This window comes from Streptosporangium roseum DSM 43021, from assembly GCF_000024865.1.
Taxonomy (GTDB): domain Bacteria; phylum Actinomycetota; class Actinomycetes; order Streptosporangiales; family Streptosporangiaceae; genus Streptosporangium; species Streptosporangium roseum.
The window spans coordinates 7,830,437-7,888,107 of the sequence record NC_013595.1 but is presented as its reverse complement, the minus strand read 5'-3'; the positions used below and the strand labels follow the sequence as shown (position 1 = coordinate 7,888,107).

The following is a 57,671-nucleotide window of genomic DNA, read 5'->3' as shown; positions in this document are numbered from 1 at the left end:
CTCGGCGCGGCGGCCTGGAAGCGGTCACCCAGCTCGCCCGGGTGCAGGCCAAGGTCCGCAGGAAGAGCATCCTCGCGCTCGTGGCCAGGACCCTGGACGGGGTGGCCGAGCAGACCGGCCTGTCGCCCGAGCAACTCCTGGATCGGACCGTCCCGTCCTTCGGCCTCGGACCCGACGGCACCCGCACCGAGCACGGCCTGCGCCTGTCCGCCGACGGCGTGATCGCCTTCGTCGACGAGGGCGGCAAGGTCCGCAAGACGATCCCCAAGGCCGTGCGCTCCGCCCACGGCGAGCTGCTGGCCGAGCTCAGGGCCACCGCCAAGGAGCTGAGGAAGACGCTCCCCGCCGAGCGCTTCCGGGTCGAACGCGCCCTGGCCGGCGAGCGGATCTGGTGCTGGCGCGACATCTGTGCCCACTACCTCGACCACCCGGTGACCGGCAGGTACGGCAAGGCGCTGATCTGGGAGATCCCGCAGGGCCCCGCCGGCCTCCCCGTCCGGGCCGCCGGCGGCTGGGAGCTGGCGGACCCGCAGGGGCGGAGCATCCGGCCCCTTCCGGACACCCCGGTGAAGCTGTGGCACCCCATCTCCGCCGCCGTGGACGAGGTGCGCGCCTGGCGCGACCACGTCCTCGCGATCGGCCTGCGGCAGCCGTTCAAGCAGGCTTTCCGCGAGGTCTACCTGCTCACGCCCGCCGAGGAGAGCGCCGGCGACCGCTCGCGGCGCTTCGCCGGCCACGTCCTCAGATACGGCCAAGCCAAGGCGCTGCTCACCGAACGCGGCTGGACCGGCCTGTCGCTGGGCCACTGGTGGGCGGAGGGCGGCTACAACCAGGCCGAGGCCGTCAAGGAGCTGCCGGGGCTGACCGCCCGCTGGGACTTCCACCTGGACGAGGAATCCGGCGAGCGCGACGCGTACGGCACCGCCTCGCTCTGCGTCAGCGGGGACATCCGTTTCACCGACGAGCACGGGCGCCGGGTCTCGCCGGCAGAGGTGCCGCCGCGAGTGCTGTCGGAGGCGCTGCGCGACGCCGACCTGGCCGTCGGCGTCACCTCCACCGGCCTTGACCCCGAAGGCCAGGACGACTACTGGCACTCCTACAACCTTGGCGACCTCACCGGAACCGCTCAGGTCCGCCGCGACGCCCTGACCAGGCTGGTACCCCGTTTGGCCATCGCCGACCGGCTCGAACTCACCGACCGTTTTCTCCGCGTCCGGGGCGACCTTCGCACCTACAGGATCCACCTCGGCTCCGGCAACATCCTGATGGAACCCAATGACGCCTACCTGTGCATCGTCCCCCGCGGCGCCACCGACCACGTCTTCCTGCCGTTCGAGGAAGACGGCGGCATGCTGTCGGCCATCGTGTCCAAGGCGTTCCTGCTGGTCGCAGACACCACCATCACCGACCCGTCCATCGCTCACCAGCTCCGCTGACCCGCCCATGGGTTGAGCCGGCGTGCGCGGCGGCCCTGTTCGGGACCACAGCGGTTCGTCGACGACCGCCCGGGTGGGAGACAGGGTCGTGTCTCCCACCGTCAGAACCGGCTTCCGTGGCAGGCGGGCTGCCTCGGCCTGGCCGGACCGGATCCCTGAGCTCTTCGACTTCGCCGAACCGGCCATCGCTGTCCAGGGTGTCAAGCAATCCGGCTGGTCAGTCGCTTGAAGGTTGTCAGGCCACGTCAGGCACGTAGGCTGGCCGCGACTGATCCGTCCGACGAACGAGTGATCTCGTCGTCCTGGCTGGTCCATGAGGAGCAGGGGCATCGCATCCACGGTCCTGAACGTCCATCAACCGGCGGAGACATCATGCGCAAAGGCATTGTGGTCACGGCACAACCCGGTGTGGAGGAACTGGCCGCGCAGGCCGAGGAGTTGGGCTTCAGCAGCTTCTGGGTCTACGACACACCCATGCTCCACGGCGATCCGTTCGTAGCGCTGGGCTTGTGCGCGAAGGCCACCAGCCGTATCAAGCTCGGCGTCGGCGTGACCTCACCGGCGTTGCGGTCGTTACCGGCTGCGGCGAGCGCGTTCGCCAGCCTCAACGCGCTGGCGCCAGGCCGGATCATCTGTGGCGTCGGCACCGGCAACACCGCCCGGCGCACCCTGGGAATGCTGCCGGCCACGACGGCCGAACTCGAGAGGTTCACCGCCGGGCTGCAGGACTTGTGCGCCGGAGGCACCGTCGAGTACCGCGAGGGTGACCAGGTCCGCGACATCCGGCTCCTGCATGCCGGGCAGCACGTGAACACCACTGACCCCATCGAGTTCCTGGTGGCCGCGACCGGTCTGAAGGCCGCCGCCGTCGCCGGTCGTCGCGGCACCGGCATCATCTCCTTCGGCCTCCTGGATCCTGCGGCCTGGAGCGCGTTCCACCACGCTCGCCGGCAGGCCGCGGGCGCGCCTCGTGACGTCGACTCCTACGTCATGACCTCGCTGCACGTGCTCGACGAGGGCGAGGACCCCTACGGCGACGCGGTCCGGGACGCGACGGGTCACATCGTCATGTCGCTGTTGACCTTCGCCGCCGATGCACCCGCGTTCGCCGAAGGGTTCGGCGTTGAGGAACGCGACGCGGTGCGGTCACTCCTCGACCGGCGGGGCACCACGACCGTCGCGCCGGACCGGCACACCGCGCTCTACCCCCACTATCTGGGGCGCATCGCGCCGGCAGACCGGGACCTGATCCTGCCGTCGCTGATCGACGCGCTGGCCCTGGCCGGAACGCGGGACGACCTTCTCGCTCGCATCGCCACCCTGGAACAAGCCGGGGTCAACGAGATCGTCATTCAGCCGGTGATCGATCCATCGACGGAGATGGCCGAGCTCGCGAAGCTGACCACCTGAGCCGTTCGCCGGCGGGCTCGCCTGTGGCCAGCTATCGATCTCAGGCTCAATCTTCGATCTCTCACTATCAAGTCGACTGTCAAGATCCGCGCCAAACTGTCAGGTTCGATGAGTCCGGACACTCGCGATCGCCTATGGCGTGGCTCACACTTGACGTAAGTGGGCACTTGCATAAATCTGGGTTGATGACCGTGAGCGCGACGGATGTCGACCTGTCGGAGATCCTGTTCTGGGCCCGCCCGCAGGCGGAGCGCATGGAGGCCTTCAAGAGGCTCCGGGAGCTGGACCGGCCCGTTTTCGTGCATGAGAACAAGATCCCCTTCGTCGGGCACGGACCCGGCTACCGCGCCCTGGTGCGGCACGCGGACGTCTCCGAGGCCAGCCGGAACGCCGGGGTGTTCAGCAGCGAACCGACGGCCAACAGCGTCGTCGACATGCCCCGGTGGATGGCGGTCTACTTCGGGTCGATGATCAACATGGACGATCCCCGGCACGCCCGGCTCCGCCGGATCGTCTCCCGGGCGTTCACCCCCAGGGTCCTGTCGAAGATGGAGGAGGACCTGCAGCGGGCGGCCACCCGGATCGTGGACGAGGCGCTCGCCGAGGGTTCGGGCGACTTCGTCACCCAGATCGCGGCCCGGCTGCCCGTCCAGGTCATCTGCGACATGATGGGCATCCCGCCGGAGCTCCACCCCCGGGTGCTCCGCGCCACCAACATCATCCTGGGCAACGCCGACTCCGAGTACACCGGCATCGCCCCGGAGCTCAACCGCTGGAACGTCGGCCGAGGCCTGGTCAAGCTGATGGCCGCCGGGCGCGAGCTGAACCGGCTGGCCGCCAGGCTCGGCCGCCGGCGCCGGGGTGACTCCACCGGCGACCTGACCAGCATGCTGGTCAACGGCGAGGAGTCCCTCACCCCGCAGGAGCTCGGCTCGTTCTTCATCCTGCTCGTGGTCGCCGGCAGCGAGACCACCCGCAACGCCATCTCCCACGGCCTCAAGCTGCTCACCGACCACCCGGCCCAGCGCGAGCTGCTCGTGGGCGACTTCGACGGGCGCATTCCCGGCGCCGTCGACGAGATCATCCGTTACTCCACCCCGGTGATCCAGTTCCGGCGCACGGTCACGCGCGAGCACGAGATGAACGGGCAGGTCTACCAGAAGGGCGACAAGGTCCTGCTCTTCTACAACTCCGCCAACCGCGACGAGACGGTCTTCGCCGACCCCGACGTCTTCGACATCACCCGCCACCCCAACCCGCACGTCGGTTTCGGCGGCCCCGGCCCCCACTACTGCCTGGGCGCCCACCTGGCCCGTCGCGAGGTCACCGTGATGTTCCGCGAGCTGTTCACCCGCATGCCCGCCATCCGGGCCGCCGGTGAGCCCTCCTATCTGCTGTCCAACTTCATCAACGGCGTCAAGCACCTGCCCTACACGACCTGACCCGCACCCGTTCCCGGCGGGCCGCGGTCCGGGGCGGGAGCGGGGAGGGCGGGTCGGCCCGCCGGGGTCTCCGGCGTGCCCGCCGGCGAGCGCGGAGATCGGGTCCGCCGAGGGTGGTCACTACGTCAGCCAAGCGAATGCCGGTTTGTGTACCGTGGACATCCGCTCCACGGACATCGAGCCCGTCACCACCGGCGGTGACGGGCTCGCGCATCCGGCGGCGGGGGATGAGCGCCCCCGTCTCCGGGGTGCCGCCGCGAGGCCGGCGGCCCCATTCCGGGCTGGTTAGCTTGAAGATCGTGTGGCAGGATCAGAAAAACCGAATGCGGTTCTAGTAGGGGGCTGACGTGACGGTTTCACTGGCGGACATCGACCTGTCCGACATCGCCTTCTGGGAGCGGCCGATGGCCGAGCGCGAGGCCGCCTTCGCGCTGCTGCGCGCCCAGGCGGCCCCGGTCCGGTTCGCCGAACCGGAGATCAGCTTCGCCCTTCCGGGGCCCGGATACTACGCCCTGGTCAGGCATGCCGACATCGTCGAGGCCAGCCGCACCCCCGAGGTCTTCTCCTCGGGGCGGGGGTCCACCGCCATCCACGACCTGGGCCCGGAGTTCAGCGAGTACTTCGGCTCGATGATCAATATGGACGACCCGAGGCACGCCCGGCTCCGCCGGATCGTCTCCCGGGCGTTCACCCCCAAGATGATCAAGCAGTTCGAGGCCGACGTGCAGGTCGAGGCCACCCGGATCGTCGACGACCTGATCGCCCGGGGGCCCGGCTGCGACTTCGTCACCGAGGTGGCCGCCAAGCTCCCCTTGAAGATCATCTGCGACATGATGGGCATCGGCCCCGAGCATTACCAGACGGTCTTCGACGCCTCCAACATCATCCTGTCCGGCGGCGACCCCGAGTTCATCCAGGACGTCAGCCGCGCGGCCGAGCTGCTCCTCGGTGCGGGGCAGCGCCTGCAGGACCTCGTCGTCTCCCTGGCCGCCGAAGGTGGCGACAATCTCATCACCTCGCTGACCAGCGCCAACATCGACGGCGAGAAGCTGACGATGCAGGAGCTCGGCTCGTTCTTCATCCTGCTGGTGGTGGCTGGCAATGAGACCACGCGCAACGCCATCTCGCACGGCCTGCACCTGTTCACCGAGAATCCGGACCAGCGCGCGCTGCTCCTGGCCGACCTCGACGGCCGCCTCCCCGGCGCGGTCGAGGAGATCGTCCGCCTGGCCTCCCCGGTCGCCTGGATGCGCCGGACCGTCACCCGCGACCACGAGATGAACGGCCACCTCTACCGCAAGGGTGACAAGGTCCTGCTCTTCTACTGGGCCGCCAACCGCGACGAGGCGGTCTTCGCCGACCCCTACCGTTTCGACATCCGGCGCACCGAGGGCCCCCACGTGGGCTTCGGCGGCCCGGGGCCGCACTTCTGTCTCGGCGCCCACCTGGCCCGCCGCGAGCTCACCGTGATGTTCCGCGAGCTGTTCACCCGGATCCCGCAGATCCGCTCGACGGGCGAGCCGGACCGCCTGCGCTCCAGTTTCATCAACGGCATCAAGCACCTCGATTGTGACTTCGAAGACGTTCCATTGACGTAAGTGGTTGCTTGCGCAAATGATTGACGATATGAGCGTGACGCCAGCCGAGCGGAAGCCGATCGTCTCCGCCGCCGACTTCGACCTGTCGGACTACGACTTCTGGGCCAGGCCCATGCCGGAGCGCGAGCACGCCTTCCGGCTCCTGCGCGGCCTGGACCACCCCGCCTTCTACGAGGAGATGGAGGTCCCCTTCGCTCCCAAGGGGGCCGGTTACTACGCGCTGGTCAAGCACGCCGACATCCTGGAGGCCAGCCGCAACCCCGAGGTGTTCTGCTCGGGGGACGGCGGCGCCACCAACATCCCGGACATGCCGCCGGAGTTCACCGAGTACTTCGGCTCGATGATCAACATGGACGACCCGAGGCACGCCCGGCTCCGCCGGATCGTCTCCCGGGCGTTCACCCCCAAGATGATCAAACAGTTCGAGGCCGACGTCGAGGCCGCCGCCGTCCGGATCGTCGACGACCTGATCGCCGGAGGACCCGGCTGCGACTTCGTCACCGAGGTGGCCGCCAAGCTCCCCCTGAAGATCATCTGCGACATGATGGGGATCCCGGAGAGGGACTACGGCTCCGTCTTCGACCGGTCCAACGTGATCCTCGGCGGATTCGACCCCGAATACGGCGGCGACGACATGACCACGGTCGCCGAGAGGCTGCTGGCCGCCGGGATGGAGCTGCAGCAACTCGTCCAGGACCTCGCCGCGCACCGGGTCGAGCACCCCACGGGCGACCTCACCTCGTCACTGGTCAACGCCAACATCGACGGCGAGAAGCTCACCGCCCAGGAGCTCGGCTCGTTCTTCATCCTGCTGGTGGTGGCGGGCAACGAGACCACGCGCAACGCCATCTCCTACGGCCTGCGCCTGCTCACCCAGAATCCGGACCAGCGCGCGCTGCTCCTGGCCGACCTCGACGGCCGCCTCCCCGGCGCGGTCGAGGAGATCGTCCGCCTGGCCTCCCCGGTGAACTTCATGCGCCGCAAGGTCACCCGGGACCACGAGATGAACGGCCACCTCTACCGCAAGGGCCAGAAGGTCGTCCTGTACTACTGGGCGGCGAACCGGGACGAGAGCGTCTTCCCCGACCCGCTCCGCTTCGACGTCACCCGCGACCCCAACCCGCACGTCGGCTTCGGCGGCCCGGGGCCGCACTTCTGCCTCGGCGCCCACCTGGCCCGCCGCGAGATCACCGTGATGTTCCGCGAGCTGCTCCGGCGGATCCCGCAGATCGAGGGCGGCAGACCGCAGCGGCTCTACTCCAGCTTCATCAACGGCATCAAGCACATGGACTGCGCGTTCTGAGTCACGGGGTCGTCGACCGGATCGACTTGAACACGGTGTTGATGTCGGGCAGCAGCTCCTTCTTGCTGTCCGGCACCGACATGTAGACGATCGCGGGCAGGTCGGCGCCGGTGCTCAGGGCGGCCACGACCATGGTCGTCTTGGACGTGCCCGACGTGATCTCATACGCGGAGAGCTGTCCCCGCAGGCCGTTGACGTTCAGGGTCTGCTGCGCGGTCTTGCGGGCGGAGTTGTCCTCGGGGAAGAACTTCTTCCGGCCGCTGGACGCGACCGCGTTGATCACCGGGGCCAGGTTCCCCGGTGAGGTGTACTTGCTCTTCAGCCGGGGCGAGAGCGGGCCCGACATCACCTGGGCGAACTGCGTCTTGCCCGTGGAGTCCGGACCGGCCGGGACGTACTGACGGGTGGTGAAGCCGTAGGTGGTGGGCATGGCCGGGCGCTGGTCCTGCTGCCAGGGCGTGCCGAGCTTGGCCACGCTGATCGCTGCGGCCTGGTCGGGCAGGGTGCCGACCACCGGTGAGGCCTTGCCTGGGAAGCGCGGCAGGCGGCCCACCGCCTGGGACTTGGCGGGCTTCTTCCCGGTCGCGGAGGGCTTGACCTCCGGGGTGGCCTCCTCCTTGGTGGAAGCCAGGGGGCCGGCCAGGAAGGCCCAGAGCACGGCCCCGATCAGGGCGATCACCACGGAACCGGCCAGCGCGAACACCCAGACCGGCCTGCCCGGCCCGTCGAGCTCCTGCTCGTCATCCATGGCCTGGTAGTTGTCGCCGAAGACCGTGTTCCACAGCTCCTGCTGGCGCTCCGGCGGCGGGGTCTTCGGGCCGCTGATCTGGCCCGCGGTGACGAACGGCCTGTTGGGGTCGGACGGGTCCCTGCTCAGGTGCCCGCCCGGCTGGCCCGTCATGGGCTGCTGTCCGGGGTGAGGCTGGCCGGGGCCCGGCTGGCCCGCCATGGGCTGCTGTCCCGGGTGAGGCTGGCCCGGGTGCGGCTGTCCGGGGTGCTGGCCGTTGCCCGGATGGGCGGGCGCGGGCCCTCCCTGCGGAGGAGCGTGGTACGGCGGAAGCTGCGGCGGGGCGCCCGGAGGCGCCTCCGGGGCGGTCGCCCCCGCGAGGGCCCACACGCCGGGATTCTCCGGGGCGACGCCGTTGCCCGAGGGGTTGCCGAACGGGTCCTGGCCGCCGAAGGGGTTGGGGCTGGTGAGCGGGTCCTGGCTGCCGAAGGGGTTGGGGTTTCCGCCGGGCGGGTTGGTCAGGTGCTCTTGGCCGCCGAACGGGTTGGGGCTCGTGAGCGGGTCCTGGCCGCCGAAGGGGTTGGGACTGGTGAGCGGGTCCTGTGTGGCGAAGGGGTTGGGGTTTCCGCCGGGCGGGTTGGTCAGGTGTTCCTGGCCGCCGAAGGGGTTGGGGCTGGTGAGGGGGTCCTGGCTGCCGAACGGGTTCGGGTTTCCGCCCGGTGGGTTCGTCCAGGAGGGGGAGGAGTGCTCATGGCTCGGCGCCTCGGCCGGTGGGCGGTCCCATCCGCCGTTGCCGGCCGGCGCGGCGGCGTTCCGCCCGCCGTCGTTCGAGGCCGGCGCCGTACTCCATCCGCCGTCGCCGGTGTTCTGCGCGGCCGTACCCCATCCGCCGTTGTCGGTGCTCTTGGCCACGTCCCATCCGCCGCCTCCGGCGGCCGGCGCCGTACCCCATCCGCCGTTGTCGGTGGCCTGCGTCGCGGGCCACCCGCCGTTCTCGGCCGGCGAAGCGGGCGGCCAGGTGCCGGGCTGCTCCTGCGGCGGCGCGGCGGCCTGCCAGGAGTCGCCGCCCGACTGCGGGCCGGAGGGCTGCGGCGCCTGAGACGGGGAGCCGGGGGTCGCCGCTCCGAAGGCATGTTGCCAGGAACCGTTGCCGGGGACGCCGGCCTGCCAGGAGGTGCCGTCTCCTGCGGGCTCCTCCGGGGGAAGGGGGAGCCGGGGGCTGGTGCCGTGAGAGTCCTTCGCCCAGGCGGGCGGCGGCTCTGCTGCCTCCGGCCATGCCGGAGGCAGGTGGGACTGGCTGGACTGCTCCGAGGCCATGGCTTCCTTACCTCCCGGGCGTGTGCCCGAATTATGGGTATTGGGCATGGTCTCACGTGAGGCGGGGGGGTTCGCAGGGAAACTGGAGAACGCCCCTCTGAACTGGAGTCCGGTGGGGTCGGTTGGCGGATCCTGCATCGGCAGGCCGACCTCCGAAGGATCCGGGCCCTGCCCCGGCTCGACTGAGTGTGCCACGGTGAAAGAGTAAACTGACGGGACAAGTGAGGTCACAACGGACGTATCACCATCGGCCCTGACCCGTCCCAGACGCACGAGCCTCCCATTGTGCTGACCCTCCGGTGCCGGTGTCCCCGGTTTGCCGTGATCGGGCTTGTTCCCCGTCCCACGAATATGGCTTGCGGACTGCGATAGTCTTGGAATATGCGTGCCGAGACCCTGCTGCTTATCGGGCCGCATCGGCCTTCCCGGCGCTAGACGCCCGCCGATGCGGCTGCCCTTCGCGTGAGCGGAGGGTTTTTCTATTGGGTCGGATGGGTCAGATCATCTGCGCAGACGTATACCGAGGGAAGATTGACGTGAGCGAGCGAGCCGACATGCAGAGCGACGAGCAGCACTACGACCCGCAGGCACTGCAGGTCAAGTGGCAGCGGCGATGGGAGGAGCTCGACCCGTTCCGGGCCTCCGACGATCCCGCCGACACGCGTGAGCGGCGCTACATGCTCGACATGTTCCCCTACCCCTCCGGCGACCTGCACATGGGCCACGCCGAGGTGTTCGCCATCGGCGACGTCGTCTCCCGCTACTGGTTCCAGCGCGGCTACAACGTGCTGCACCCGATCGGCTGGGACTCCTTCGGCCTGCCCGCCGAGAATGCCGCGATCAGGCGGAACGCGCACCCGGCCGAGTGGACCTACGCCAACATCGAGACCCAGGCCCACTCCTTCAAGCGCTACGCGGTCTCCTTCGACTGGTCCCGCCGCCTGCACACCAGCGACGCCGAGTACTACAGGTGGACCCAGTGGCTGTTCATCCGCTTCTTCGAGCGCGGCCTGGCCTACCGCAAGGGCGGCCTGGTCAACTGGTGCCCCAATGACCAGACCGTGCTGGCCAACGAGCAGGTCAAGGACGGCAAGTGCGAGCGCTGCGGCGCCGAGGTCGTCCGCCGCGAGCTGACCCAGTGGTACTTCAAGATCACCGACTACGCCGACCGGCTGCTGGACGACATGGCCCAGCTGGAGGGCGGCTGGCCGGAGCGCGTGCTGACCATGCAGCGCAACTGGATCGGCAGGTCCGAGGGCGCCGACGTCAACTTCGTCATCGAGGGCCGCGACGAGCCGGTCACGGTCTACACCACCCGCCCCGACACCCTGTACGGCGCGACCTTCTTCGTGGTCGCCCCGGACGCGGCGCTGGCCGAGGAGATCGTCACAGAGGACCAGCGCGAGGCCTTCGAGGCCTACCGCGCCGAGGTGTCCAAGCTGTCCGACATCGATCGGCTCTCCACCGACAAGGAGAAGACCGGCGTCTTCCTGGGCCGCTACGCGATCAACCCGGTCAACGGCGAGCGCATGCCGGTCTGGGCGGCCGACTACGTGCTGTCCGACTACGGCCACGGCGCCATCATGGCGGTCCCCGCGCACGACCAGCGCGACCTGGACTTCGCCCGCACCTTCGGCCTGCCGGTGCGGGTCGTGGTCCACACCGGCCTGGCCGACCCGGGCGAGACCGGTGTCGCCACCGCGGGCGAGGGGGCCCTGGTCAACTCCGGTCCGCTGGACGGCCTGCCCAAGGCCGACGCGATCCGGAAGATCATCGGAGTGCTGGCCGAGCGCGGCACCGGCCGGGCGACGGTCAACTTCCGCCTGCGCGACTGGCTGCTGTCCCGCCAGCGCTTCTGGGGCTGCCCGATCCCGATCATCCACTGCGCCGACTGCGGCGAGGTCCCCGTCCCGGACGACCAGCTGCCCGTCACCCTGCCCGACCTGCGCGGCGAGGCCCTGGCCCCCAAGGGTGTCTCCCCGCTGGCGTCGGCCGACGACTGGGTCAACGTCGCCTGCCCCAAGTGCGGCGGCCCGGCCCGGCGCGACACCGACACGATGGACACCTTCGTCGACTCCTCCTGGTACTTCCTGCGTTACGTGGACCCGACCTACGAGGACGGCCCGTTCGACGTGGAGAAGCTGCGCCAGTGGGGCCCCATCGACCAGTACGTCGGCGGCGTCGAGCACGCGGTGCTCCACCTGCTGTACTCGCGGTTCTTCACCAAGGTCCTGCACGACATGGGCATGGTCGACTTCACCGAGCCCTTCACCCGCCTGCTGAACCAGGGGCAGGTGATCAACCAGGGCAAGGCGATGTCCAAGTCGCTGGGCAACGGCGTGGACCTGGGCGAGCAGATCGACTCCTACGGCGTGGACGCGGTCCGGCTGACGGTGGTGTTCGCCGGCCCGCCGGAGGACGACATCGACTGGGCCGACGTCTCCCCGGCCGCCTCGCAGAAGTTCCTGGCCCGCGCCTTCCGCGTCATGGCCGAAGCCGGTGCGGCCTCCGCCCCCGGCGTGGACTTCGCCACCGGTGACCTCGACCTGCGCAAGGCCGTCCACCGGACCATCGACGAGGTCACCAAGCTGGTCGACTCGCACCGGTTCAACGTCGCGGTGGCCCGCATGATGGAGCTGACGAGCGCGACCCGTAAGGCCATCGACTCCGGCCCCGGCGCGGCCGACCCGGCCGTCCGCGAGGCCGCCGAGACCCTGGCGGTCATGCTGTCCCTGGTCGCGCCGTACACCGCGGAGGAGGGCTGGGAGCGTCTGGGGCACCCCGCCTCGGTCGCCACGGCCGGATGGCCGGCGGCCCAGGCGGCCCTGCTGGTCCAGGACTCCGTCACCTGCGTCGTCCAGGTCGCCGGCAAGGTCCGCGACCGGCTGGAGGTCTCCCCGGAGATCTCCGACGCCGAGCTGGAGGTATTGGCGCTCGCCTCGGAGAAGGTCCAGTCCTTCCTGTCCGGGGCTCCGCGCAAGGTCGTCGTCCGCGCGCCCAAGCTGGTCAACATCGTCCCTTAGCGGTTTTCCGGGGCGCTCGTACGGCGGGCGCCCCCAGCCGCGGTCCCCGCGGAGCCGTCCGCGGCCTACGGGCCCACCCGAGCCCCGTCCGGTACGGCGGGCGGCACGCCGTCACGGGTCTCCGCTTTCCGGTAGGTGTGGCGCCGTTACGGACCGTCCGGCGAGGCCGCCTGCCGCTCGCCGGCCCGCTCAGGAGCGGGCCGGATTTATTGCCTCGAACGCCGGGCACATCGATGCGATGATGTCGGCGACAGACCGATCACCACCAGGAGCATGCGATGCGGCGAGCCTTCGGAATCTCACAGCGCCCTATCCGGACGAGAGTTTTCGAGGCCTCCAGCACTCATGCACACCCTCAACATCGGCATCCTCGCCCATGTCGACGCGGGCAAGACCAGTCTCACTGAGCGACTGCTGTTCGACACCGGCGCCATCGACCGGCTCGGCAGCGTCGACGCCGGCAGCACCCAGACCGACACGGGCGACATCGAACGGCGGCGCGGCATCACGATCCGCTCCGCGGTCGCCTCCTTCACCGTCGGCACCTCACAGGTCAACCTGATCGACACCCCCGGCCACTCCGACTTCATCTCCGAGGTCGAACGGGCACTCGGCGTGCTCGACGGCGCCGTCCTGGTCCTGTCGGCCGTGGAAGGCGTCCAGGCGCAGACCCGCGTCCTGATGAAGACCCTGCGGAAGATGCGCCTGCCGACCCTGGTCTTCGTCAACAAGATCGACCGTGCCGGAGCCCGGCACGAGGAGATGCTGGCCGACATCCGGCGGAAGCTGTCACCGCAGGTCGTCCCCATGAACGCGGTCCGGCAGGCCGGTTCCCCGGCCGCGCGCACCGTCCCGATCTCCCTGGACGGACCGGACTCCCGCTCCCGGGTGGCGGAGATCCTCGCAGAGAGCGACGATACGCTGCTCGCCGACCTCGTCGCCGGCTCGATCCCCACCGCCGGCCGCGTCCTGGCGGAGGTACGCGCCCAGACCGCCGCAGGCCTGCTCCACCCGGTGTTCTTCGGCTCGGCCCTGACCGGCCAGGGGATCGAGGCGCTCATCGACGGGATCTCACGGCTGCTCCCGCCGGCGCGCGGCACCGGAGACGGCGATCCCCGGGCCACCGTCTTCGCCGTCGAACGCGGCGGTGCCGGCGAGAAGGTCGCCTACCTGCGGATGCACTCCGGTGAGCTGCGCGCGCGGCAGCGGATCACCTCCTACCGGCTGGAGGCGGACGGTGACGTCAGCGAGAACAGCGAGCAGATCACCGCACTCCACGTCATCGGGCCGGTACGGCGGGAGGCCCACCAGGCGGCGGCGGGCGACATTGCGAAGGTGTGGGGTCTGTCCCGCATCCGGGTCGGCGACCAGGTCGGCTCGGCGCGCGGGCTCGCCGGCCAGTCGCACTTCGCGCCGCCCACCCTGGAGGCCCTCGCCCGGCCGAAGCAGGCTGAGCAGGCCGCGCGGCTGCACGCCGCGCTCGTGAGCCTCGCCGACCAGGACCCACTGATCCACACGCGTGCCGTCCCCGGTGAGGGGACCTCGGTCCTGCTCTACGGCGAGGTGCAGAAGGACGTCATCGCGGAGACCCTCCTCCACGAGTTCGGCGTCGAGGCCGTGTTCGAGCAGAGCCGTACGGTCCACCTGGAACGGCCGGTGGGGGTGGGGGAGGCCTGCGAGGAGATCGGCGAGCACGGGCCCGGCGGCTTCTTCGCGACCGTCGGGCTGCGGGTCGAACCCGCGACCGGGCCGGGGATCACTTTCAGGCGGGAGGTCGAGCTCGGTTCACTGCCGCGCCCCTTCCACCGGGCGATCGAGGACACCGTGCGCCGCACCCTGGAGCAGGGGCTGCACGGCTGGGCGGTGACCGGCTGCCTCGTCACCCTGACCCGGACGGGCTACGCGGCCCCGGTCAGCACGGCCGGTGACTTCCGCGGCCTCACGCCCCTGGTCCTGATGCGCGCCCTGGACATCGCCGGAACCCGGGTCTACGAGCCCTGCCACGCCTTCGAGCTGGAGGTCCCCCCTGACGGGCTCAGCGCCGTCACCGCCCAGCTCGCCGCGCTCGGAGCCGACATCATGGAGTCCTCCGGAGGCACGGAGACATGGTCGGTCAAGGGGGACATCCCCGCGCGTCGGGTGCGCGAGTTCGAGCGGCAACTGCCCGGTCTGTCCCACGGAGAAGGGGTCTGGTGGTCGCGACCGTCGGGGGATCGGCCGGTCCTCGGGCCGGTCCCGGTGCGCGCGCGGTCGGACGGCAACCCGCTCAACCGGAGCGAATACCTGCGGCACCTCGCACAGCGGGGCACGGCGAGGTGAGGCGGGCCGCGGTCCGGGGCCCACCCGGACCGCGGCCGACACCGCCTGCCGACACCGCCTGCCGGGCCCGCGCCGGCACCGCTTAAAGGCTTCCTCGCCTTTCAGGCCTTTTCCGGCCTCCCTCGCGTAGAGGGTGACCGGGGGAGGAAAACCATGCCTGACAGGGGGATGAGGCATGCGGGTATCGGTGCTCGGGATGGGCAGCATGGGGCGGGCACTGGCCCTGCGGCTGCTCGGCCGCGGCCATGCGGTCAGGGTCTGGAACCGGACGCCGGGTAAGGCCTCCGAGGTGATCGACGCCGGCGCCGCCGAGGCGCTCTCGCCGGCGGAGGCCGCGCGGGACGCCGACGCGGTGCTGATGTCGCTCGCCGACGATCAGGCGGTCCGTGAGGTCATGGCACGATTGGCCGAGCCCGCCTCCGAGCCTGCCTCCGATCCCGGTTCCGGGGACGCCTCCGAACTCGGCTCCGAGCCTGGCTCCGTTTCCGGCTCTGATCCCGGGGCCGGGGCCGGGGCTGGGGCCGGGGCCGGCGCGCCGGTTGTCGCCGACATGAGCACCGTCTCCCCGGACACGTCCCGCGCGCTGACAGGGCTGGCGCCGGGGGGCCGGTTCGTGGCCGCGCCCGTCATCGGAGGGCCGCAGGCGGTCGTCGACGGTCAGATCATGGGCCTGCTGGGGGGCGACCGCGGTCTCGTGGACCGGCTGGGACCCGTCTGGCAGGACCTGTTCGCCGTCCACTGGTACTGCGGGGACGATCCCGGCAGCGCCCTGACCTACAAGCTCCTGAACAACTACCTGCTCATGTCGGGTGTCGCCGTCGTCGCCGAGGCGGTGGCCGCGGGTCAGGCGGCAGGTCTCGACGAGGCGATGCTGAAGGACCTCCTCCTGCGGTGGCCGACCGTCGCGCCCGCTCTGCACAACCGGCTCGACGACATCCTCCACGGTGACCACCGAGGATGGTTCGCTACGCGGCTCGGCGCCAAGGACGTACGGCTCATCGCCGAGGTCGCGGAGTCGAAGGGGCTCCGGCTGCCGATCGCCCGGCTGGTCGAGCAGCGCTACGAGGAAGCCGCCGGACACGGCTGGAGTGACTCCGACATAACCGCCGTCGTGGAGCTGCTCCGGGAAGGGCGCGGCTGAAGGGCCGGCGCTCCACTCACCCCCCGTCACGCCGGCCGCGTCGTCCAAGCCGCCATCATCTGCGAGGTGAGGCCGGCCGGGCCGCTCTGAGCGAACCCCCCGTGCGGGGGAAAGGGATGGCGCCGGCGGGGGAGGACCCGCCGGCGGCGGCGCGAAAGCGTGAGTGCGTGACCATACATGCCAGAAACGCCGCCCTGTGGTGCGCGTTGTACGCGGTCGTCCATCTGGGCTGGGCGGTGACCGGCACCGCCGTACCCTGGACGGCGACCGCCCCCTACCCGCCCGCCGCCCTGCTCCTGCTGGCCGCGCTCGCCGTACTGGCCGCCGGAGCGTGCCTGGCCAGTCCCGGCAAGCTGCCGGGCCAGGCGGCCGTCGGCGCCACGCTGGCCGTGACGATCGCGGTGTTCGCCGTCGGGATGATCAGCCTTCCGCTCCATCTGGTGACGCTGCTGTCGGGCGCGGGTGTGGAAAGCCCCACCGGCCTGGTCCAGGTCCTGCTGACCTCGGTGGCCGCCGGGCTGCTGACCCTCGTCGCGACCGGCTCCCTGCGCCGCCTGCGCGGCAGGTGCCCCCGCTGCGGCCTGGCCCACCGGGGGGCCACCGGCGGGCGCACCCACCCGCCTGCCTCCACCGCCACGCCGCGCGCTCAGGTGGCGGTCTATCTCCTGATGTGCGGGCTCATCCCCTGGTCGGCGGTGAAAACCGTGTGGACGCTCGGCGGCAGCGCGCTCGGCGTCACGGCCGAGGAGTGGGCGGCGATCAACGCCGAGGCGCCGGCTGCCGCCCACGCCCTGGCCGCTGTGGGCGTCGACATCACTGTCCTGGCCGCCCTCTTCGGGGTCTTCCTGCTGGCCGGCCTGATGTACCGGTGGGGCATGGTGTTCCCCCGATGGACGCTGTGGCTGTCGGGGGTGCGGGTGCCGCGCCTGCTGCCGCTGATCCCGGCCTGGATGATCGCAGTGGCCTTGTCCCTGTACGGCGTCGCCCTCACGGTGTACGCGCCGGCCAGCGTGCTCGGCGTGGTGCCGGCCATCGAGCCGATCACCGGGTTCACCGCCACCGGGTCCGTCTGGATGATCGAATTCGGCGGGCTGGCCTTCGCCGGGCTGGGCCTCGGTCTCCTGGTGGCCGCCCGCTCCTACGCCCGCAGGACCCGCCCCCTCTGCGTCATACGGTAGGGGTCCCCGTGGCTTCGGCCGAAAATCCGACCGCGGGCATCATGTTCTCGGCGTTCTCCTGCCGGCCCGGCCCGGCCTGGTCACCGCCGTGACAGGCGGCGGTCTCGCGTTCCGGGGCAGGCCACCGAGGCTCGGCGTGGCACCCTGTCGTCGACCGTGACCGTGACCGTGACCGTGTTCCGGGGGCCACGGCGCAGGGTGCCTCCGTCACCAGCCGGGAACGGCACTTGGGTGATCATCCCTTCCAGCACATGGCGATGAGGGGCGTCTCGGCATCGAGACGCCCCTCACCAGCAAGACTTTCGGTGATCTTCTAGCCCAGGCCGCTCTTCATCGCGCTGATCAGCTCACCGTTGGAGGTGTCTCCGGTGAGCTCCCAGAAGAAGGCCCCTCCCAGGCCCTGGTTCTTCGAGTAGCTCATCTTGCCCCCGATGGTCGCGGGGGTGTCGTAGCTCCACCACTGGTTGCCGCAGTGGGCGTAGGCCGTGCCCGCGACCGTACCGGTCGCCGGGCAGCGGGTCTTGAGGACCTTGTAGTCCTCGTTGCCCGCCTCATAGGTGCCCGGGGCGGCGCCGGTGGCGGTGCCACCCGGAGTCGCCTGGGTCACGCCGGTCCAGCCGCGGCCGTAGAAGCCGATGCCCAGCAGCAGCTTGCTCGCCGGCACCCCCTTGCTCTTGAGCTTCTGGATGGCGGAGTCGGAGTCGAAACCGGTGATGGGGATGCCGCTGTAGGTGTTCAGCGGTGAGTGCGGCGCGGTCGGGCCCTGGGCTGCCCAGGCACCGAAGAAGTCGTAGGTCATGACGTTGTACCAGTCGAGGTACTGTGCGGCGCCGCCGTAGTCGGCCGCGTCGATCTTGCCGCCGGAGGTGGCGTCGGCGGTGATGGCGGCGGTGACCAGGTAGCTGGAGCCGAAGCGGGAGCGCAGTGCCGACATCAGGTTCTTGAAGGAGGAGAAGCCGCTGGTGTCACAGGTGAGGCCGCAGGCGTTCGGGTACTCCCAGTCGATGTCGATGCCGTCGAACACATCCGCCCAGCGCGGGTCCTCGACCAGGCGGTAGCAGGACTCGGCGAAGGCCGCGGGGTTGGCCGCCGCCTGGCCGAAGCCGCCCGACCAGGTCCAGCCGCCGAAGGAGAACAGCACCTTGATGTTCGGGAACTGCTTCTTCAGCTTGCGGAGCTGGTTGAAGTTGCCGCGGAGCGCGCCGTTGTCCCAGGTGTCGGCGACGCCGTCCACGCTCTCGCCGGCCTGGTAGAAACGGTCGTAGTCGGCGTAGGTGTCGCCCAGCGTGCACTGGCCGTTCTGCACGTTGCCGAAGGCGTAGTTGATATGGGTGAGCTTGGCGGCCGAGCCGCTGGTGACGATGTTCTTGACGTGGTAGGCCCGCTGGTAGATGCCCCACTGGGTGAAGTAGCCCAGCAGCTTGTTGCCGCCCCCTCCGCCGCCGTCCTGGGTGGTGACGTTGAGTTGGTTGCTGGCGGTGGAGCGGTTTCCGGCGGCGTCGCGGGCGCGGACGGTGTAGCTGTAGGCGGTGGCGGGGGTCAGGCCGGTGTCGGTGTGGGTGGTTCCGGTGACGGTGGTGACGAGGGTGGTGCCTCGGTAGATCTCGTAGCCGGTGACGCCGACGTTGTCGGTGGAGGCGTTCCAGGCGAGGGAGACGCTGGAGGAGGAGGTGGCGGTGGAGCGCAGGTTGCCGGGGACGCTGGGGGGCGTGGTGTCGCCTCCTCCGCCGCCGCCGGTCACCGAGATGGCGGAGACGGTCGCGTAGTTGGCGCCGCCGTTCATGTTGAACTGGACGTTGAGCGCGCCGTCGCTGACCGTCGCGGGGAAGGTCCGGTCACAGGCGGTGAGCGCGCCGCAGGAGGCGAAGATGTCGAAGGCGGTCAGCGCGTTGACGCCTTCGACGCGGACGTCGAACTTGCGCTGACCGGCCGCGTTGGCCCAGTCCTCGACCATCTTCAGCGTCACCTGGTAGGTGCCGTTCGGGACGTCGAAGCGGTAGCCGCCCCAGCTGTTGAAGGTGTTGTAGTTCTGGTAGAGGGAGTCGTCGGTCGTCCCGGCGATCGCACCGCCGGTCGAGCCGCTCCCGTAGCTGGTCTGGTAGCCCCAGTCGCCGCTGGAGTAGGCCTTGTCGGCGACCCACTGGTCACCCGCGGCGTCGGTGAGCGCGGACCCGCCCGCGTTGGCCCGGAGCGGCACGGTCACGGCCGCGGAAGCGCCGGGTGCCGTCGCGACGACCGCCCCCAGGGGGAGGAGCATCACCCCCACCGCGGCTAGGAGTTTCAGGACATGTTGATTCGCCATGGGCCGCCGCCTCTACGCGCTGGAACTGGGGGGTTAATTAACAGGAAACTTTACTGTCAATTTGAGGTGAACGTAATCACGCGCGCACGCGCCGTCAATGGTGCGAAATTTCGGGGGGCCCAATCGCGGGAAGAGAGGTTTACGGCCAGCGCCAGGCGATGCCCAGCACGCCGGAGACCACGTCGGAGGCGGCCACGTGGACGGTGTGGTGGGCGTTGGGCACCAGGACGCCGGTCCGGCAAGGCTTCGCGTCCGGTCCGGACCTGACGTAGGAATGGCATTCGGCCGGGAGGGCCGCGGGGTCGAACCGCACCTGGACGAGGAAGTGCCCGACCGGCTGCCGGAAGCCGTGGCCGTGGTCGACGCACGGCTGTGCCGGTCTGTCGAAGCTCTCCCACTCGAAGACCCAGGTGTCGCCGGCCCGGAGCGCGTGGTCGAAGAGCAGCTCGGCGACCATCACCCCCCGCGCGTGGTGCCGCAGGATGGTGCCGACCCTGCAGTTCTCCAGGGCGTGGATCTCGCGGCCGTCGAGATCGGTGCCGGGGTCGACGAACGACCTGATCGCATACCGGTCCATGCCGTCGCGCCGGGCCCTGATCAGCGTGCGGGTCCACACCGACTCGCACCGCCGGGCCGCGTCGATCAGCACTTTCTGCTGCTGGGTGATGATGGCGGCGTCCTGGTCGCGGGAGCCCGGCAGCGCGTCCAGCAGCTCGCCGAGGGCTCCGGAGCGCTCATCCAGCCCCGGCCCGTGGTCGAGAAGGCGGGTGAGGGAGCCGCCGGGAAGCCGGAGGATCTCCTCCAGGGCCGTGACGACCAGCGGGGACTGCTCGCCGCCGGGACGCCGGTGCCCCCGCTGCCAGTCGCTCAGGGTGGACAGCGCGACCGCCAGCCCGCGCTGGGCCAGGCGGGACCGGATGCGGTCGAGGGACAGGCCGCTCTCCCGGATGCAGACACGCAGGGCCTGGTGGAACGGGCCGGAGCGGAGCAGGGTGCCCCGGTCGGCTGCCGGCTCGGGGGGACGGCGAGGCATGGGGACGCTCCTCGGTGTCGAGGCGGGCGGCCGGGGGTTTCCCGCGCTTCCATCCCTGAGAGGACGGCGCGGGCCCGCCGCGCTCTGTGGGGAGCGAGCGTAGAACGTCTCGTGACCCAAGAACAGGTCGCCGACCATAGCAACTACCGAAATTTCATCACTTGTGGCTTATTTCCATCCGAAAACAGAATCAGCGCATCTCCGCACCTCCGATAAGGGAGAAAAACGCGTGCCCTTCTGTTCAAGGCTCTATTCAAGGCGGTTACCGGGGGCGCCGTACTCATCCGGATCGGCCTGCCCTCGGCTCCGGCGCTCGCCCGGCCCGACCGGGCTGACCCACTCGCCGGTCAAGCTGCTCGGCTGGGGCGCCACCGCGGACCCCCACCAGGGACCGCCGCCGATCCGGCTACAGGACACCACCGCCATCCGCCCCGATTTCGGGTGCGGCACCGGGACGGCCGAACTCCGCGTCGGGCACGTCGGCGGCCGGCGCGGGGCCTGCTGCGGCGGGCGGTCGCCACTGAGGCGCCTGACGAGGAGCGGGGTCCCGATCGTGGGACCCCGCTCCTCCGGTGCGTTGTCTCAGAGCTTGCGCAGAACCGCCACGACCTTGCCCAGGACGGTGGCCTCGTCGCCGGGGATCGGGTCGTAGTTCGGGTTGTGCGGGACGAGCCAGACGTGGCCGTCCTTGCGCTTGAAGGTCTTGACCGTGGCCTCGCCGTCGATCATCGCGGCGACCACGTCGCCGTTGTCCGCCACGGGCTGCTGCCGGACGACCACCCAGTCGCCGTTGGCGATGGCGGCCTCGATCATCGAGTCGCCGGTCACCTGGAGCAGGAAGAGCGTCCCCTCGCCGACGAGCTGCTTGGGGAGGGCGAAGACGTCCTCGATGCTCTCCTCGGCGAGGATGGGGCCGCCGGCGGCGATCCGGCCGACGAGCGGCACGTAGGCCGCGGTCGGGCGGCTGATCGGGGTCTCGTCGTCACGGGACTCGGGATCCACCCACAGTGCCGGCTCGCCGGGAAGGCGGACCTCCAGCGCGCGGGGACGGTGCGGATCACGGCGCAGATAGCCCTTGCGCTGCAACGCCGTCAGCTGGTGCGACACGCTGGAGGTGCTGGTGAGCTGCACCGCCTCGCCGATCTCTCGCATGGAGGGCGGATAGCCGCGCTGCTGCACCGAGTCGCGGATCACCTCAAGGATCTTCCGCTGCCTGGGGGTGAGGCCAAGGGAGTCACGCCTGCGCACCGCCAGGTCGCTGACGGCCGAAACGTTCTCGTCATGTTCGCTCATACGATCTCCTCGCCTCCCGGTCTGTATCTCTCGCGTCGCACACAGCGACCGTACCGCCGTTGAAGATCGTATTCAAACAATTGTTCGAGTCATTCTCGAAATCAGCGGTGACGTGGTGTACAACATCGTACGGGAGTTCGATCGACATCGTGTTCGATTCGCCGATCTTTCTTCGACGTGTGTTCGGCCAGGTCGAGGGTGCTGGGGGGCCATCATGAAGACGACCGTGACGACAGGGAGGGCCGGGCGCCCGCCCGCCCGGCGCCCCGGGGCCGCGGGGGGCGTCCGATATCCTGATCCGCCGCTCCGGCTCACCAGGCGGGGCCGGATCGTGGTGGTGGCGGCGCTCACGCTGGTCACCCTGGGGGCGCTCTGGGTCGGCGCGCGCATCGACGCCGCCTCGGCGCTCGAGCACGGGGGGCGTGAGGAGCTGTCGTGGGTCGTGGTGCGCGGGGGTGACACGCTGTGGGAGATCGCGGACGCCGTGACGGAAGGCGGGGATCCGGCTCCGACGATCCGCCGGATCATGGATCTCAACGGCCTGTCCGACTCCGTGATCCGGCCCGGGACCCGGCTCTACCTGCCGGACGGTTCCGCCCCCTGAGGGGGTGCCGGAGGGGCGACACGCCCGACTCGTTCGAATGTGACGCGCTGATCAGCGACTTCGTCTGACGGGGTCCTTTCAACTTGCGTTCATGAGCCGACCCTCCTACCGTTGGACCACAACATCTAGTGGCTTCATCGGTGGTCTTCACCATAGATTGTGTTTCCATTACCGCATCTCGACCATTCGAGGGGCGTGCGCAAGCGTCTGGCGTGGACGCCGTGGAATGCACGAGAAGGTGGGCCACTTGCCGGCTCAAGGGGGCGACACGCGTGCACTGTCCGTTCTGTCGTCATCCTGATACGCGGGTCATCGACAGCCGGTCCACCGAGGACGGCGGAGCCATCCGCCGCAGGCGCACGTGCCCGGAGTGCGGGCGCAGGTTCACCACGCAGGAGACGGTGCTTCTCATGGTGAGCAAGCGCAGCGGGGTGACCGAGCCGTTCTTCAGGGACAAGGTGATCGCCGGCGTCCGGCGGGCGTGCCAGGGGCGCCCCGTCAGCGAGGACTCGCTGGCCCAGCTGGGTCAGCGGGTGGAGGAGAGCATCCGGGCCACGGGAGCGGCGGAGATCGCCGCCCATGAGGTCGGGCTGGCGATCCTGGGGCCGCTCCGCGAGCTGGACGAGGTGGCCTACCTGCGGTTCGCCTCGGTCTACCGGAGCTTCGAGACCCTGGCCGATTTCGAAACAGAGATAAAGCAGCTGCGGGCGGAACGCTCCGTCCAGCAGGACTGATCCATACCCCGGGCGCCGGGGGACAGAGCGGCGCGTTGATGTGGTCCGACTCGAGGGCTCTGGGGAGCCCCGGAAGGGGAAGTCATGACGGAGACGATCGGTGGCGCGGCCGCGCGTGGGGGCAAGCGGTTGCGCAAGGGCTTGAAGATGAAGCGCATCTTCACCACGCCGGGAGTGCATCCCTATGACGAGGTGCGCTGGGAGCGCCGTGACGTCGTGATGACCAACTGGCGGGACGGCTCGATCAACTTCGAGCAGCGGGACGTCGAGTTCCCCGTTTCCTGGTCGGTCAACGCGGCCAACATCGTGACCACCAAATACTTCCGCGGCGCGGTCGGCACCCCGCAGCGCGAGTGGAGCCTGAAGCAGCTCATCGACCGGGTGGTGGGCGTCTACACCAGGACCGCGGTCGAGCACGGCTACTTCGCCGGCGAGGAGGACGCCGAGATCTTCGACCACGAGCTCAAGCACGCTCTGGTCAACCAGGTCTTCAGCTTCAACTCGCCCGTCTGGTTCAACGTGGGCACCGCCTCGCCGCAGCAGGTCAGCGCCTGTTTCATCCTGGCCGTCGACGACCAGATGGAGTCCATCCTCGACTGGTACAAGGAAGAGGGTGTGATCTTCAAGGGCGGTTCGGGCTCCGGCGTGAACCTCTCCAGGATCCGCTCCTCCAAGGAGCTGCTCTCCAGCGGCGGCACGGCCAGCGGCCCGGTCTCCTTCATGCGCGGCGCGGACGCCTCCGCGGGCACCATCAAGTCCGGCGGCGCGACCCGCCGTGCGGCCAAGATGGTCGTCCTGGACGTGGACCACCCCGACATCGAGGAGTTCATCGAGACCAAGGCGCGCGAGGAGGACAAGGTCCGCGCGCTGCGCGACGCCGGGTTCGACATGGACCTCGGCGGCAAGGACATCGTCTCCGTCCAGTACCAGAACGCCAACAACTCCGTGCGCGTCTCCGACGAGTTCATGCGCGCGGTGGAGAAGGGCGAGGAGTTCGGCCTGCGCGCCCGCCTCACCGGCGAGGTCATCGAGAAGGTCGACGCCGGGCGGCTGTTCCGCAAGATGGCGACGGCCGCGTGGGAGTGCGCCGACCCCGGTGTCCAGTACGACGACACGATCAACGACTGGCACACCAGCCCGGAGACGGGCCGCATCACCGCCAGCAACCCGTGCTCGGAGTACCTGCACCTGGACAACTCCTCGTGCAACCTGGCCAGCATCAACCTGATGAAGTTCCTGAAGGACGACAACTCCTTCGACATCGAGAGCTTCGTGAAGATCACCGAGCTGATCATCACCGCGATGGACGTCTCCATCACCTTCGCCGACTTCCCGACGGAGAAGATCGACCAGACCACCCGCGCCTACCGCCAGCTCGGCATCGGCTACGCCAACCTCGGCGCGCTGCTCATGGCCACCGGCCACGCCTACGACTCCGAGGGCGGCCGGGCCATCGCCGGTGCCGTCACCTCGCTGATGACCGGCGCCTCCTACCGCCGCAGCGCCGAACTGGCCGCGGTCGTCGGACCGTACGACGGCTACGCGCGCAACGCCGACGCGCACAAGCGCGTCATGCGCAAGCACGCCGCCGCAAACGACGACCTGCGCACGCTGGAGGGCATGGACAAGGCCATCCACGCCGAGGCCTCCCGCCAGTGGACCGAGTGCCTCAAGCTGGGTGAGAGGAACGGCTACCGCAACGCCCAGGCCTCGCTGCTCGCCCCGACCGGCACCATCGGCCTGATGATGGACTGCGACACCACCGGTATCGAGCCCGACCTGGCCCTGGTCAAGTTCAAGAAGCTCGTCGGCGGCGGCTCCATGCAGATCGTCAACCAGACGATCCCGCGCGCGCTGCGGCAGCTGGGCTACCCCGAGGAGCAGGTCGAGGCGATCGTCGAATACATCGCGTCCAACAGCCACGTCGTGGACGCCCCCGGCCTCAAGCCCGAGCACTACGAGGTGTTCGACTGCGCGATGGGCGAGCGGGCGATCGCCCCGATGGGGCACGTGCGCATGATGGCCGCCGCCCAGCCGTTCCTGTCCGGCGCCATCTCCAAGACGGTCAACCTGCCCGAGGCGGCGACGGTCGAGGACATCGAGCAGGTCTACATGGAAGGCTGGAAGCTCGGCCTGAAGGCCCTGGCCGTCTACCGCGACAACTGCAAGGTCGGCCAGCCGCTCTCGGTCGCGGGCAAGAAGAGCGACAAGAAGACCGAGGAGAAGGCCGCGGAGCCGGAGATCCAGGTCGTGGAGATCAGCCGCCCGACCCGCCGCCGGATGCCGAACCAGCGCCCCAGCACCACCACCCGCTTCACCGTGGGGGGCGCCAAGGGCTACATGACCGCCTCGTCCTACCCCGACGACGGTCTCGGCGAGGTCTTCCTGAAGATGTCCAAGCAGGGCTCCACCCTCGCCGGCGTGATGGACGCCTTCTCGGTGGCCATCTCCATCGGCCTGCAGTACGGCGTGCCGCTGGAGACCTACGTCAGCAAGTTCGTCAACATGCGCTTCGACCCGGCCGGCATGACCGACGACCCGGACATCCGCATGGCCGCCTCGGTGATGGACTACATCTTCCGCCGCCTGGCCCTGGACCACCTGCCCTACGACGACCGGGCCGCTCTCGGCATCTTCTCCGCCTCCGAGCGCGCCGCCCAGCAGCGCGGGGAGGACCCGGCCCCGATCCACACCGACGAGGTCATCGCCGAGCTGGCCACCTCGGCACCGATCGAGCAGCCCCAGCCCCAGCCCCGCCCGGAGGTCGTGGCCGTGGCCGCGCCGGAGCGGGGCGGCTCCCTGGAGTCCCACCAGGGCCGCACCGCCGACGCGCCGCTCTGCATGACCTGCGGCACCAAGATGCGGCCCGCCGGTAGCTGCTACGTCTGCGAGGGCTGCGGCTCCACCAGCGGCTGCAGCTGAAGTCAGCCGCCTCAGGGCGGGAAATAGCAGGTCAGGGCGGGGAAGCGACCAGGTGTCGTTTCCCCGCTCCGGCGTTCGGATCATCCGCCGACCGGAGGAGAGCATCTCGGGACGGCCCGGCCGACGGCCCGTGGTCCGGGGGAGTGAGCTGCTCGCGGATCCTGACGAGGCGTCGGAGTTCTTCCGCCGCGACTCGACGGGGTTCTCGGCCGCCGTTGGCCGAGACCGCCTCGACGGATCGAACCCGGGGCCGGTCCGTGGCGGGTGGAGCCGGCCGGCGACGTCGGCTCCATCCGCGGCACCACGCAGAACCTCGCCTACCAGCGCTCCACCAGATGCTCGCGGCCCGGCGGGGGATCATACGACTCCGGCCAGTAGTCGACGACCCGGGTGATCAGCCCGTCATCGGAGAGCTCGAACCACACACAGGCGTCTTGGTGCTCAGTAGTGACGCGTGCATCGATCCACGCGGCCGCGTGGCGGCCATCGGCGACGATGCGACGCGCCTGGAGATGCCAGTCCCCGGGGTATTCCCTGTTGAACTGGATGAAAGCCGACCTGCCGCGGATCCGCTCACGGCTCTGCGGCATCTCGTACACCATGTCTTCGGTCAGCAGATCGCCAAGCCGCTGCCAGTCGCGCTGCTCGGCGCTGTCAATGTAGACGCGCACGGCCTCTCGCGTTCTCGATGTCTCGTCCACCGGCCGCACGCTACACGGCGGCACCGACAACGGATCAGGTGCAAGGCGCTTCATCACCGGCAGCTGGAGATGGTGCCGACCGGTGATCTCGTACCGGCGAACCGCCGGCACATCACCGCGGTGTTCGCTCACATCGCCCCCAACTGACGATCATCCCCTCGGGGGCGCCCGGCTCGTGCTCTCGGCGGGGCGTCATCCCTTGATCGCGGGGAGGTGCGGCCTCCGGACGGATGACGCCCCGCCCGGTTCACCAGGTCTTGCCGGCCTGCTCCCGGTTCGTGTGGTTGATCCGGTTGAAGAAGTTGGTCATCGCGATGTTCAGAGTGATCGCCGACAGCTGCTTCTCGTCGAAGTGGGTGGCCGCGGCGTCCCAGATCTCGTCGGTGACGCCCGGCGCGCCGTCCTGGATCCGGGTGGCGGCCTCGGTCAGCGCGAGCGCTGCCCGCTCTCCCTCGGTGAAGAAGGGCGTCTCGCGCCACGTGACCACGTTGTGCAGCCGCTCGTCGGTCTCTCCGTGCTTCTTGGCCGACGCGATCCCGGCGAATACGCACGGGCTGCAGCCGTTGATCTGGCTGGCCCGCAGGTGGACCAGCCCGAGTACGCGCGGGTCGACGCCGCCGGAGTGCATCGCCTTGTAAAGGCCCTGGATCGCCGTCATCACGTCGGCGTTCGCGGGGCTCTTCATGCGTGCTTCCATCGGTCTTGCTCCTTCATCGGTTACCTGTGCCCGTCCGGGCCCGTCATCACCTATGACGGAGCAGATCCGAGGAAGGTAACAACATGTACGACCCCAGCCCGACGGACCCGGTGGCCGAGGCGTTCGAGGCCCAGCGCGACCGGCTGCGCGCGGTCGCCTATCGCATGCTCGGATCGCACGCCGACGCCGAGGACGTGGTCCAGGAGGCCTGGCTGCGGCTCTCCCGCCAGGACACGGCGACCATCCACAACCTCGCCGGCTGGCTGACCACGGTGGTCGGCCGGATCAGCCTCGACGTCCTGCGATCGCGCCAGACCCACCCTGAGGCGTCCTACGACGACCGGCTGCCCGAGCTCGTGGTGACGGTCGACGACGGCCCCGCGCCGGAGGACGACGTGGCGCTCGCCGACTCGGTCGGGCTCGCGCTCCTCGTCGTCCTGGAGTCGCTCGGGCCGGCCGAGCGGCTGGCGTTCGTGCTGCACGACCTGTTCGCGGTGCCGTTCGACGAGATCGGCCAGATCCTCGGCAGGTCCGCCGACGCCGCCAAGATGCTCGCCAGCCGGGCCCGCAGGAAGGTGCGGGGGACCGAGCGGCCGGCGGTCGTCGGACGGGAGCAGCGGGAGGTGGTCCAGGCCTTCCTGGCGGCGGCTCGCCGCGGCGACTTCGAGGGGTTGCTGCGCGTGCTCGACCCCGAGGTGAGGCTGACCATCGATACCCCCGACGGCGTGGTCGTCACCCTCGGCGCCACCGAGGTCGCCGCCGGCGCGCGGCTGTCCGCCGGCGCAGCCGTACGGGGGCGAGCGGTGCTCGTCAACGGCCTTCCCGGGATCGTGGCCTGGCGCGAGGACGGCACTCCGCTCTCGGTCGCCGCGTTCACCATCGCCGACGGCCGGATCGCGGGCATCGCGATCGTGATCGACCCGGCCAAGCTCGCGTCGATGGACCTGCCGGACCCGGTGTGAGCGCCGGCCCGCCGGCACCGGTCGCGGCGGGCCGGGATGGTCCGCCGAGCACCTGCGAGCGCTGCGGCACAAGAAGGTCTCGGCGCCGGGTGCGGCCGGTCACTGCTCGCGGTCGCCCCGCTTGGCCTTCTTGCCGCCCCGGCCGGCCAGGAGTGCTCCGGCGACGGCGGCCACCGCATAGCAGGCCAGCCATACCGCGAACCCGCCGGGCAGCCAGGCGAGCAGCCCGGCGTTGTCGTGGTCGGCCAGCAGCCGGATGGCGCCCTGTGCTCCCAGGACCAGCAGCAGCATGCCGATGATCAGCAGGGTGACGTGCTTCATGTGTGCTCTGTCTCCCATCGCCCTCGAAGGGCCGCGACGGCGGGCGTGGGCACGCCCTCCGCATTTTTGTGGTGCGATCGAACCATAACATCGTCTTGGTACGATCGCACCACAAACGAGTCGCGAGGAGCGGATGGCATGCCAAGACAGGTGGACCACGACCGGCGCCGCCACCAGATCGCGGAAGCCGTCTGGCGCCTGGCCGCCCGCGGCGGCCTGGAGGACGTCACCTTGAGACAGGTCGCCACCGAGGCCGGGGTCTCCGCCCGGCTGCTGCAGTACTACTTCGGCACCCGCGACGAACTGCTGCTCGGCGCGCTGGAGATCCTCAACGACGACGCCGAGCAACGGGCCCGCGAACGCCTCGCGATGCTCGGCGACGCGCCCGGCATGCACGCGGTCGTGCGGGGAGTGCTGCTGGAGCTGCTCCCGCTGGATGCCGAGCGGCGCAACCGGCACCTGGTGTACGCCGCCTACTTCGTCCGCTTCCTGGCCGACCCCGCCCTGGCCAAGGTCGCCCGCGCCGCGCCGCCCGCGCTGGAGAACCTGGTCGCCGGCCTGATCGCGCAAGGCCAGGGACTCGGCCAGGTGTCACGGGACGTCGACGCCGAGGCCGAGGCCGCGTTCCTGGTGGCGGGCGCCGACGGGATCCAGGCGACCGTCCTGCTCGGACAGCGGACTCCCGAAGAGGCCGTGGCCTTGATCGATCATCAGCTCGCCCGCGTCTTCACCGTGACGGTCCGCAGCTGACACATGCCCTCGGACCAGGCGCTGCCGGCCGCTGCGACTGCCGGGCCTCCGGCGCGCATGCCCGCCATCTGTTCCGATTCGCCCGCGCGGGGACGACTTCTGAGGCCGCGCAGCGGTACTCCGGATGCGCTGGCCTCGCCAGGGCGCTCGCCGGCAACGGCAGGCCGGCGACGGTCCGGCTCAAAGCTTCACGATCGACTCATGGCCGGTTTCCCCGTGTCCCGGCCGGACCCGGATGAGGGCCTCCGGCCGGGGAGGGGCCTCGGTGCGTGCCTCCGCACCCGGGATCTCGGGCCCCGGGGGTGCGGAGACGTCCCTCATGGAGCTATCCGCAGTTTCCCCAGGAGTGCCGGGAACGGTCCAGCTCAACGGCGGGCGGGGCGGGTGCTCAGCAGGCGCAGGCGATGCCGGAGACCGGGGCGGTCAGCGGGTCGACCCCGCGCCGGGAGACGCCGGCCGAGGTCTCGGTCGCGAAGCCCTCGCGCGCCCAGTACTCGAAGCCGCCGATCATCTCCTTGACCGGGTAGCCGAGCTTGGCGAACTCCAGGGCGGCACGGGTGGCGCCGTTGCAGCCGGGACCCCAGCAGTAGGTCACCACGGTCACACCCGCCGGGATCACATCGGCGGCGCGGGCGGCGATCTCGGCGGTGGGCAGGTGTACGGCGCCCCTGACGTGGCCCTGCTCCCAGCTCTCCAGGTTGCGCGAGTCGACCACGATGATTCCCGGAGCCTCGGCGGCGAGGTCGGCGGCCACGTCGGACACGTCGGTCTCGAACGCCAGGCGGCCGGCGAAGTGGGCGAGCGCGGCGGCGTTGCCGGCGGCGGGGACCGCCGTGACGGCGGAGGGGGCTGCGATGGTGACGGTCATCTCGGTGGCCTTTCGATCGTGTCCGGCGGCGGCAGGACAGGGTGACAGGACAAATGGTGCCGGTCCCGGTCTGCAACCCAACAGTGGCGTGAATGTCCCGTATCGCTAAGATCTCGCCATGCTGATCCCGTCGCCGGAGCTCCGCGCCGTCCGCCATGCCGTGTCCGTGCTCGCCTTCGACGGCATGTCGCCCTTCGAGCTGGGCTGTGTCGTGGAGATCTTCGGCATCCCCCGGCCCGAGCTGGACGTGCCCTGGTACGAGCTCAGGGTCTGCGCCGAGACCCCCGCCGACCTGCGGATCGTCGGGGGGTTCACGATGCGCGCCGAGCACGGGCTCGGCGTCGTGGCCGAGGCGGACACGGTGATCGTGCCCGGGGTGCCGGACGTGTCCGGCACGGTGTCGCCGGAACTGGTCGCGACGCTGCGAGCGGCGCACGCCCGGGGGGCGAGGATGGTGTCGATCTGTTCGGGGGCGTTCGCGCTGGCCCAGGCCGGGCTGCTGGACGGCCGGGAGGCGACCACCCACTGGAAGTACGCCGAGCTGCTGCGCCACCGGTTTCCCCGGGTCAGGGTCAACCCGGATGTCCTCTACGTGGACGGTGACGACGTGCTGACCAGCGCGGGCAGCGCGGCCGGGCTGGACCTGCTGATCCATCTGGTCCGGAAGGACCACGGGCCGGGCGTGGCCAACTCGGTCGCGCGCAGGCTGGTCATCCCGCCGCACCGGGAGGGCGGGCAGGCGCAGTTCATCCAGGCGGCGGTCACCCCCGTGGAGGACGACGACGCGGTGGCCACCGCGATGGCCTGGGCGCTGGACCACCTGGCCGAGCCGATCACGGTGGCCGGGCTGGCCAAGGTCGCCCACATGTCGCAGCGGACCTTCATCAGGCACTTCGCCCGCCAGACCGGCACCAGCCCGCTGCGCTGGGTGATCGCCCAGCGGGTCGCGGCCAGCCTGACGGTGCTGGAGTCCACGGCGGCACCGATCGAGGAGATTGCGCTCTCGGTCGGCTTCGACAGCCCGGTGACCTTCCGCCATCACTTCACCAGGGCGATGCGCACCTCGCCCTCGGCCTACCGCAGGGCCTTCCGCGTGCCGGCGTGACCCGGGCGCCCTCGCTCATGACGGGACGGGTGGATCCACGAGCGCGGACCTTTCCAGCGTCTTCGCGACGCGCTCGACGTCGGCTTCGGTGGTGCGCCAGTTGCTGAAGGCGGCGCGCAGCGCGGGCACGCCGTCGTAGACGGTCCGGGTGAGGAACGCCTCACCGGATGCGGTGATCGCCGAGGTCAGCTCCCCGACGCGCTCGGGGGAGGATGCGAGGGTGAAGCAGACCACGTTGAGCCGGACGGGGGCGAGCAGGCGGTACGCGGGCATGCCGGCGATCCGTTCCCCGAGCCGGGCGGCGAGGGCGATGTTGCGCCGCACGATCTCCGCGTGACCGTCGCGCCCGTACGCGGCGAGGGTGAACCACGCCGGAAGCGCCCGGAGACGCCGCGAGTTCTCCGGTGTCAGGTGCACGAAATCGGGGTCGTCGCCCAGCGGCCCGAGATAGGCGGCGGAGTTCTGGAAGACGCGTGCCTGAAGGTCCCGGCGGCGGGTGAACTGGATCGCGCTGTCGTAGGGGACGTTGAGCCACTTGTGCAGGTCCACGCAGACCGAGTCGGCCTCGTCGAGCCCGTCGGTGAGGTGCGCGTGCTCCGGGGAGAGGGCGGCGAAAGCCCCGAACGCCGCGTCCACGTGCAGCCAGAAGGGGTGGCGCTCGCGCAGGGCGGCCAGCGCGCGGAGATCGTCGAAGTCGGCCGTGTTGACCGTGCCCGCGTTGGCCACGACGATCGCCGGCGTCCCGTCCAGGGATTCCAGTGCCGCTGCGAGGCCGCCGACGTCGACGGCCTCCCTGCCCGGCAGGCGGTCGACCTCGCGGATCGCCGAACGTCCCAGCCCGAGCATCGACAGCGCCTTGCCGATGCTGGAGTGGGGGCTTCCGGAGAGCACGTGGACCGGGCCGAGCGCGGCCGCTCCCCGCTCGGCGACCGAGACGCCGAGCCGCTCGCCCAGCCATTCCCTGGCTATGGCCAGGCCCGTGAAGTTGGACATCGTCGCGCCGCTGACGAAAGCGCCCTCGTGTTCGGGGGACAGGCCGAACAGCTCGCGCAGCCAGGCGGCCGTCTCCCGTTCGAGGTCGGGGGCGCTGGAGTCCAGGCCGGAGGTGGGGTTCTGGTCCAGCGTGCCGGTCAGCCAGTCGCCCGCCAGGGAGGCGGGGGTCGTGCCGCCCGTGACGAACCCCAGGTAGCGGGGTCCGGCACCGGCGGAGAAGCCGGGCTCCCAGCGCCGGGTGAACGTCTCCATCGCCCCCGCCAGCCCCGAGCCGTCCACCGGCAGGGGCGCGGACCGGTGGGCCGCGGGCGCCTGCGCGACCGGCCGGTCGCCGAGCCCGGCGAGCAGCCGTACGGCCTGCGCCCGCGTCTCGTCGAGCAGCTCGGGCAGGCGGGCGAGATCGTCGTCGAGTCGGGGATGCATGGGGCCACGATAGGAAGCTTGTAGGGCATATGTCCCAGTCCAATCTCAATGAACTGGACTTAACCCGGCAAAGACCTCCGGTCGCCGCCCGATGCCGTCATCCGGCCGGCCGCTCCTCCCGGACGGGGTCCTAGACCTTCCAGCGCCGGGTGACCTCCTCGGCGGTGGGGGGCGGGCCCGGCAGGGGAGGGGCTGAGGCCAGACGCAGGGCGTCGAGCATCAGTGCCAGATACCGGCGCCTGATCTGGGCGGTGCGCTCCTCGTCGCCGAGGTGGAGGGCGGCGAGCTGCTCGAAGATCAACGACGTGTCGGCGACGTTCACGTCGGGGCGGAGGGCGCCGGTCCGGGCGGCGCGGTCGAAGACCCGCTCGGCAAGCTCGGCCGCTCGGGTGGAGGCGCGGCGGAGATCCTCGTCGGGGGTGAAGGTGCCGGCCAGGTTGATCGTCAGGGACTGGACGTCGGCGTCCACGACGCGCTGCATGAAGCCGGTGAAGGCGATCCACGGGTCGCCCTCGTCGGCCAGGGCGGTCTCGGCCTCGGCGATGTAGGTTTTCAGGCCGTCCGAGCACAGCTTGCGGAGCAGGTCCTCCTTGCCGGCGTAGCGGCGGTAGAGCGCGCTGATGCCCACCCCCGCCCGCTCGGCCACCGCGGCGATCGGGGCGCCGGGGTCGGCGATGAAGACCGCGCGCGCGGCGTCGAGGATCACTTGGTCGTTACGGGCGGCCTGGGCTTTGCGGCCGCTCATGGGCGCCGTGCCTGTTGTCTCCATACCGCTAATATAGTCAATGGAACATAATGTTCCGTTCTATTGATGGGGAATTCTTGGAAATCCCGGCGCGCCCGATCTGCCACGCTAGCGGGATGATCGAGGGGTCCGGCCTGCCGGATGCCCGGCTCCGCCGCCGGACTCGCCGGCGGGTGGGGGTGTCCGAGGTTCGAGGCCCCCGGCGATCGGCGCCGGTCCGCCCGTGCGAGCCGTACGCCCCGGGATCCGCGTGCCGGGACGGGTTGCAAACAATAAGCAGACCGGTCTATTTTTTAGGCATGGGACAGAAGGGCGAGGAGACGCGCGGCAGGTTGCTGGACGCGACCCGGGAGCTGATCGAGGAGGGCGGCTACTTCGGAGCCGGGCTGAACCAGGTGATCGCGGCCAGCGGGGCTCCGCGCGGCTCGCTCTACTTCCACTTCCCCGGCGGCAAGGACCAGATGGTCGCGGAGTCCGTACGGCGGGGCGGTCATGAGATCGGCCGGGTCGTGCGGGAGCTGGCGGAGGCCGTTCCCGACACCGCGAGCCTGGTCGTCGCCGTGCTGGCGCTGCTCGGCGACCGGCTGGAGGCGTCCGGGTGGCGCAAGGGTTGCCCGGTGGCCACGGTCGCGCTGGAGATGGCGGCCACCAGTGACCCGTTGCAGGAGGTCTGCTCGGAGGTCTACGGCTCCTGGGAGGACACGATCCGCGACCGGCTGGCCGCCGACGGGCATCCCGAGGCGGGCGACGTGGCCGTCACCGTTCTCGCCCTGATCGAGGGGGCGCTGCTGCTGGCCAGGGCTCACCGCAGCCGGGAACCGCTCGATCGTGTGGCCCGCCGGATCGTGACGCTGCTGTAGCGACCGCGTACGGCGGCGCCCCGCCGGGTGCCGCCGCGGGGAAGCCCGCTCCGGGGGCCTTCCCGTGTCCCTTTAATATGTAGACCGATCTATTATGAGGTGATCGCGTGACACCCGACTCCATCGTCTTCGGCGCGGCGGGATTCGTCGGCCGCTCCCTGGTCGCGGAGCTGCTGCGGCAGGACCGCCGGGTGGCCGCCGCCGTGCGCGGACCTGCGGAACGGCTCACGTCCTGGCTCGCCGGGCAGCGGGCGGACACCGCGGGGCTGACCGTCGTCGGCGCCGACATCACCGTGCCCGGCCTCGGTCTCGGCGGCGCCGGCGGCGCGGAGGCCCGGGGCCTGGAAGGAGTGCGTGACGTCTACAACGCCGCCGCCCGCTTCGCCTTCGGGCTGAGCCTCGAGGAGGCCAGGCGGGTCAACGTGACCGGGGCGCTCAACGTGGTGGACTGGGCCGCCACCCGGCCCGGCCTGCGCCGCCTGGTCCACATCAGCGGCTACCGCGTCGGCGGCGCTCCCGTGGACCATCGCGCGGACGGCGCCTACGAGGCGTCCAAGAAGGAGGCCGACGCGGCGGTGCGGGTCCGGGCTCGCGAGCTGGGCGTCCCGCTGACGGTCGTCAACCCCAGCAGCGTGATCGGTCCCGGCCAGTTCATCGGCCTGGCCTCGATGGTCGAGGATCTCTGGCGTGGACGGCTCCCGGCACTGCCCGGGGGATCCGGCACCTTCCTGCCGGTCGTCGAGAGCGGCTACTTCGCCCGCTTCATGGCAGCCCTCCCCGAGCACGAGGAGACCACGGGAAAGGCCTACTGGGTGCTCGACGACGGCACTCCCGAGCTGCCGGAGCTGGTCTCCCTGATCGCCGGGCACCTGGGCGTCCCCGCGCCCCGGCTGACGATCCCGGTCCGGCTCCTGCGGCGGCTGCCCCGCGCGCTCACCCGGGCCGACCCCGAGACGCTGTCGTTCATATCCGGGGACCGCTACCACACCGCCCCCGCCCTGGCCTTCGCGGAGCGGGCCGGACTGCGCATGCCCCCGGTCGGGGAGGCGCTCCGGAGCTGGGCCGACGGGCTGGTCGGCGCCCGGTTCGGCGCCGGGGCCCCGCCACGCGGGCCGTACGGTTTCCGGAACGTGGCGGGGAGCCGGACCTGGGTGGCGGGTGAGCGGGAGAACCCCGAGTACGTGCTGCTGCACGGGCTGCCGCTGGACGCCGATTCGTGGGAGGGCGTGCGCGATCGGCTGGGCGTCCCGGTACTCGCCGCCGACCTGCCGGGCATGGGCCGCTCCGCGCCGGCCCACTCGCTCGACGACTGGACGGCGGCCCTGCTGGAGCCGGTCCGGACGCGGCCGGTGCTGGTCGGCCACTCCCTCGGCTGCGGCCCCGTCCTGCGGTACGCGCAGGCCCATCCCGGCCGGGTGGCCGCCGTGGTCCTCGTCGCCCCGGCCTTCCTCCAGGCGCCCTCGGGACGCTTCCCGCGGTCGAGAGCGGCCGTGCCGGCCCTGCGCCGGATGCCGAGGGACCGGCTGGGGGAGCGCCTGGGCGTCCCGGCGGAGGCGATCGCGGACCTGCGCCGTCCGGGGGCCGCCCGCCGGGTGGTCGAGGCGATGCGCGCGGCCCACGCCGGGCGGCCGGCGCTCCGCCGGGTGCTCGACCGGGTCATCGAGGACGCCCGGGTCCCGGTGACGGTCGTCGCCGGCTCGGGCGATCCGCCGGCCGCGGGCACGCCCGCCACCCTGATCCAGGGCGCCGGGCACTATCCCCAGCTCACACACCCCGACGAGCTGGTGGCCGCTATCCGAGCAGCCGGTGGGCGAGCTCTCCCAGAGCCGCCGCGACCCGCCCGGGGCTGAGCCCCCGCTCGGTCCGCTGGTGGGTGTAGACCTCGGGGGCCAGCGGGGCGAGCACGACCTCGACCAGCGCGTCCGGGTCGGGCACTCCGGCGGAGACCAGCAGCGAACGCACGTGCAGCCGCCAGAAACCGTAGGCGCCGGTGGCGAACCGCGAGTGCCCGGTCTCGGCGCCCAGCACCAGGTGGGCGTGGCCCTCCAGCAGCTCCACCATCGCCGCGTAGAAGGCGGCCAGCCGCTCGGCGGGCGGCGCTCCCGGGCCCAGGGGCGCCTCACCGCCGATCAGCTTCTCCTGCAGCGCCTTCTCGTGCTCGTCGAGCATCGCGGTCGCGATCGCGGCCCGGTCGGGGTAGCGGCGGTACAGCGTGCCCCGCCCCACCCCGGCCGCCTTGGCGATGTCGTCCATGGTGACGTTCGGCGCGCCCTTGGCCGCGAACAGCTGCCCGGCCGCCTCCAGGATGCGCGCCCGGTTGCGCGCGGCGTCTGCTCTCTCCATACCCCAAGGGTATATGTGGACACGCTGTCCACTCTAAGGGGCGGAGGTCGGGAGAGCCGGGTCCCCGGCCGCCCCTCCCGCTCCGGCCGGGCGCTCGGAGAGCCTGCCCGTGGACAGGTCACTCATGGGGCGGCATTCGATCAGGCCCCGGAAATGCGGAAAGACCCGCGGGAACGGGTCTTCCGGGGATCGGGATCAGGCGGCGGGGGTGGGGCCGCTGGTGAGCGGGAACCGTAAGATGTTCCGCCCGGTGTAGGCGCGCAGGTCGACGACCTTCGTGTCCGCCGTGGTCCTGCGGCGTGTCGCGGACCGGATGTCTCTGATCTTGAGCCGCGCGACGTATGGTGGCACGACCATAAGTCTCTTCATTGAGCCCCCCGGCGTGATGAATCCGTTACGCGAGATGTCTACAGATCACCGCGTAAAACCGCCGTAAAGATCAGGGCGGCGCCGTGAAGATCCGGTCAGTAGGGGAGCCGGCGGCCCGACGGGGACCGCAGGTCCGGGCCGGGCGTGCGGGCGTGACGGCGCCGGCCCTGCGGCCGGATGATCCTGATGCGTCGCATGGTCTGCGCCCTCTCCTCGGACTCGCCGTTCCCGGACCGGCTGTGCTCCACGCCGTGTGCTCCGGACGCCGCCGGGCGTCCGGCCGGCGGGCCGCTTTCGGTGGGGTTGGCTCGCGCGGATGCCCGTGCGAGCCAACCTAGTCCCGCGGTACGACCCGGATCAACCGGTTTGATTACGCAGGGACCCGGCGACCGCACGCGTGGTGACGGCGATCCGGTTCCACGCGTTGATCGCCGCGATCGCTATCACCAGCGTGGCCAGCATCTCCGGCTCGTAGTGCCTGGCGGCCTCGTCCCACACGTGGTCCGGCACCGTCTCCCCGCGGTCGCTGAGCCGGGTGGCCTCCTCGGCCAGCGCCAGCGCCGCGCGCTCGGCGTCGGTGTAGTACGGCGCCTCCCGCCAGGCGGCCACCGAGAACAGCCGCTCGTCGGTCTCGCCCGCCTTCTTGGCGTCGTGGCTGTGCATGTCCACGCAGAAGCCGCAGCCGTTGATCTGGCTGGCCCGCAGCTTCACCAGCTCCAGCGTGGCGTGCGGCAGCTTGCTGCCGGCCAGGAACTTCTCCAGGCCGAGCATGGCCTGGTAGCCCTCGGGGGCGAGCTGCGCGACGTTCATCCGTGCCTTCATCGAACACTCCTCAGTTTCTCTGGGTTCACCACGATGTGGATCTCGGTGATCCGGCCGCCGGCCACGGTCAGCGCGTAGACGCCGCTGAGCGCGCCGTCCCGGAACCGCAGCAGCCCCGGCCGGCCGTTGACCATGATCGGGGTGAACCGGCTCCCGGCGCCGAACCGCTCGGCCACCCCGGCGATGAAGCGGGCCACCCGGCCGGCGCCGCGGACCGGCCGCCTGGCCGCGGTGACCAGGCCACCGCCGTCGCTGCGGAGCACCACGTCCGGGTCGAGCAGCGCCAGCAGGGCGTCGATGTCGCGGCCCGTGCTGGCCCGCGCGAACGCCTCGACCACCCTGCGGTGCTCGTCGGCGTCCACCTCGAACCGGGGCGCCCGGGCCGCGACATGCTTGCGGGCACGGGCGGCGAGCTGGCGGCAGGCGGCAGGGGAGCGCCCGACCGCCTGGGCCACCTCCTCGAACGGCAGCCCGAACACGTCGTGCAGTACGAACGCGGTGCGCTCGGCGGGGCTGAGCGACTCCAGCACCACCAGCATCGCCATGCTCATCGACTCGGCCAGCGTCACCCTGTCCGCCGGATCGGCCTCGGTCACCACCGGTTCGGGCAGCCACGGCCCGACGTACTCCTCCCGGCGCACGCGCGCCGAGCGCAGCACGTCCAGCGCGAGCCTGGACACCGTCACCACCAGCCAGCCGGTGACGTCCTGGATCTCCGCGCGATCCGCCCGGCCCAGCCGCAGCCAGGCGTCCTGGACCACGTCCTCGGCCTCGTCGAGGCTGCCGAGCAGGCCGTAGGCCACGCCCACCAGCCGGGGCCGGATGGCGTCGAACTCGGTCGCGAGATCCTCATCGCTGTTCACACAAGAAGGACGGGACATCTCCTGAGTGTGTGACATCCGGCGAACTATGCTGCCCACCGGGGTGTCCGACGAGCCGCCGAACGGAGATGAGATGAGCACCGGGCTGATCGACGGGGATCCCCAGCGGCTGGGCGACTACTGGCTGGCCGGGCGGCTGGGCGCGGGCGGTCAGGGTGTGGTCTACGAGGCCTACGACGCCGAGGGCAGGCGGGTCGCGATCAAGGTGCTGCACGGCGACGCGGGCGGCGACCCCGAGCTGCGCGACCGGTTCGGCCGCGAGGCGGCAGCCGCCCGGAGGGTCGCCTCGTTCTGCACGGCGGCCGTGATCGACGCCGACCTCGACGGGCCCAGGCCCCACATCGTCTCCGAATACGTCGAGGGCCCCAGCCTGCGCAGGGCGGTTGCCGACGGACGCCGCTTCACCGGTGGTGACCTGCACCGCCTGGCGACCGCGGTCGCCACCGCGCTCACCGCCATCCATGACGCCGGGGTCATCCACCGCGACCTGAAACCCGACAACGTGCTGCTCGGCCCGGACGGCCCCCGGGTGATCGACTTCGGCGTCGCCCGCACGGCGGAGATGTCGCTGACCGCCACCGGCATGGTGGCGGGCACGCCGACCTACATGGCACCCGAAATCTTCATGGGCCAGCGCGCGGGCACCCCGGCCGACGTGTTCGCCTGGGGCGGGATCATGGTCTTCGCCGCGACCGGGGCCGATCCGTTCCGGGCCGAGAGCCTGGGCGGCGTCATGCACCGCGTGCTCTCCGTCCAGCCCCAGCTCGACATGCTGCCCGAACGGCTCCGCCCGTTCATCGCGGCCTCCCTGGCCAAGGACCCGCAGGCCAGGCCATCGGCCAGGGACCTGCTGCTCGCCCTGGTCAGCGATGACGGCCGGCTCGACACCCCGCGGCTGCTCGCGGTGGGCAGCAACGCCGGAGCGCAGATCCGCGCCGTCTCGGCGGACCCCGCGCTCGGCGCCCTCGCCGAGGAGGCCTACGCCGCGCTCGGCCAGGCCGAGCGGGAGCTCGCCCCCGAGGTGTTCCTCCGGCTGGTCACCGTGACCGACGACGGGGAGCAGGCCGTACGGCGGGCGCAGTGGGCCGAGCTCCTCGACGGGCGGAGGGAGGACGAGGCGGTCGCCGTCCGGCAGGTGCTCCAGGTCTTCACCTACCTGGTCACCCACGACGACCAGGAGGTCTGGCTGTCGCGGCCGGCCCTGCCGCAGGCGTGGCCCCGGCTGCGCCTGTGGGTCCAGGCCAACCGGGACGGCCTGGCCGTCCACCGGGGGATCCTCACCGCCGCGCGGCGCTGGCAGACCCAGGGCCGCCGGGACGGCGACCTGTTCCAGGGCAGCAGCCTGGAGAACGCCATGAACTGGGCGGCCACCGGCCGCCGCAACATCACGCTGAGCCCGGTCGAGCGCGACTTCCTGGAGGCGGGCGCCGCCCTCACCAAGCGCCGTGCCCGCCGGGGACGGCTGCTCTCCATGACGCTGGCCGTGCTGCTGGTGGCCGCGCTGGCCGCCGGGGCGCTCGCCGTACAGCAGAGCAGGGTGGCCGAGGCGCGCAGCGCCACCATCGCGCTCCAGCGTGACCAGGCGGGGGCCCGCCAGCTCGCTGCGACCGCCGACTCGCTGCGGGTCGCCGAGCCGGTCAGGGCCATGCTGCTCAGCGTGGCTGCCTGGCGGCTGGCCCCCGTGGTCGAGGCCAGGGCGAGCCTGGCGGGATCGCTGGCCCAGCGGGAGACGGCCACCTTCCACGACCCGGCCACCGCGATACAGACGCTCCGGGCGCTGAGCCGCGACGGGCGCACGCTCGTCAGCGTGGGTGGGGGCGAGGTGCGGATCTGGGACGTGCGGAGCGGCAGGCGTGCCGGAGGGTTCAGGGGGGTCGGCGACGACCTGCGGGGGATCGCGCTGAGCCCGAGCGGCAGGCTGCTCGCGGTGATCGGCGGGCTGGAGCTGAAACTCTGGGACGTGGCCAAGGGCAGGCCGACCGGCGCGACCCTCACCGTCCAGGGACGTGAGGCCGGCGGCGACACCCAGGTGTTCTTCGGCCAGGCCGAGGACCGGGTCCTGGTGGCCGAGGGGGAGAAGCTCACGATCTGGAACCCGGTGACGGGGGAGAAGCAGCTCTCGCCGGTCACGGGCGTGGACTTCGACACCTCCGCCGACGGCCGGGGGCTGGCCGTCGGCGGCCTCGACGGCGAGCCGGTGGCCTTGGCCCTGGCCGGCCTGCGCCGGATCCCGCTGGGGAGCCGGTGCGACGCCTGCGGGCTGCGTGTCGCCTACAGCCCGGACGGCAGGACCGTCGCGGTCGGCCGCGGGAAGAGCGTCCAGCTGCGCGACGCCTTCACCGGAGCCGACCTGGAGCGCCCGTTCACCTCCGGCAACGGCGGAGATCTGCGCTTCAGCCCCGACGGGCGCTTCCTGGCCGCCGCTGACGAGACGAGCATCAAGCTCTGGCGGGTCCAGGACGGCCGGCTGCTGCTCACCCAGAGGATCGACGCGTTCATGCCCGCCGTGGCCTTCGACCCCGACGGGCGCACGCTGCGCTACCTCACCGAGGAGGCGGTCACCACCCTCGACATCACCGCGCTGACCAGGCCCGTCGTGCTCAAGGGGCCCGGCACCCACTGGGCCCAGCTGAGCCCGGACGGGCGCCTGCTCGCCTCCCGGGACAGCCAGGCCGGCGAGGTCCGGCTCTGGGACGTCCGGCGGCGCAAGCCTCTCGCCGCCCTGACCGTGGGACCCGAGGGCGCCGACGGCTACTTCGAGATGGCCTTCAGCGGCGACGGCAGGCGGCTGGCGGTCAACACCGGCGGGCAGAGCTCCAGGCTGACGATCTGGGACACCGCCACCTTCAGGCGGCTCACCACCGTCGAGACGGCGCGCGAGGGACAGGTGCCCGCTCTGGCGATGAACGCCGACGGCACCGCCGTGGCCTCCTACGTCCTGTACTACGACTCCGAGAAGGCACCCGGCGGGGAGGTCCACCTGTGGGACGTGCCCGGTGGACGTCACCGCTGGTCCGTGGCCCAGGAGTACGTCGAGGCGCTGAGGTTCACCCCCGACGGCAGGGCCGTCGGGGTCGCCGGAGGAGAGCAGCGGCTGCTGGACGTGACGACCGGGAGACCGTTCGGCGCCACGTACGGCTCGCCGACCGTCAGTATCCCGGTGACCTCGCTGGTCTTCAGCGCGGACGGCGCCCGCACCGCCACCGCCGACCAGGTCGGGCGGATCTCGGTGTGGGAGACGGCATCCAGGGGCCGGGTGGGCACCCTCATCCGGGGCGGCGACGGCGCCGGGGCCAGGCTGGCCTACTCGCCGCGCGGAGACGTGGTCGCGGCCGGGATCGACTCCCAGTCGGTGGCGCTGTGGGACATCGCGACCGGGCGCCGCCTCGGCCAGCCGATCGTGGCGCACACCGGGGACCTCCAGTCGCTGGCGTTCACCGCCGACGGGTCCCGGCTCGTCACGGTCGACTCCGCCGGCACCCTGGCCGAGCAGCCGGTCGACCCGGAGCGGGTGGCGCACGCGGTCTGCGAGCGGGCCGGCCGTACGCTGTCGCCGGAGGAGTGGCGGACCTACCTGGCCGATGTTCCGTATCGCGATGTATGTCCGGGTTAATCCAAACTTTCTGCCCGAAGATCGCGTCCAAGGACGTATGAGAGTCGCGGCGGGGTTGATCGAGGGGGATCCGCAACGCCTGGGGGACTACCGTCCGGGCGCCTCGGCGCGGGCCGCCGGGGGTGCTCTACGAGGCCTGCGATCCCGGTGGCCGGCGGGTGGCGCTGAAGATGCTCCACGGCGATCCGGAACTGCGGAGGGGGGCTCGCCGGGGAGGCGGCGGGTGCCCCGGCGGGCGTGTTCGCCTGGGGAGCGACCGTGCTCTACGCCGCGACCGGTGAGAATCCGTGGTGGATCGAGGACGGCCGCCACCTTCTCGTGGCGCGCAGGGCGCACACCCGCCTGATCCCGCTCCTCCTGGCTGGCCTGGTTGGCCTGGCGGTGCTGGCGGTGCTGGCGGTGCTCGCCGTGGTCGCCGTGGTGATCGACTTCGGGGCGCCGGTCTGAGTGACACCCGCTCTGGGCGGGGTAGCACGCCGCTGTCCAGCCGGGAAGGCAATCGTCCAAGCAAGTGAGAGGGAGTCACTCCGGCGGCGGACGAACCGCCGGCGGTCGCCCTCCTAGAGTTGTCGACTGCAGGAGACGACGCAGGGGGAAGTTCCGATGCTCAAACTGTCCGATGCGAGTGACTTCACAGGCGAGGACCTCACCCAGGCACTGGAGGGCTACCTGTCCCACTGGGCCGAGCGGTCCGGCATCGTCGTCGAGACCTGGGCGCTGCCCGGCAGGGCCGTGCCCCGCGAAATCGCCCGGGCGGTGTACGCCACCGTTCTGGAGGCCCTCGCCAACGTCGAACGGCACAGCGGCGCCGCCCACGTCTCCGTCGCGATCACGCTGAGCACGAACGGCCTGCGGATGACCGTCAGCGACGACGGCGGCGGATTCGCCGAGGACCGGGCGGACCGGCCCCAGGGAAGAGGCCTGGCCGCCATGCGGGCCTGGTTCGCCGAGGTGGGTGGCACAGTGACGGTCAACACCGTCCCGGCGGGCGGCACCACCGTCACGGGGGTCGTCCCCGTGTGAGAGCCGCTCGCGGACGGATGGGCACGTCAGGGGAGCGGTCCCGCCGCACGTCCTGGCGACGGCGCAGGCCATTGGCGGGCGGAACGCGTGGGGGGAATGGCCTGCCCGTGGCCCGTGAGTGGCGAGTCTCAGTGATCCATCACCATCCATGGTGTGACACTTTCCCAGACCCGGAATCGAGTTTGCACAGGTAAGGGCATATACAAGCCGCCTGATCAGGTCGGAGGCGATCACTCGTGACCGGGCCGAATGAACCGACGTTTTTCGGGGGGAAACATGGCGCAGTGTGAGGTCTGCGGCAACGATTACGACATGAGCTTCGAGGTGCACGCCCAAGGGGTCGTGCACGTCTTCGACAGCTTCGAATGCGCGATCCAGCGGATGGCGCCCATCTGTGAGCGCTGCGGGGTCCGTGTCGTCGGGCACGGCGTCCAGGCCGGCCGGCGCTGGTTCTGCTGCGCGCACTGCGCCCGGCAGGAGGGCGCGGACACGATCGTCGACCGGGTGGGGATCCCCTCCCAGCAGGGCGCGCAGTAGACGGCCCCCGCTCAGAGCGTCACGGGCCGGCAGTCCTCTCCGTGGAGGGCGGCCGTCATTTCCCGGTGGGCGGCTGTCATTTCCCGGAGGGCGACCGTCATCGGCGCACCGGGTCCCGTTGCCGAGGTGGCATGAGATCCACCGCCCGGCACATGTGATCTGGGATGGGAGCACGCATCCGGGATGCTCCGGGCGTTCGGTGACGTCCATGCCGCAGGCCCGGCACGAGCGATCGTGCCGGGCCTGCGGACGGTTGGAAGCTCAGGTCAGCTCAGCGGCCAGCAGGTGGCGTGAGAGGTGATCTGCGCAGGCAGAAGGCCCTCGTTCCTGGCCGTCACGGTCCAGGAGTTGTTGGCCAGGTTGGCGAGGTTGGCGGTGACGAGCAACCCGTCCGGGTTCGCGTATCCACCGTTGATCAGCGCCGTGTTGATGGGGCAGATGGCACTGGCGGTCCCCGTGCCGTCAGCGTCGACCGTGACGGTCTCGTTGACGTCCTGAGGGTTCACGACGATGCCCGCATCCCCCTGGGGCCCCTGCGGTCCGGTGTCGCCTTGCGGGCCCTGCTCCCCTTGGGGACCCGCCTCACCTTGCGGTCCAGCCTCACCTTGCGGTCCAGCCTCACCTTGCGGTCCGGTGTCGCCTTGTGGTCCGGCGTCGCCCTGCGGTCCGGCCTCACCTTGTGGTCCGGTGTCGCCCTGGGGGCCCGCCTCACCTTGTGGTCCGGTGTCGCCCTGGGGGCCCGCCTCACCTTGTGGTCCGGTGTCGCCCTGCGGTCCGGCCTCACCTTGTGGTCCGGCGTCGCCCTGCGGTCCGGCCTCACCTTGTGGTCCGGTGTCGCCCTGGGGGCCCGCCTCACCTTGTGGTCCGGCCTCGCCCTGCGGTCCGGCCTCACCTTGTGGTCCGGTGTCGCCCTGCGGTCCGGCCTCACCTTGTGGTCCGGTGTCGCCCTGGGGGCCCGCCTCACCTTGTGGTCCGGCCTCGCCCTGCGGTCCGGCCTCACCTTGTGGTCCGGTGTCGCCCTGGGGGCCCGCCTCGCCCTGTGGTCCGGCCTCGCCCTGGGGGCCCGCCTCACCTTGTGGTCCGGCCTCGCCCTGCGGTCCGGCCTCACCTTGTGGTCCGGTGTCGCCCTGGGGGCCCGCCTCGCCCTGTGGTCCGGCCTCGCCCTGGGGGCCCGCCTCACCTTGTGGTCCGGCCTCGCCCTGCGGTCCGGCCTCACCTTGTGGTCCGGTGTCGCCCTGGGGGCCCGCCTCGCCCTGTGGTCCGGCCTCGCCCTGGGGGCCCGCCTCACCTTGTGGTCCGGCCTCGCCCTGCGGTCCGGCCTCACCTTGTGGTCCGGTGTCGCCCTGGGGGCCCGCCTCGCCCTGCGGTCCGGCCTCGCCCTGGGGGCCCGCCTCACCTTGTGGTCCGGCCTCGCCCTGCGGTCCGGCCTCACCTTGTGGTCCGGTGTCGCCCTGGGGGCCCGCCTCGCCCTGTGGTCCGGCCTCGCCCTGGGGGCCCGCCTCACCTTGTGGTCCGGCCTCGCCCTGCGGTCCGGCCTCACCTTGTGGTCCGGTGTCGCCCTGGGGGCCCGCCTCGCCCTGTGGTCCGGCCTCGCCCTGGGGGCCCGCCTCACCTTGTGGTCCGGCCTCGCCCTGCGGTCCGGCCTCACCTTGTGGTCCGGTGTCGCCCTGGGGGCCCGCCTCGCCCTGTGGTCCGGCCTCGCCCTGGGGGCCCGCCTCACCTTGTGGTCCGGCCTCGCCCTGCGGTCCGGCCTCACCTTGTGGTCCGGTGTCGCCCTGGGGGCCCGCCTCGCCCTGCGGTCCGGCCTCGCCCTGCGGTCCGGCCTCGCCCTGTGGTCCGGTGTCGCCCTGCTCACCCTGCTCGCCTTGCGGCCCGGTGTCGCCCTGGGGACCCGTCTCGCCCTGCGGGCCGGTGTCGCCGGTGTCACCCTTGGGGCCTTGCGCCCCGGTGTCGCCCTGCGGGCCCTGCGGGCCTTGGTCGCCGGTGTCGCCCTTGGGGCCCTGCGGGCCCGTGTCGCCTCTGGGGCCCTGGTCGCCGGTGTCGCCCTGCGGGCCCTGCGGGCCTTGGTCGCCGGTGTCGCCCTTGGGGCCTTGCGGGCCGGTGTCGCCCTGCGGGCCCTGCGGGCCGGTGTCTCCCGGCAGGCCCTGCGGGCCCTGCTCACCCTGGGGGCCGGTGTCGCCGGTGTCACCCTTGGGGCCCTGGTCGCCGGTGTCGCCCTGCGGGCCCTGCGGGCCTTGGTCGCCGGTGTCGCCCTTGGGGCCTTGCGGGCCGGTGTCGCCTTGCGGGCCCTGCGGGCCGGTGTCTCCCGGCAGGCCCTGCGGGCCGGTCTCGCCGGTCGCACCGGTCTCGCCGGTCGGGCCCTGCGGACCCTGGGGACCGGTGCCGCCGGTGTCGCCCTTGGGGCCGCGCGGTCCCTGGGAGCCCTGCGGACCCTGGGAGCCCTGCGATCCCTGCGCCCCGGTGTCGCCCTTGGGCCCCTGCGGGCCGGTGTCGCCGCGTGGACCGTCGGCGCCCTGCGGTCCCTGGCGGCCCTGCGGGCCCTGGGGTCCGGTGTCGCCCTTGGGCCCCTGCGCCCCGGTGTCGCCGCGCTTGCCCGGCTCGCCCTGCGGGCCGGCGGGGCCCGCAACGCCTGGCCTTCCCTGCTCGCCGGTGTCGCCCTTGGGCCCGCGCGATCCTTCGGCGCCCTGCGGTCCCTGGCGGCCCTGCGGGCCCTGGGGTCCGGTGTCGCCCTTGGGCCCCTGCGCCCCGGTGTCGCCCTTGGGCCCGCGTGGTCCGACGGGGCCCGTGAGCCCCCGTGGTCCGGCGGCGCCCTCGGGACCTTCGATGTTCCACAGGATCCGTGTCTCATCGAAGTAGCACGTGGTGGTCCCGGTGCCGAGGATGCGGGGCCTTCCCTTGGTCGACCCGAAGGCCTTCACACAGGCGTAAACCGTTGTGGGGTCGTCGGCCAGCGCGGTTGTCGCGCCGGCCACGGCGCCGGCGTGAGCAGCCGCCATCGTGACCGCGACTGCAAGCAGCCGGGTACCGAGGAGGACTTTTGATTGCTGTGCCACTCTTGTCTCAATTCTGCACGTCTTGATCGAAAATTGCCCGGTGAATGAACGGCGGGCTGAATGCGCTCCGCGATTAGGGAAATCGCAGAATAAATGACAGTCGCACCCATATGTGCCCAGAATGTCCGTTGAGGGAATTTCTCCCCGCCGAATGGCCTCACCAGCGAAATCCGTACCCAGAAGAGGGCGGACGACCAGAAAATGACGGTGAACAGAGGATCAAGATCCATCAACGTGTGATCCGCCTGGGAGTAGCGGGTTGACGGCGTGCAGCTCCCTGGGCCCATGTAACCACATGGGGAATTTTAATCTCGCTGCAGAATGTCGGTAGTGCCAGGAGATAGTGCTATCTAGTTTATTGTCGGAAATTCGGTGAACTGCACTCTGTGCGGCCCGAGAATCGCCGTCCCCTGACGGTCCGCCGGAAGCCGGCATGGGCCCGACGCCGATCGCGGAGGTCCGGGATCGGCGTCGGACCCGATATGCCACCCTGCCGAAGCTATCCGGCTAACCGGACATATTCCTTGCCGATTTCCTGCCGGGTGTCACGCGTTCGCCTTGTCCGGGCTGCCGGACGCGAACTTCAGCGGCGGCAGCACCGCCCGGGCGTCCGCGCCCCCGAACCACAGGCCGATCATGAACGCCGCCGTCGCTTCGAGCAGCCCGGCGCGTTCCAGCCCGCCGGCCTCGACCGCTCCGCATCCCAGGTCCTCGACCAGCGAGCGCACGGTCGCGAGCGCGTCCTGGTCGTCTCCGCACAGCGGCACGGACAGGGGAGCGCCGTCGAAGACGGGAGGCGTCATCCGCCAGACGTCCTCGTGGCACAGGTTGAAGGCCTTGACGACCCGGGAGCCGACGGCGGTCTCGGCCACCCGCTCCGCCATCGACGGCCCGCCCTCCGTTGCGAGGGTGAACCGCCCCGGCACGACCGGGTTGGTGCAGTCGATCAGCACCCGCCCGCGCAGCGTCCCGCCGGCGGCGCCGGCCGCCTCCAGGACCTCGGCCACCGCATAGTCGCGTACGGCCAGCAGCACCACCTCGCCGGAGGTCGCGGCCTCGATCCAGGTGCCCGCGCGCGCGGCCGGGCCGAGCCGCTCTGCGAGAGCGGCGACCTTCACCGGGTCCCGGCCGCTCAGCGTAAGTTCGTGTCCCGCACGGACCCACTGCGTTCCGAGCGCGTCCGCCATGCGGCCCGCGCCAAGGATGCCGATACGCATCCGTCCTCCTGTCATCCGGCTGATGTAGGACGAATGTAGAAAGCTCATCAGGCACCGTTCGGTGCGTAACGTCTCAGCGATACTGGAGGGCCCCGACGTGTTCCTCGCCGACTGCCGTGCCCGCCTCGCCTTCGATCTGATCGGCAACACCTGGAACGCCGTCGTCGTCTGGGCGCTGCGCGACGGCCCGCGCCGGCCCGGCGAGCTGCGCGAGCACATCGGGGGGATCAGCACGAAGGTGCTCACCGAGACCCTCCGGAGGCTGGAGTACAACGGTCTCGTCTCCCGCCGGGCCTACTCCGAGGCACCTCCCCGGGTCGAATACGGGCTCACGGATCTGGGCCACAGCCTGGTGCCGCTGATCGGGGCCTTCGGGGAATGGGCCTTCGACCACGGGGACGATGTCCTGGACGCCCAGGACCGCGCCGACGGCCTCCTCCCGCCCCCGGCCGTGCGGGAGGACGGGGAGAGCGAGGAGGACGAGGAGGACGGGGGAGTCAGTGGGCGACCGGCCTCGGCAGGGGGGAGTGGAGGACCGACCGCCGCTCCAGCGTGATCACCGCGGTCACCAGCACGACCAGCGCGGTGAGCTGCGCGAGGCCCGACCAGAGCCCGAGAGCGGTCGTCATGAGCGCGATCAGGGCGCCGGCGTTTCTCACCCGGTTGCCCGTGATGTCCAGGACCTGGCGGAACCAGGCGTTGCCCGCCAGGAACAGGGCGACGCCCACGGCCAGGGTGACGGCGGCACTGGGCTTCAGCGGGTCGACCGGATGGCCGATCAGCTTCTTGACCCCGGCGGCGACCGCGACCACCCCCAGCAACATCGGGATGTGCGCGTAGAAGTAGGCGCCGAGGATCAGCCGGGTGCGCCGGACCGGCTCGGCCCCGGCCAGGGTGTGCTCGGCGCGCACCTCGTCGTCCCCGCCGAAGTAGAGCCACCACAGGCAGGCCGTCAGCGCGAGGGCGAGCACCGCCGCCAGGCCGAGGGTGAAGTCGACATGGAGCCCTGTCGCGCCGATGCCGATCGCCACGATCGACTCGCCGAGCACCACGATCACCAGCAGGCCGTGGCGCTCGACGATGTGACCGGCCTTGAGGGCGAAGCCCTTCTGCCCGATGAAGTAGGGGCTGCCCCACAGCAGCAGCACCGCGGCGCCCCAGAGCAGGTAGTTGTACGGCGCGCCGACGAGGCTCGCCACGCCGATCAGTGCGAGCCCGCCGAGGTTGAACGGGACCACCCGGGCGATGGCCGAGGTGGCCTGCAGGTACAGTCCGGCGTGGACGGTGATCAGCAGCAGGTAGCCGATGGCGAACGCCGTGCCGTCGCCGTCGAACACCGACGGGATCGCCAGTGCCACGATCATGAAACCGGCCATGCCCAGCAGGATCAGCATCCGGCGGGCGGGCCGTACGGGCGGGATCGCGTTCGTCAGCCAGGCGTAGCCCGCGTACATCCACCAGATGACACCGAACACGAGCAGCACGCGCAGCGCGCCCTCGATGGGCTTGCCGGCCTGCAGCCCGTCCACCAGCAGACTGGTGAGCTGGGTGACGGTGAAGACGAAGACCAGGTCGAAGAAGAGCTCAAGGGTGGAGACGCGCAGTTCGCTCTCCGGAGGGGCGGATTCGATCCGCTCAGTGAACCAGCCAGGCAGCCGCATGCGCCCATTCTGGAGGGATCCGCCGCCCGGCACATCCGGATAAATCATCCATTATGAGACGAAGTGTTACTCCCCTCCCCATCGGATCCGTCGAGCAGCGCGGTGGCCGCCCCGTCCCTCCCGCCGGGGATCGTGCCGGCCCAGGCCGCGGCACCCGCCCGGGGAGCTCCGGTCCGCGCGGTGCGCCGGACCGATCACTCTCCGGCGGACTCCTCCTTCGCCTTCTCCCCGGCCACCAGGGTGTCGGCGCTCTTACCGGGCGGGGAGGCGCTCTCCGGCTCGCTCGCCGTACTCCGGCGGCGGGCCCGGGGCTGGACGGCAGGGAACTCCGCGGTGTCCCTGCCGGTCTCGGGGCCGTCCACCCGGGGAGCCTGGGCCGGCCTGCCCGTCCGGGGAGTCCTGTCCGCCCGGACGCCCTGACCGGGCCTCTCCGCCGGAACCGGCTTCCCGGTCCGGGCCGGCCTCTCCGCCTGAGCGGTCCGCTTCTCCGCGGGCGCGGGCGCGGTCCGGGCCGGCCCGTCCGGAGCGGGACCGGGGGCCTCCGGCTCGCGCAGCGCGGCGATGACGTCATCGGCCTCGGCCTCGGCCGCGAAGTCCTCGGCGGCCTCGGCCTCACGCCGCTTGATCACCACCATGTGGTCGACCGACAGCCGGCCCGCGCCACCGACCGCGAGAAGGATCGAGGCCGCGCCGAGCGCCACGATCAGGTTGACGTCGCCGCCGGTCAGCGGCAGGCCCTGCTCCCCGCTGGCCACGATGAACACGGCGACGGCCTCGGCGAACAGCAGCAGCCCGCAGGCCGGTACGGCGAGCCCGAACACGAGCAGGGCTCCGCCGATGAGTTCCATGAGCATCGTGGTGGCGGCCCAGGCTCCGGGGGCGGGGGCGCCCAGGGTCGCGAACTGGTCGCCGGTGGCGGTCAGCCCCGCCTCCAGCTTGTGCCAGCCGTTGGCGAAGAAGATGCCGCCCACCCCGAGCCTGGCGGCCAGGGCGGCGAGATCGTGGAGGGTTCGTCGCACGGTTCCTCATTCTGGTCAGATTCACCGTTCCTGCCCATAGATGACCGCGCGGAGGCCGCCCAAACCCGTCAGTCGCAGTCGCCCTGGTCAGCGGATCGGCGGGGGACCAGGAGCGCCACCGACACCGCGGTCGCGCCCAGCAGGAGCACGCTCACCATGATCGTGGTGTGCAGTCCGGAGACGAAGGCGACCCGGGCTGCGCCCAGCAGCGCGATCCCACCGGCGCCGCCGATCTCCTGGGCCGCGTGCGCCGCGGCGGCGAGCGACTGGCGGGCCAGGGTCATCAGCTCGGGGGAGACGCCGGAGACCGAGGCCAGCGAGGGCGCGTAGACGACGGTGGTGATCGTGCCGAGGATCGCCACCCCGAGGCCGGCTCCCAGCTCGTAGGCGGTCTCCTCGATCGCGGCGGCGCCGCCCGCCCGTGACTCCGAGGCGGAGGACATGATCGTGTCGGACGCGGCCAGCAGGGTGACCTGGATGCCGAAGCCGATGCCGACGAAGCAGAGCGCGAGCATCAGCGGATGCGGCTCGGTCCCCCAGCCCAGCGGGGGGAGCAGGGACAGGGTGGTCAGCGCGAGCCCGCCGCTCATCGTGGCGCGCAGTCCGACCCGGCGCAGCAACTGCGCGCCGGCGAGGCCTCCCGCGACGGAGGCGATCATCAGGGGCAGCATGCGGATCGCGGCCCCGAGCGGGCTGTCACCGAGCACGAGCTGCAGATACTGGGCGAGCATCAGCTCCAGCCCGACCAGCGCGAAGACCGTCAGCAGCACCGCCGCCACCCCGACGGAGAACGCCCGCCGCCGGAACAGGCCGAGGTCGAGCAGGGGGAAGGGCAGTCGCCGCTGCCTGCGCACGAACCAGACCAGCAGCCCGGCTCCGCACAGGAAGGCCACCACCCCGCCCGGATGGCCGGATCCCGCCTCCTTCAGGCCGAAGGCCAGCGCGAGGATGCCGAGCACCGACAGCAGCGCGCTGGGCGCGTCCCACGGCTGAGAGGCGCGCCGGCGTGACTCGGGCAGGATCCTGGCGGCCGAGGGCAGCAGCACCAGCAGGATCGGCACGTTGATCAGGAAGACGGCGCCCCACCAGAAGTGCTCGACGAGCAGGCCGCCGATGAGCGGTCCGATCGCGGCTCCGGCCGCAGCCACCGCGCTCCACACGCCCAGCGCGATCGCGCGCTCCCGCCGGTCGGTGAAGACCTGCCGGATGATGGAGAGCGTGGCAGGCATGATCATCGCGCCGCCGATACCGAGGAACGCCCGCGCGGTGATGAGCGTGAGCGGGGTCGGCGCGAACGCCGCCGCCGCGGAGGCGGCGCCGAACACCAGGTATCCGGCGAGCACCAGGCGTTTTCGCCCGTAGCGGTCGCCGAGGGTGCCGAAGGTCAGCAGCAGCGGTGCGACCACCAGCGAGTAGACGTCGATGATCCACAGCAGTTGCACCGAGCTCGGTTCCAGCGCGGCGGTCAGCGCCGGGACCGCGATGTGCAGGACGGTGGCGTCCACCGCGATCAACAGGAGGCTGAAGCAGAGAAGTATCAGGACCGACCAGCGGCCGGCCCCGCGCGCCCGCGGATCGCTTCCGTCTCGCGTGGCCTCGGCCACGGCCCCCATAGTGATCATGGGCCGCTCAGGGATTGCCGACCTGGACGAACATGCGTCGCAGCTTAGGCGAAGTCGGGCACCGGATGAGACCGCATCGGAGGATCGGTTCACGGCGGTATGCGCATCCCCCGAGGACGCGCGCGACCTCTCTAGAGAGATACAGGCATATATCCGCCATCTAGGCAAACAGTGATCCCGCACGGACCATGGCGATCGTGGGGAGTCAGCGCAAGGTCCGTGAGCCGTCATGGTGAGCGGTCCCGGCGGGCAGGACTCCGCTCAGGTCCCGTCCCCGCTGGACCCCGATAATCCGCGCGAATGGTGCGCCGTGGCCGCCGCCTGCCTGAGCCGTGACCAGCCGGAGGCCGCGCTGGACGCCGCGCGCCAGGCGGTGGAGCGTGACCCCCTGGCCGAGTCCGGGGCCGACTGGGGGTATCGCCTCGCCAGCCTCGCCTTCGAACGGCTCGGCCGCGACGCGGAGGCCGTGGCCGCCGCCGAGGAGGCCGTACGGCTGGTGCCCGGGTCCTGGGCCGCGAGACTGCGCCTCGGCGCGGCCCTGCGCCGGGTGCCGGGACGCTGGCGGGAGTCGCGGGTCCAGGCGGCCAGGGCCGTCCGCTACGCACCCGAGGAGCCCGACCCGCACGTCCTCCTCGGCGACCTCGCGCTGCTGCGCGGTGAGCACCGCCGCGCCGGGGCCGCCTACCGCGACGCGCTGCGCCGCCTGGACGGCCACCCCGGCGCCAGGATCAACCTCGGCCTGGCCTTCCTGCGCTGGGAACGCCCCCGGGGCCATCACGACCCCGCCTGGCCGGTCGACCCCCGCGAGACCGGCCGCGCCCGGAGGGCCATGGAGGTGTGGTCGCGGCAGGTCCGCGTCCTGCTGGCCGTATCGCTCGCCGCGGTCGCCACGGTGGCGTTCGGCCCAGGCCTGGTCACCGAGGCCAGGCTCGGCGGCGCGGTGGTGCCGGCCGCCGTTCTGGCGATCACGCTCAGGCAGGCCCATCGGGTCAGGCTCTGGCCCTACGTCCCCGGCATGCTCGCCCGCGACCCGTGGCTCGGCATGTCCGTCTCGATCACCCTGATCGCCGTCGCCGCCTATGTGGCGGCGATCGCCACCCTTCCCCGGACGGCTCCCCCGCTCGTCTTCGACCCGGCGGTGGAACCGGCGGACGGCGTGTGGGCGGCCCTCGCCGGTCTGGTCCTCCTCAACGGCGTGGTCGTGATCGTCCTGCGCGTGCTGATCGAGGCGTGGCGGGGCCGGCCGGTCAGGGCACTGGCCGAGTTCGCCGCGGTCCACGAGGACCGTACGGCCCGGCGGGACATCGACGTGACCCTCTGGCTGGTGGCGGGCCGCGCGTGGTCGGTGCTGGCCGTGGTCGCCGGGGCCGCCCTGTTCCTGGACGAGCCGGGGTGGGCCCTCGCCGCGCCGGCCGTCCCGCTCGCGCTCGGCTGGGTGTACGCCAGGGGAGGGCTGGCCCCCTGCCTCCGCCAGGTGCTCGCCACGGACCGGCTGCTCAAGGTGGCGCTGGCCCTGCTGCCGGCCGCCTCCCTGGCGCTCGGCCTGGCGGCGGCCGTGCCGGCGCTGGGGCTTCCCGAAACGGTGGGCGCCTGGTCCCTGCGGGCCGGGATCGGGGCGCTGGCCGCGCTGGTGGCGGTGTCCGCCACGCGGTCGGCGGAGGCATGGTGGCGGGGCGCGCCGGGGCCGTGGCGGGCATCCCTGATCATGTGTGAGAGCTGCGGCCCCCGGCTGCCGGGTGACGCCGGGCCTCCGGTGGGGCTCAGCGGGGAGGTGCGCCGGGCCTTCACCTACGCCCGCGGGGTGGTGCTCGCCTACGCCGACCCGACCGGGCCGCGCGCGCTGGCCGTCGGCTCGGTCAGCTCGGTCGGCCCGGGCGGCGAGCTCCGCCTGATCGCCGCCGACGACGCGTGGAGGGCGGCCGAACACGACCCGAGGGTGGCGGTGTTCGTGGCCGACCCGCTGGACCGCCGGTTCTGGGCAGAAGTGCGCGGCATCGCGATCGGCGACACCGAGGCCGCCGTGCTCCGGATCACCCCCAAACACGTCCTGGTCGGCGAGTATCCCGGCCGCCACCAGGGCCGCGTCCGCCCCGGCTGAGCGGCCGGGGAGCCCGCGGCGCGCCCCGTCCGGCCGTCGGCGTCCTTCCCGGCCGGTGACATTCCCCTGGCCTGCGCCCGGCGGCCGGCGCCGCGGGCCGTACGGGCACGCCGCCGCCGGAGCGCCGGAGCGGAGGGCCCGGAGAGGCGCGGGAACGCGGCGGAGGGAGGGGGTGTTTCCCGTGGCGGGACATACGGCCGGAATTTGACGCCCGGATCGTAGGGTTCATCCGCCCTCATCCCTTTATCTGATCGTGTCGTGCGGCGGCGTGGCGCGTTGCTCAGGCATGCGCAAACCTCTTCTCGGTGCGGTATAACCGGGGTCGGACCGGGGAGGCGTGATGCGGGAACCCGACAGGGCCCGGCCGACGGGGCGCGCGGCGGCACGGGATGTGTTCGAACAAGTCAGGCTGGGTTATTTCCGGCTTTCGCCGCTCCTGCGCAGGCTGATCTACGCCGCGCTGCTCATCGGAGCGGTCGGGCTGGCGCTGGGCATGGGCTGGTCGCCGCTCAACGCGTTCCTCGTCACGCTCACCCTGCTCGCTTTCGCCGCGCTGACCCTGCGCTTCCCCCGGGCCGCCGCCACCCTCGTCGTGGTGGCCGCCTGGGTGCTGCTCCTGCCCGTCTTCCAGAGCCTGTACGGCACGCAGTCGTCCTCCTCGGCGGCGTTGACGCTCCTGGCCGTCCCGGTGGCGGGGCTCGCGCACCTCATCCGCTGGGTCCCTCCGTGGCTGACCACGCTCATGGCCCTGGTCCCGGCCGCGGTGGTGGCCCTCGCGCTCGCCGCGGTGTCGCCGGGCGCCGCCCTGTGGGCCGCGTACGGCGTGGCCGCCGCGGTGCTGGTCTACCGCTTCGTCCAGGCCCGCCAGGCCAGGGCCGCGCTGGCGGGGACCGAGCAGCCGGCCCGGCTCCGGGTCCGCGAGGGCGGGCACCCCGTCTCCGCGTCCGGCGAGCAGGCCGCGCCGCCGCCGATCTCGGTGGAGGAGGCCCTCGGCGAGCTCGACAGCATGATCGGCCTGGCTCCGGTGAAGGAGCAGGTGCGCTCCATCGCCGCCTCGATCGAGGCGTCCCGGCTCCGCAAGGAGGCCGGATACTCCACCGAGCCGCCGATGCGCCACTTCGTGTTCGTCGGCCCCCCGGGCACCGGCAAGACCAGCGTGGCCAGGACCGTGGCGAAGATCTTCTACGCGTTCGGCCTGCTGGAGACCCCCTACGTGGTGGAGGCCCAGCGCGCCGACCTCGTCGGGGAGTTTCTCGGTGCCACCGCGATCAAGACCAACGAGCTGGTGGACCGGGCGCTGGGCGGGGTGCTGTTCGTCGACGAGGCCTACAGCCTGATCAACTCGGGCGACGGCCAGCCCGACCGCTTCGGCGCCGAGGCGGTGCAGACGCTGCTCAAGCGGGCCGAGGACGACCGCGACCGCCTGATCATCATCCTGGCCGGCTACGAGAAGGAGATGACCTCCTTCCTGTCCTCCAACCCCGGCCTGTCCAGCCGGTTCGCCGGCCGGGTCCGCTTCCCCAGCTACGCGCCGGAGGAGCTGCTCCAGATCACCGAGCTGCTGCAGCGGCGGCGCGGCGACCGGATGGCCGGGGACGCCGGCCCCGCGCTGCTCGCCCGTTTCGAGGACGTGCACCGGCGCACGATCGTCGACGAGCTGGGCAACGCCCGGTTCGTGCGCAGCCTCGTGGAGGCCGCGGCCCAGGCCCGGGACGTGCGGGTGGTGGGCGCGGGCGGCTCGCCCACCACTGAGGACCTGGTGACCACCTCCGCGCACGACGTCGCCAAGGCCTTCGACGAGCTCACCGCCCGCTTCCGGGGCTACCAGGCCACGCCCAGCCTGGAAGAAGCGCTCGCCGACCTGGACCGGATGGCCGGTCTGGAGCCGGTCAAGAGACAGGTGCACGCGATCACCGCGCAGCTCAGGGTGGCCAGGATGCGCCAGGAGCGAGGGCTGCCGACCCCGGCGCAGATGCGGCACTTCGTCTTCGCCGGGCCGCCGGGCACCGGCAAGACCACGGTGGCCCGCATCCTGGGCCGCATCTTCGCCGCGCTGGGACTGCTCGCCCAGCCCGACGTGGTGGAGGCCCAGCGCGCCGATCTGGTCGGCCAGCATCTCGGTGCCACCGCGATCAAGACCAACGAGCTGGTGGACCGGGCGCTGGGCGGGGTGCTGTTCGTGGACGAGGCCTACAGCCTGATCAACACCGGCTACGCCGGGGGCGACGCCTTCGGAGCCGAGGCCGTGCAGACGCTGCTCAAGCGGGCCGAGGACGACCGCGCCCGGCTGGTGATCATCCTGGCCGGATACGAGCGCGAGATGGACGGGTTCCTGGCGACCAACCCCGGTTTGGCCAGCAGGTTCAGCCAGCGCGTGCAGTTCCCCTCCTACCAGCCGGGCGAGCTCGCAGAGATCGCCGAGCTGCTCGCCGAGCGGTCGGGCGACCGGTTCGACGAGGCCGCCCGCCGGGATCTGGCCGAGGTCTTCACCTGGGTCTGCGACGAGGGCCTGATCGACGGCCTCGGCAACGGCCGGTTCGCCCGCTCGCTGTTCGAGCGTGCCGCGATGCGCCGCGACGTGCGCCTGGCCGCCCTGGGCGGCGGCACCGCCAGCGCCGCCGACCTGACCACGATCACCAGCGCCGACCTGCGCGCCGCCGTGGACGAGCTCGCCGGACGCTGACCCGCGCGCCGTCGCGGACGAGCTCGCCGGACGGTGATCCCCCGCGGCCCGTCGTGGACGGATCCGTCCCGTGGTGACCTGCGGCCCGTCGCGGACGGGCCCGCCGTGCGGCACCCGCGCGGCACCCGCGCGCTCATGACGCGAGGGCGGCGAACACGGCCCTTGACTGAGATCGCACCCCCGATTGAGAACTCTCTGTAGTTGAGTGGACGCAACATGTAGCAGGATGGCCACCGACAGCAGGGACCGCGGAAGGGGAGGCGATGGCGGGATTCCTTCTTCGCCGGCTGCTCAACTACCTGGTGCTGATCGTCGTGGCCACGAGCCTGGCCTACATGCTGGCGGCCAGCGCGCTCAACCCCCGGTCCAACTACGAGGGCCGCAACCCGCCGATCCCGCAGGCGGTCATCGACGCGCGCCTCACCGAGCTCAACCTGAACGACAGGACGCCGCTGTTCGAGCGCTATCTGACCTGGGCGGGCGACGTCGTCCACGGAGACTTCGGCAAGACGGTGGCCGGCGG

The 57,671-nt window shown here is 71.5% G+C and carries 44 protein-coding genes (2 of these 44 running past the window's edge); 25 read left to right on the top strand and 19 right to left on the bottom strand.

Going from position 1 to position 57,671, the window contains the following annotated elements; genetic code table 11:
- The 5 genes from SROS_RS34435 to SROS_RS34415 form a co-directional block, all read left to right on the top strand.
- A protein-coding gene (locus SROS_RS34435; RefSeq protein WP_012893569.1) for a DUF4132 domain-containing protein crosses the window boundary here: on the top strand, nucleotides 1-1,436 show its 3' portion. Its footprint begins 1,000 nt before the window's first position; the window shows 1,436 of its 2,436 coding nt (coding positions 1,001-2,436); its start codon lies beyond the left edge, outside the window; the stop codon is at nucleotides 1,434-1,436.
- Between the two features lie 288 nt (nucleotides 1,437-1,724).
- Nucleotides 1,725-2,846, top strand: a complete 1,122-nt coding sequence (locus SROS_RS34430; protein WP_218919734.1) for an LLM class flavin-dependent oxidoreductase — start codon at nucleotides 1,725-1,727, stop codon at nucleotides 2,844-2,846.
- 185 nt (nucleotides 2,847-3,031) lie between these two features.
- Entirely contained in the window at nucleotides 3,032-4,288 is a 1,257-nt protein-coding gene (locus SROS_RS34425) for a cytochrome P450 (protein WP_012893567.1), read from the top strand.
- A 347-nt stretch (nucleotides 4,289-4,635) separates the two neighbouring features.
- Nucleotides 4,636-5,886, top strand: a complete 1,251-nt coding sequence (locus SROS_RS34420) for a cytochrome P450 (protein ID WP_012893566.1) — start codon at nucleotides 4,636-4,638, stop codon at nucleotides 5,884-5,886.
- A 28-nt stretch (nucleotides 5,887-5,914) separates the two neighbouring features.
- Nucleotides 5,915-7,189, top strand: coding sequence for a cytochrome P450 (locus SROS_RS34415; RefSeq protein ID WP_043653534.1), 1,275 nt, complete (start codon nucleotides 5,915-5,917; stop codon nucleotides 7,187-7,189).
- Between the two features lies 1 nt (nucleotide 7,190).
- On the opposite strand, the gene SROS_RS34410 is transcribed toward SROS_RS34415, so the two are convergent.
- Nucleotides 7,191-9,233, bottom strand: coding sequence for a hypothetical protein (locus SROS_RS34410; RefSeq protein ID WP_043653532.1), 2,043 nt, complete (start codon nucleotides 9,231-9,233; stop codon nucleotides 7,191-7,193).
- A gap of 554 nt (nucleotides 9,234-9,787) precedes the next feature.
- Here SROS_RS34410 and leuS point away from each other — a divergent pair.
- The 4 genes from leuS to SROS_RS34390 all read left to right on the top strand — a co-directional run bounded on the left by leuS (nucleotide 9,788) and on the right by SROS_RS34390 (nucleotide 16,894).
- Entirely contained in the window at nucleotides 9,788-12,256 is a 2,469-nt protein-coding gene (gene leuS, locus SROS_RS34405) for a leucine--tRNA ligase (protein ID WP_043657417.1), read from the top strand.
- A 345-nt stretch (nucleotides 12,257-12,601) separates the two neighbouring features.
- Nucleotides 12,602-14,575: a tetracycline resistance ribosomal protection protein Otr(A) gene (otr(A), locus tag SROS_RS34400; protein WP_012893562.1), complete on the top strand. Its 1,974-nt coding sequence runs from the start codon at nucleotides 12,602-12,604 to the stop codon at nucleotides 14,573-14,575.
- Between the two features lie 175 nt (nucleotides 14,576-14,750).
- Entirely contained in the window at nucleotides 14,751-15,716 is a 966-nt protein-coding gene (locus SROS_RS34395; RefSeq protein ID WP_012893561.1) for an NAD(P)-dependent oxidoreductase, read from the top strand.
- Nucleotides 15,717-15,883: 167 nt separating this feature from the next.
- On the top strand, nucleotides 15,884-16,894 hold the full coding sequence (locus tag SROS_RS34390; RefSeq protein WP_218919733.1) for a hypothetical protein: 1,011 nt from the start codon (nucleotides 15,884-15,886) through the stop codon (nucleotides 16,892-16,894).
- 313 nt (nucleotides 16,895-17,207) lie between these two features.
- On the opposite strand, the gene SROS_RS34385 is transcribed toward SROS_RS34390, so the two are convergent.
- The 3 genes from SROS_RS34385 to lexA form a co-directional block, all read right to left on the bottom strand.
- Entirely contained in the window at nucleotides 17,208-19,196 is a 1,989-nt protein-coding gene (locus SROS_RS34385) for a glycosyl hydrolase family 18 protein (RefSeq protein ID WP_012893559.1), read from the bottom strand.
- A 139-nt stretch (nucleotides 19,197-19,335) separates the two neighbouring features.
- Nucleotides 19,336-20,229 carry a hypothetical protein gene (locus SROS_RS34380; RefSeq protein ID WP_012893558.1) on the bottom strand — a complete coding sequence of 298 codons (894 nt, stop codon included), beginning with the start codon at nucleotides 20,227-20,229 and terminating at the stop codon, nucleotides 19,336-19,338.
- Between the two features lie 582 nt (nucleotides 20,230-20,811).
- Nucleotides 20,812-21,522: a transcriptional repressor LexA gene (gene lexA / locus SROS_RS34375; RefSeq protein WP_012893557.1), complete on the bottom strand. Its 711-nt coding sequence runs from the start codon at nucleotides 21,520-21,522 to the stop codon at nucleotides 20,812-20,814.
- Nucleotides 21,523-21,736: 214 nt separating this feature from the next.
- Between lexA and SROS_RS34370 the strand changes: the two genes are divergently transcribed.
- The 3 genes from SROS_RS34370 to SROS_RS34360 all read left to right on the top strand — a co-directional run bounded on the left by SROS_RS34370 (nucleotide 21,737) and on the right by SROS_RS34360 (nucleotide 25,782).
- Nucleotides 21,737-22,126, top strand: a complete 390-nt coding sequence (locus SROS_RS34370) for a LysM peptidoglycan-binding domain-containing protein (RefSeq protein WP_012893556.1) — start codon at nucleotides 21,737-21,739, stop codon at nucleotides 22,124-22,126.
- Nucleotides 22,127-22,398: 272 nt separating this feature from the next.
- A complete protein-coding gene (gene nrdR, locus SROS_RS34365) occupies nucleotides 22,399-22,860 on the top strand; it encodes a transcriptional regulator NrdR (protein ID WP_012893555.1) in 462 nt (153 codons plus the stop codon).
- An 84-nt stretch (nucleotides 22,861-22,944) separates the two neighbouring features.
- A complete protein-coding gene (locus tag SROS_RS34360; RefSeq protein ID WP_012893554.1) occupies nucleotides 22,945-25,782 on the top strand; it encodes a vitamin B12-dependent ribonucleotide reductase in 2,838 nt (945 codons plus the stop codon).
- 317 nt (nucleotides 25,783-26,099) lie between these two features.
- On the opposite strand, the gene SROS_RS34355 is transcribed toward SROS_RS34360, so the two are convergent.
- Both SROS_RS34355 and SROS_RS34350 read right to left on the bottom strand, forming a co-directional pair.
- Nucleotides 26,100-26,615, bottom strand: coding sequence for a nuclear transport factor 2 family protein (locus SROS_RS34355; protein ID WP_218919732.1), 516 nt, complete (start codon nucleotides 26,613-26,615; stop codon nucleotides 26,100-26,102).
- Nucleotides 26,616-26,730: 115 nt separating this feature from the next.
- Nucleotides 26,731-27,180 carry a carboxymuconolactone decarboxylase family protein gene (locus SROS_RS34350; protein ID WP_012893552.1) on the bottom strand — a complete coding sequence of 150 codons (450 nt, stop codon included), beginning with the start codon at nucleotides 27,178-27,180 and terminating at the stop codon, nucleotides 26,731-26,733.
- An 83-nt stretch (nucleotides 27,181-27,263) separates the two neighbouring features.
- Between SROS_RS34350 and SROS_RS34345 the strand changes: the two genes are divergently transcribed.
- The gene (locus SROS_RS34345) at nucleotides 27,264-28,142 is read left to right on the top strand and encodes a sigma-70 family RNA polymerase sigma factor (RefSeq protein ID WP_012893551.1); all 879 of its coding nucleotides are present in this window, start codon (nucleotides 27,264-27,266) and stop codon (nucleotides 28,140-28,142) included.
- 99 nt (nucleotides 28,143-28,241) lie between these two features.
- Here the strand turns inward: SROS_RS34345 and SROS_RS34340 are convergent, their stop codons facing one another.
- On the bottom strand, nucleotides 28,242-28,463 hold the full coding sequence (locus SROS_RS34340; RefSeq protein ID WP_012893550.1) for a hypothetical protein: 222 nt from the start codon (nucleotides 28,461-28,463) through the stop codon (nucleotides 28,242-28,244).
- 138 nt (nucleotides 28,464-28,601) lie between these two features.
- Between SROS_RS34340 and SROS_RS34335 the strand changes: the two genes are divergently transcribed.
- Nucleotides 28,602-29,213, top strand: a complete 612-nt coding sequence (locus tag SROS_RS34335) for a TetR/AcrR family transcriptional regulator (protein ID WP_012893549.1) — start codon at nucleotides 28,602-28,604, stop codon at nucleotides 29,211-29,213.
- A 388-nt stretch (nucleotides 29,214-29,601) separates the two neighbouring features.
- Here the strand turns inward: SROS_RS34335 and SROS_RS34330 are convergent, their stop codons facing one another.
- The gene (locus tag SROS_RS34330; RefSeq protein WP_012893547.1) at nucleotides 29,602-30,081 is read right to left on the bottom strand and encodes a rhodanese-like domain-containing protein; all 480 of its coding nucleotides are present in this window, start codon (nucleotides 30,079-30,081) and stop codon (nucleotides 29,602-29,604) included.
- A gap of 118 nt (nucleotides 30,082-30,199) precedes the next feature.
- Here SROS_RS34330 and SROS_RS34325 point away from each other — a divergent pair, with 118 nt between their 5' ends.
- On the top strand, nucleotides 30,200-31,186 hold the full coding sequence (locus tag SROS_RS34325; protein WP_012893546.1) for a helix-turn-helix domain-containing protein: 987 nt from the start codon (nucleotides 30,200-30,202) through the stop codon (nucleotides 31,184-31,186).
- A 15-nt stretch (nucleotides 31,187-31,201) separates the two neighbouring features.
- On the opposite strand, the gene SROS_RS34320 is transcribed toward SROS_RS34325, so the two are convergent.
- Nucleotides 31,202-32,602: a pyridoxal phosphate-dependent decarboxylase family protein gene (locus tag SROS_RS34320; RefSeq protein ID WP_012893545.1), complete on the bottom strand. Its 1,401-nt coding sequence runs from the start codon at nucleotides 32,600-32,602 to the stop codon at nucleotides 31,202-31,204.
- A 130-nt stretch (nucleotides 32,603-32,732) separates the two neighbouring features.
- Nucleotides 32,733-33,371, bottom strand: a complete 639-nt coding sequence (locus tag SROS_RS34315; RefSeq protein ID WP_043653525.1) for a TetR/AcrR family transcriptional regulator — start codon at nucleotides 33,369-33,371, stop codon at nucleotides 32,733-32,735.
- Nucleotides 33,372-33,646: 275 nt separating this feature from the next.
- Between SROS_RS34315 and SROS_RS34310 the strand changes: the two genes are divergently transcribed.
- Both SROS_RS34310 and SROS_RS34305 read left to right on the top strand, forming a co-directional pair.
- Nucleotides 33,647-34,207 carry a TetR/AcrR family transcriptional regulator gene (locus SROS_RS34310; RefSeq protein WP_012893543.1) on the top strand — a complete coding sequence of 187 codons (561 nt, stop codon included), beginning with the start codon at nucleotides 33,647-33,649 and terminating at the stop codon, nucleotides 34,205-34,207.
- A gap of 107 nt (nucleotides 34,208-34,314) precedes the next feature.
- On the top strand, nucleotides 34,315-36,057 hold the full coding sequence (locus SROS_RS34305; RefSeq protein WP_012893542.1) for an alpha/beta fold hydrolase: 1,743 nt from the start codon (nucleotides 34,315-34,317) through the stop codon (nucleotides 36,055-36,057).
- Here SROS_RS34305 and SROS_RS34300 read toward each other — a convergent pair.
- The 4 genes from SROS_RS34300 to sigJ form a co-directional block, all read right to left on the bottom strand.
- Complete coding sequence (locus SROS_RS34300) at nucleotides 35,999-36,550, bottom strand: TetR/AcrR family transcriptional regulator (protein WP_012893541.1); 552 nt, start codon at nucleotides 36,548-36,550, stop codon at nucleotides 35,999-36,001. The genes SROS_RS34305 and SROS_RS34300 overlap by 59 nt on opposite strands.
- A 195-nt stretch (nucleotides 36,551-36,745) precedes the next feature.
- Nucleotides 36,746-36,907, bottom strand: coding sequence for a hypothetical protein (locus tag SROS_RS51365; protein ID WP_169369439.1), 162 nt, complete (start codon nucleotides 36,905-36,907; stop codon nucleotides 36,746-36,748).
- A 369-nt stretch (nucleotides 36,908-37,276) separates the two neighbouring features.
- Complete coding sequence (locus SROS_RS34295) at nucleotides 37,277-37,741, bottom strand: carboxymuconolactone decarboxylase family protein (protein WP_012893538.1); 465 nt, start codon at nucleotides 37,739-37,741, stop codon at nucleotides 37,277-37,279.
- Nucleotides 37,738-38,604: an RNA polymerase sigma factor SigJ gene (gene sigJ, locus SROS_RS34290; protein ID WP_245564377.1), complete on the bottom strand. Its 867-nt coding sequence runs from the start codon at nucleotides 38,602-38,604 to the stop codon at nucleotides 37,738-37,740. The genes SROS_RS34295 and sigJ overlap by 4 nt, the downstream gene beginning before the upstream one ends.
- Before the next feature lie 91 nt (nucleotides 38,605-38,695).
- Here sigJ and SROS_RS34285 point away from each other — a divergent pair, with 91 nt between their 5' ends.
- From SROS_RS34285 to SROS_RS34270, 4 genes are all read left to right on the top strand, one after another.
- A complete protein-coding gene (locus SROS_RS34285) occupies nucleotides 38,696-42,235 on the top strand; it encodes a serine/threonine-protein kinase (protein WP_169369437.1) in 3,540 nt (1,179 codons plus the stop codon).
- A 237-nt stretch (nucleotides 42,236-42,472) separates the two neighbouring features.
- Nucleotides 42,473-42,682 carry a hypothetical protein gene (locus SROS_RS34280; protein WP_043653518.1) on the top strand — a complete coding sequence of 70 codons (210 nt, stop codon included), beginning with the start codon at nucleotides 42,473-42,475 and terminating at the stop codon, nucleotides 42,680-42,682.
- Between the two features lie 156 nt (nucleotides 42,683-42,838).
- Nucleotides 42,839-43,258 (top strand): sensor histidine kinase, encoded by a 420-nt coding sequence (locus SROS_RS34275; RefSeq protein WP_043653516.1) that lies wholly within the window; start codon nucleotides 42,839-42,841, stop codon nucleotides 43,256-43,258.
- A gap of 276 nt (nucleotides 43,259-43,534) precedes the next feature.
- Nucleotides 43,535-43,795: a hypothetical protein gene (locus SROS_RS34270; protein ID WP_012893535.1), complete on the top strand. Its 261-nt coding sequence runs from the start codon at nucleotides 43,535-43,537 to the stop codon at nucleotides 43,793-43,795.
- 266 nt (nucleotides 43,796-44,061) lie between these two features.
- Here the strand turns inward: SROS_RS34270 and SROS_RS54060 are convergent, their stop codons facing one another.
- Both SROS_RS54060 and SROS_RS34260 read right to left on the bottom strand, forming a co-directional pair.
- Entirely contained in the window at nucleotides 44,062-46,791 is a 2,730-nt protein-coding gene (locus tag SROS_RS54060) for a collagen-like domain-containing protein (protein ID WP_081453487.1), read from the bottom strand.
- A gap of 602 nt (nucleotides 46,792-47,393) precedes the next feature.
- On the bottom strand, nucleotides 47,394-48,080 hold the full coding sequence (locus tag SROS_RS34260; RefSeq protein ID WP_425358622.1) for an NADPH-dependent F420 reductase: 687 nt from the start codon (nucleotides 48,078-48,080) through the stop codon (nucleotides 47,394-47,396).
- A gap of 46 nt (nucleotides 48,081-48,126) precedes the next feature.
- Between SROS_RS34260 and SROS_RS34255 the strand changes: the two genes are divergently transcribed.
- Complete coding sequence (locus SROS_RS34255) at nucleotides 48,127-48,621, top strand: winged helix-turn-helix transcriptional regulator (RefSeq protein ID WP_012893532.1); 495 nt, start codon at nucleotides 48,127-48,129, stop codon at nucleotides 48,619-48,621.
- Here the strand turns inward: SROS_RS34255 and SROS_RS34250 are convergent.
- From SROS_RS34250 to SROS_RS34240, 3 genes are all read right to left on the bottom strand, one after another.
- Nucleotides 48,563-49,726 carry a low temperature requirement protein A gene (locus SROS_RS34250; protein ID WP_043653513.1) on the bottom strand — a complete coding sequence of 388 codons (1,164 nt, stop codon included), beginning with the start codon at nucleotides 49,724-49,726 and terminating at the stop codon, nucleotides 48,563-48,565. The genes SROS_RS34255 and SROS_RS34250 overlap by 59 nt on opposite strands.
- A 194-nt stretch (nucleotides 49,727-49,920) precedes the next feature.
- Entirely contained in the window at nucleotides 49,921-50,745 is an 825-nt protein-coding gene (locus SROS_RS46405) for a DoxX family protein (RefSeq protein ID WP_012893530.1), read from the bottom strand.
- 68 nt (nucleotides 50,746-50,813) lie between these two features.
- Nucleotides 50,814-52,367 (bottom strand): MFS transporter, encoded by a 1,554-nt coding sequence (locus SROS_RS34240; RefSeq protein ID WP_012893529.1) that lies wholly within the window; start codon nucleotides 52,365-52,367, stop codon nucleotides 50,814-50,816.
- Nucleotides 52,368-52,596: 229 nt separating this feature from the next.
- On the opposite strand from SROS_RS34240, the gene SROS_RS34235 reads away from it, so the two are divergent.
- From SROS_RS34235 to SROS_RS34225, 3 genes are all read left to right on the top strand, one after another.
- On the top strand, nucleotides 52,597-54,465 hold the full coding sequence (locus SROS_RS34235) for a tetratricopeptide repeat protein (RefSeq protein ID WP_012893528.1): 1,869 nt from the start codon (nucleotides 52,597-52,599) through the stop codon (nucleotides 54,463-54,465).
- A 340-nt stretch (nucleotides 54,466-54,805) separates the two neighbouring features.
- Nucleotides 54,806-57,148: an AAA family ATPase gene (locus SROS_RS34230; protein WP_012893527.1), complete on the top strand. Its 2,343-nt coding sequence runs from the start codon at nucleotides 54,806-54,808 to the stop codon at nucleotides 57,146-57,148.
- Nucleotides 57,149-57,411: 263 nt separating this feature from the next.
- Nucleotides 57,412-57,671, top strand: the 5' portion of a protein-coding gene (locus SROS_RS34225; protein WP_012893526.1) for an ABC transporter permease. 724 nt of this gene lie beyond the right edge of the window; 260 of the gene's 984 nt are visible here — the first part of the coding sequence; the start codon lies at nucleotides 57,412-57,414; the stop codon falls past the right edge of the window.

Coding starts and splice junctions, on each gene's coding strand:
- SROS_RS34325 (WP_012893546.1), top strand. CDS start 30,200: ATGCTGATCCCGTCGCCGGAGCTCCGCGCCGTCCGCCATGCCGTGTCC.
- leuS (WP_043657417.1), top strand. CDS start 9,788: ATGCAGAGCGACGAGCAGCACTACGACCCGCAGGCACTGCAGGTCAAG.
- SROS_RS34385 (WP_012893559.1), bottom strand. CDS start 19,196: ATGGCGAATCAACATGTCCTGAAACTCCTAGCCGCGGTGGGGGTGATG.
- SROS_RS34315 (WP_043653525.1), bottom strand. CDS start 33,371: ATGGAGACAACAGGCACGGCGCCCATGAGCGGCCGCAAAGCCCAGGCC.
- SROS_RS34380 (WP_012893558.1), bottom strand. CDS start 20,229: ATGCCTCGCCGTCCCCCCGAGCCGGCAGCCGACCGGGGCACCCTGCTC.
- SROS_RS34300 (WP_012893541.1), bottom strand. CDS start 36,550: ATGGAGAGAGCAGACGCCGCGCGCAACCGGGCGCGCATCCTGGAGGCG.
- SROS_RS34285 (WP_169369437.1), top strand. CDS start 38,696: ATGAGCACCGGGCTGATCGACGGGGATCCCCAGCGGCTGGGCGACTAC.
- SROS_RS34360 (WP_012893554.1), top strand. CDS start 22,945: ATGACGGAGACGATCGGTGGCGCGGCCGCGCGTGGGGGCAAGCGGTTG.
- SROS_RS34230 (WP_012893527.1), top strand. CDS start 54,806: ATGCGGGAACCCGACAGGGCCCGGCCGACGGGGCGCGCGGCGGCACGG.
- SROS_RS34425 (WP_012893567.1), top strand. CDS start 3,032: ATGACCGTGAGCGCGACGGATGTCGACCTGTCGGAGATCCTGTTCTGG.
- SROS_RS34250 (WP_043653513.1), bottom strand. CDS start 49,726: ATGCGGCTGCCTGGCTGGTTCACTGAGCGGATCGAATCCGCCCCTCCG.
- SROS_RS34370 (WP_012893556.1), top strand. CDS start 21,737: ATGAAGACGACCGTGACGACAGGGAGGGCCGGGCGCCCGCCCGCCCGG.
- SROS_RS34310 (WP_012893543.1), top strand. CDS start 33,647: ATGGGACAGAAGGGCGAGGAGACGCGCGGCAGGTTGCTGGACGCGACC.
- SROS_RS34415 (WP_043653534.1), top strand. CDS start 5,915: ATGAGCGTGACGCCAGCCGAGCGGAAGCCGATCGTCTCCGCCGCCGAC.
- lexA (WP_012893557.1), bottom strand. CDS start 21,522: ATGAGCGAACATGACGAGAACGTTTCGGCCGTCAGCGACCTGGCGGTG.
- SROS_RS34350 (WP_012893552.1), bottom strand. CDS start 27,180: ATGGAAGCACGCATGAAGAGCCCCGCGAACGCCGACGTGATGACGGCG.
- SROS_RS34335 (WP_012893549.1), top strand. CDS start 28,602: ATGCCAAGACAGGTGGACCACGACCGGCGCCGCCACCAGATCGCGGAA.
- SROS_RS34235 (WP_012893528.1), top strand. CDS start 52,597: ATGGTGAGCGGTCCCGGCGGGCAGGACTCCGCTCAGGTCCCGTCCCCG.
- SROS_RS34270 (WP_012893535.1), top strand. CDS start 43,535: ATGGCGCAGTGTGAGGTCTGCGGCAACGATTACGACATGAGCTTCGAG.
- SROS_RS51365 (WP_169369439.1), bottom strand. CDS start 36,907: ATGGTCGTGCCACCATACGTCGCGCGGCTCAAGATCAGAGACATCCGG.
- SROS_RS34395 (WP_012893561.1), top strand. CDS start 14,751: ATGCGGGTATCGGTGCTCGGGATGGGCAGCATGGGGCGGGCACTGGCC.
- SROS_RS34260 (WP_425358622.1), bottom strand. CDS start 48,080: ATGACAGGAGGACGGATGCGTATCGGCATCCTTGGCGCGGGCCGCATG.
- SROS_RS34345 (WP_012893551.1), top strand. CDS start 27,264: ATGTACGACCCCAGCCCGACGGACCCGGTGGCCGAGGCGTTCGAGGCC.
- SROS_RS34295 (WP_012893538.1), bottom strand. CDS start 37,741: ATGAAGGCACGGATGAACGTCGCGCAGCTCGCCCCCGAGGGCTACCAG.
- SROS_RS34240 (WP_012893529.1), bottom strand. CDS start 52,367: ATGATCACTATGGGGGCCGTGGCCGAGGCCACGCGAGACGGAAGCGAT.
- SROS_RS34320 (WP_012893545.1), bottom strand. CDS start 32,602: ATGCATCCCCGACTCGACGACGATCTCGCCCGCCTGCCCGAGCTGCTC.
- SROS_RS34410 (WP_043653532.1), bottom strand. CDS start 9,233: ATGGCCTCGGAGCAGTCCAGCCAGTCCCACCTGCCTCCGGCATGGCCG.
- SROS_RS34340 (WP_012893550.1), bottom strand. CDS start 28,463: ATGAAGCACGTCACCCTGCTGATCATCGGCATGCTGCTGCTGGTCCTG.
- SROS_RS34330 (WP_012893547.1), bottom strand. CDS start 30,081: ATGACCGTCACCATCGCAGCCCCCTCCGCCGTCACGGCGGTCCCCGCC.
- SROS_RS34275 (WP_043653516.1), top strand. CDS start 42,839: ATGCTCAAACTGTCCGATGCGAGTGACTTCACAGGCGAGGACCTCACC.
- SROS_RS54060 (WP_081453487.1), bottom strand. CDS start 46,791: ATGGCGGCTGCTCACGCCGGCGCCGTGGCCGGCGCGACAACCGCGCTG.